We start from the raw sequence: 56747 nt of genomic DNA, 5'->3' as shown, positions 1-56747 counted from the left end.
GTCGGTTGATCGGGCTCCTCCAGCGTGCTTCCGAGCACCAGGCAGGTGCGATGCGGGATGAGGTAGGTCATCTCCGGGCCCTCTTCGAACTCGGCGAAGAACCGGTGGACTCCCGGGTTCTCCACGATGACCACCCGTCCCCCGACCGGGCGCACGGACCGGTCGGAGGCCAGGTCGCGAGCGCCCGCGCCGGAACAGTTGACCGTGACCGCGGCCTGGTCGACGACGGCCGCGAGGTCGGTCACCGTCGACTGTTCGATCCGCACGCCGTGCCGGGCCAGTTCGTCGGTCAGGAACGTCAGAAAGGGCGGCATGTCGATCACGGCGGTCTCGTACCGCCAACCACTGCGGTATCCGGACGGGAGGTCCCTGGTGTCACACGGCTCGGCACCGACATCGAGCAGCCATCCCGGCACCGGTCGATCCACGCGGGACACTTCCAGGCCCTCCACCATGGCGATGCCGGACTTCGGATCGTCGGCGAGGCGGCGAAACTCCTTCAGCGTCTCGAACGCCCAGCCCCGGGCGTCCTCGTGGCGGCCGGTGCCGAATGGCCCCCAGATCGCGCCCGCTGCGCACGACGTGGTGGCGTGCGGCAGGTCCCGGGCGAGCACCCGAACCGACATCCCGTCCCGCACGAGGCTCAACGCCGTCGTGAGGCCCATGATCCCGGCCCCGATGACGAGGACATCGACGCTGATATTGGTCACTCCATGACACTAAATGGTCACCCAGATAAAAAGCATCGTCCAAAATTTCGGAAGCTGGACCTACACGTCCCACCGAGGGCCCCGCCGAACGCATATTCTTCCGGCGCGACGAATCGCTCGGAACTGTCCTCGCTTGCCGGGCCGGGCACGGAACGTCACGATAGAGGGGACGGGACGGCCGTCCGCTCCCGGAAGCATCGTACGGCGGAGGAAAAATGCTCGCCTTCGGCGAAGTCCAGACCGGACTTCTGCAGAACTCCACCGCGGTGACCGGGGTACGGGCGGCCGAAGTGGTCGACCTGGTCCTCGGCGAACCGGTACGCCGGTTCGAGCGTCCCATCGCGTACGCCGTCTCGCCGGACCGCCCGGAAGGCGTCGACTGCCGGCTCCCCACCGCATCCGGGGCCCACGTCCACGCGGTCGGCACCCTCATCACCCACGCGGCGCTGGTCGGCGGACATGTCCTGCAGGGTTCCTCGCACTCCGCCCTGATCAAAGGCGACTCCGACCGACGTCAGCCCTGGTCCCACTACCTCGGCCACCCGGGCTGCCTCGAGACGATCGGGCGGGTCCGGATGAACGACGTCAAGGACGGGCTGCTGACCGGCACCCGCGACTGCGCCGTCCTCGACCTCCCGGCGATCACCGGGCGGATCCTCGACGACGTGCAGCGGTCGCCGTTGCTCGACCATCGGCCCGCGCTGCGGGCGCCCCGGCTGCGACTCCGGTGGGTAGCCGAGACCGGTGCCCGGACGCTGGCCGCGGAGTTCGCCGTGCGGTCGGAGGAGCTGCGAACCTTCCGGATCTCCGTGCCCGGCGAAGACCTGTCGGATGTCGTCGCGCTGTGCGAGGACCTCGCGCTGCACGACTGGCTCCTGACCACCCTGTCCACGCTGGTGGAGAAGGCTCTTACCGGCGACCGGCAGCGACGCGAGCGGGTCAGCGGGTTGCAGCCGGCCGTCGATCACCTGTTGCACCTGTGGATGCCGGCCGTCCGCGTCGCCCCCGATCTGCTTCCGGTCTGGGACGCCCTCGAGATGCGGCCCGGGTTCAGCCGGCAGTGGAAGACGTTGGTGCGACGGGTGCGCGATCAGCTGACGATGAGCGCGCTGGCACTGTTGGAAGCCAGGCGCGACTGAGACCCCCGCCGCTGGGAGCCGGCCGGCCAGACCACCTGAACCGCGCGGCCGAGGCTGCGGGCCAGAGCGACCGTGTCGGCGGTGCCGCCCCGCCCGCCGCGCCGGTCACCGTCCCACACCGCCACCAGGACGTCGCAGCGGCGCAGCATTTCGAGGTTGGCCGCCTCGTAGGCCGCCTCCGGCTCCCCCGGCACCTCGACCCGGGTGATCTCGGATGCGAGGTCGAGCAGCTCACTCAACTCGGGATCACGACCGGCCGTCTTCACCTCGGACACCGGCAGGACGACCTCGAACGTGCCCCGGACGACCAGAACCGCGTTCACGAAGAGGCGGTCGGCGCCGTCGGCCAGACAGGAGACGCCGTGCACCGGCTCGCGTATCGAGCGCAGGTGGCGGCAGAGGGCGCGGTAGATCGGGCCCCGGGAACCGGGGTCGAGCCCGATGTGTCCAGTGACGCCGATCCGCACGGTGAGTCCTCACCACTCGTCAGCCGGCCGGTTGCACCACCCGGTCACGGATATTTTCCGTCAAGCGAACCACTTGGAAACCCGCCTCGGCAAGAATTTCCGGTATATCGCGAACGGCGTCCCGGCACTGGTCCTGGCCATCGCCCGGCAGCTGCTCCCAGTCGACCAGGTAGGGCGACAGCCGCCGGTCGTCGTCGCGTACGCCCCCGCGTCGCCAGCCCTTCGCCCGCGCCGCCTCCGCCCAGCGCAGTTGTTCCTGCCGCGCCAGCAGCTCTATCTCGGATCCGGTGAAGTCGAAGTCCTCGTCGTGCTCGGTGCGCGGCATGATGCCGCAGCCGACCAGGTAGAGCTTCGGGCCGATGTCGGCAGCTTGCAGCCGGTTGGCGGCGCGGTGCGCCTCGTCCAGGTGCGCCCAGTCCACCAGGGCGCGGGTCGAGCCCGGCGGCACCTCACGGTGCCGGCACGCCCGGACCCAGCGTTCGTGGATCAGCTGGGCAAGCCGCTCGGGCAGGTCCTGGGCGATCAGCGTCGGGTCGCATCCGGCCGCCACCTTGGGGAACAGCTGCAGCCGCCCGTCGAGCTGGTCGAGCAGCGGCCGCGGGAAGTCCGCGCTGAACGCGTCGGCCAGACCGGCCAGCTTGTCGACCGGGACGATCACCGAGCCGCGCACGACGAGCCAGAGGCGATGGGTGGTGAGGCCGATCTGAAGGCTCTGTTCCTCGCCGCGATAGCAGAGGAAGGCGCGGTCGTAGCGCCGTCCGCTGGTCGCCATCGCGGCCAGGAGCTCGTCGAGGTCGGCCTCGTGGGCGACGACCTCGGCCCCCTCGCCGAGGACCGGCTGCTGTCGCCGGAGGGTGGCCAGGATCCGTACGGCGCCGGGCGCCACGAAGTCGACCTCGGCCCGGAGGTTCTCGTCGGAACGGCGCAGCCGCCACTGCCGGGCAATCTCCACCAGCAGCGCCCGCGCGAACGGCGAATCGCCGACCACCAGCAGCCGCGGCACCTCGCCCGGCTCGGTGATCATCGGCTGCTGGGTCAGCAGGACGTGGACCGCGAGCTGGTCGAGGTTGAAGAAGTCGAGTCGCAGCTCCGCCGATTCGGTCGCGCCGAGGCGGCGGGCCTGCAAGGCCAGGGCCTGGTCGGGATCGTGAATCTCGCCGTAGATGGCCGTGGTGCCGCGCCCACCGGCGACCAGGCGCGCGGCGGTCGTGGCGATCCGGACGTTGGCCGCGCTGTCCTCGGTGCACGCATAGACGACGGCCGCCTGGCTGACCCCGGCGCCGCGCAGGACATCGGGGTCGCTCGGCTCGCCGTTCACACCGAGCAGGCTGCGGCGGCGGAACTCCAGCGGCCCGATCGGCTGCGTGCGCACCACCACGACGCGGCGGCCGGCCTCGTGGAGTTTGCCGGCCAGCGTGCGGGCGACCGAGGTGTCACCGCACACGACGACGTGGCCGACCGCCCGGCGGGCGCGGAACCGTCGTAGTTCACTGGCCATCAGCAGACGGATGGCCTCGGTCAACGCGTACAGCGTGACCGTGGGCGCGGCGAACCGGGCGATCTGCAGGGCGAGCGGGAACCCGTTGCCGTTCTGCAACGGGTCGGACCCGAGCACATAGAGCTGCAGGGTGTCGTAGAGAACGTTGAGCGGGTTACGGACCTCAGGGTTGGTCCGGGCGAGGTAGGCGTCGAGGCCGACGTAGCCGAGCACGAGCGACGCCAAGCCGGCCAAGATGAAGATCACCCGGGTTGCCGTCACTGCCGGCTGACCCTGCGGCCGGCCGAAGGACGACACCGACCGGGGAATATTCGCCATCGTCACCCCTAACCCGGCGAATGAGACGACGACCTTGAGTGTGACACAGGGCCGCCCAAAGGGCTACGCAGCGTCGTAAGCGGATATCGGACGCCCGGCTGGGGAAAAGTTTCAGAGCGCGCAGCCGTCGGCCACCGGCGGCAACGGGGCCGGAACGCCGAGGGTCGGTAGGCCGAGGGAGACGCCCTGGAGCTTGGGGAGGCGACCGGCCGCGAAGGCGTCGCCGGCCCGGGTGCGGCGGTGCGAGAGCGGGGCGCCGTCGGCGTTCAGGTGGTGCGGCGCGGCGTAGGTGACCACCGTCTCGATGACGTCGCCGGGGCGCGGGGCGGTGTCGCCGATCGCGAAATGCACCAGACGGCCGTCGCGCGCCCGGCCACTCATCCGGCCCGTACGCTCGTCCTTGCGGCCCTCGCCCACCGCGACCAGCACCTCGACCTTCTGCCCCACCAGCTTCTTGTTCTCGGCCCAGGTGATCTCTTCGAGCAGAGCGATCAGGCGCTCGTAACGCTCCTGGACGACCGCCTTGGGCACCTGGTCCGCCATCGTCGCGGCGGGGGTGCCGGGGCGCTTGGAGTATTGGAAGGTGAAGGCGCTCGAGAAGCGGGCCCGGCGGACCACCTCGAGGGTCTGCTCGAAGTCGTCCTCGGTCTCGCCGGGGAAGCCGACGATGATGTCGGTCGTGATCGCGGCGTCCGGCATCGCGGCCCGGACCTTGTCGATGATGCCCAGGTATTTTTCGTGGCGGTAGCTGCGGCGCATCTCCTTGAGCAGCCGGTCGGAGCCGGACTGCAGCGGCATGTGCAGCGAGTGGCAGACGTTCGGCGTCTCGGCCATCGCGGCGATCACGTCGTCGGTGAAGTCCTTGGGGTGCGGGCTGGTGAACCGCACCCGCTCCAGGCCCTCGATGGCGCCGGTCGCGCGCAGCAGTTTGCCGAAGGCGAGCCGGTCGCCGAACTCCACGCCGTACGAGTTGACGTTCTGCCCGAGCAGCGTGACCTCGGAGACCCCCTCGGCCACCAGCGCGCGCACCTCGGCCAGGATCTCTGGAGGCCGGCGGTCCTTCTCCTTGCCGCGCAGCGACGGCACGATGCAGAAGGTGCAGGTGTTGTTGCACCCGACCGAGATCGAGACCCAGCCGGCGTAGGTCGACTCGCGCTTGGTCGGCAGGGTCGACGGGAAGATCTCGAGCGACTCGAGGATCTCGACCTCGGCCTCCTCGTTGTGCCGGGCGCGTTCGAGCAGCGCCGGCAGGGAGCCGATGTTGTGGGTGCCGAAGACGACGTCGACCCAGGGCGCCTTCTTGACGATGTCGCCGCGGTCCTTCTGGGCCAGGCAGCCGCCCACCGCGATCTGCATGCCCGGGTGCTTCATCTTGGTCGGGCGCAGGTGGCCGAGGTTGCCGTAGAGGCGGTTGTCGGCGTTCTCGCGCACCGCACAGGTGTTGAACACCACGACGTCGGCCGCCTCGGGATCGGCGGCCCGCACGTAGCCCGCATCTTCCATCAGGCCGGAGATGCGCTCACTGTCGTGCACGTTCATCTGGCAGCCGTACGTGCGCACGTCGTACGTGCGGGCGGCGCCCTGCGTCTGCATAGTCATGGCAATTGACCAGGGTACTGCTTACGCGGCGGCCGGCCGCCCGGGCGTCGGCGTCGGTTTGAACCGGGAACGACCACACCCGGGGGCCAGGGCGCAGGCGGGATCACTCCCGGTGCACGGGCGTACGTGCCGGCGTTCCGGGCCGTCGTCGGTCTCCACCTCGTCGACGTGCACGGGACGCAGGGTGCCGTCGGGTTCGGCTACGACGTACCGGGAAGGGTTGAGCGTGTCGTCGGGAAGCAGGACCGCGGCACCCAGCCGGACCGCGACGGCGCTCGCGGCCGTCGTCTCCGCGATGCCGGCGGGCGCGAGATAGACGTCGATGAGGGTCGGGAAGTCGCCGTCCACGAAATAGATGTCGGAGAGAGCGTCGCCGTCGTCACCGAGAGCCACCACCGATCGCTCCAGCGCGCCGGCCAGCGCACCTCGGCATCGGTCTGGATCGATGTGTCCGGCAACCGACCAGCTCCAGAGGCCGTCTGTCGGATCTCCGTCTGCCATACCGAACATGGTGGACACTGCCCTCGCCTCGAGCTCGCTAAGTTACCGCCTCGTGACCATTCTGGCCGGAAAACGGTTGTGTACCGCCAATAGAGTGACCACATCCGAGTGAAGGCGGTCCCGTCTGTGTCTCTCATCGTCCTCGAGAACGTCCACAAGTGGTTCGGGCCTCTGCACGTGCTCGATGACGTCAATCTGTCTGTCGAGCGCGGCGAGGTCGTGGTCGTGATCGGACCGTCGGGATCCGGCAAATCCACCCTGTGCCGGGTGATCAATCGGCTGGAAACCATCAAATCGGGCACCGTCACGTTCGACGGCCACGCACTGCCCGAGGAGGGCCGGGAGCTGGCCCGGCTCCGCAGCGAGGTCGGCATGGTGTTCCAGTCGTTCAACCTGTTCGCCCACAAGACGATCATGCAGAACGTGATGCTCGGCCCGGTCAAGGTCCGGCGCGAGAAACCGGCCGCGGTCCGCGATCGCGCGCTGGCGCTGCTCGAGCGGGTCGGCATCGCCGACCAGGCCGACAAATACCCGGCCCAGCTCTCCGGCGGTCAGCAGCAGCGGGTGGCGATCGCTCGCGCGCTGGCGATGCAGCCCAAAGCGCTGCTCTTCGACGAGCCGACCAGCGCACTCGACCCGGAGATGGTCGGCGAGGTGCTCGACGTGATGACGTCGCTGGCCCGCGAGGGCATGACGATGGTCGTGGTCACGCACGAGATGGGCTTCGCGCGGCACGCCGCCGACCGGGTCGTGTTCATGGCCGACGGGCAGTTGGTCGAGCAGGCCACGCCGGACGAGTTCTTCGCCAACCCGAAGAGCGACCGCGCCCGCGACTTCCTGTCGAAGATTCTCACCCATTGACGTCCGGAATATTTTTTTTCGATCTTGCTTCGAGGAGCTTCTAGATGAAACTCAACCGGATGACCGCTGCGCTAGGCGCACTGACGCTGGCCCTGGCCGCAGGGGCCTGCGGCAGCAGCAACGACGATTCTCCCAGCAGCGGCGGGGGCAGTAAGTCGTTCGCCGCCGGCAGCACCATGGAGCGGCTCAACAAGGCCCAGTCGATCAAGGTGGGCACCAAGTTCGACCAGCCCGGTTTCGGCCAGAAGGGCCTCTCCGGCAAGCCGGAGGGCTTCGACGTCGAGGTGGCGAAGCTCATCGTCAAGGAACTCGGCATACCGACCGACAAGATCCAGTACGTCGAGACGCCGTCGAAGGTCCGTGAGGACGCGATCGTCAACGGGCAGGCCGACATGGTCGTCGCGACGTACACGATCAACGACAAGCGCAAGGAACGCGTCGCCTTCGCCGGCCCTTACTACGAGGCCGGGCAGAACATCATGGTCAAGAAGGACGACACGTCGATCACCGGGCCGGATTCGTTCAAGGACGGCACCAAGAAGGTCTGCTCGGTCACCGGCTCGACGCCGGCCGAAGAGATCAAGAAGCACGTCAAGGACGTCGCGACCCAGGTCGTGCTCTTCGACACCTACGACAAGTGCCGCGACGCGCTCAAGGGTGGGCAGGTCAACGCGGTCACGACCGACAACGTGATCCTGCTCGGCTACATCTCCAAGGCTCAGGACTCGTTCAAGCTGGCCGGCGACAACTTCACCAAGGAGCCGTACGGCATCGGCGTCAAGAAGGACGACACCGCGTTCCGCAACTTCATCAACGACGTCCTCGACAAGTCCTTCAAGGACGGCAGCTGGAAGAAGGCGTGGGACGACACCGCCGGCAAGTTCGGTGCCCAGCTGGGCGACGCGCCGACCGTCAACCGCTACTGATCTTTCGTCACTGATGGAGAGAAGCCGCCCGTGAGTGTGCTCTTCGACAAGTTCGACGTCTTCGCGGGCGGTTTCTGGCTCACACTCCAGATCTGCGTTCTCGCCGCGATCGGCGCCCTGATCCTGGGCGCCGTCGTGGCGGTCCTGCGGATCTCGCCGGTGCCGCCGCTGCGTGCGGTCGGCACCGCCTACGTCACCGTGTTCCGCAACATGCCGCTGACCGTGGTCATGTTCTTCGCCGCGTTCGGACTGCCCGCCCTCGGCTCGAACGCCGATTTCCTCCGCATCCCGGTGATCGATTCGCTGTTCCGGCGGCTCGGCACCGACCTGCCATACTTTCGCTTCGCGCTGATCGCGCTGGTGTTCTACACCGCCGCCTTCGTCTGCGAGGCCCTGCGGTCGGGGGTCAACGCCGTATCCCCGGGGCAGGCCGAGGCGGCCCGGTCACTCGGGCTGACCTTCGGTCAGAACCTGCGGTACGTCGTACTGCCCCAGTCGTGGAAGGCCTCGGTCGTGCCGCTCGGCTCGGTCATCATCGCCATGATCAAGAACTCGGCGCTCATCGGCTTCTTCGGCGTCGTCGGTGACCTGTCCCAGACCGCGGACCAGCTGACCTCGGCCGAGGGATACGCGTTCGCCCCGGTCGCCATCGGCATCTCGATCGGATACCTGATCATGACAATCCCCCTGGGCGCGCTGCTCGACCGGATCGAGCGGCGGCAGGCGGTGGCCGGCCGATGAGCGTTCTGTACGACGTACCCGGGCCGCGGCAGCGCCGCATCACGCTGATCGTCAGCCTCGTCGCCGGCGTTGTTGTGCTGGCCGGGCTCTACTTCCTGGTCTACCGGCCGCTCGACAGCAAAGGCCAGTTCTCGGCCGACCTGTGGGGCCCGCTCGTCGACCCGAGCAACGAAAACTTCACCCAGGTCTGGGAACGCCTCGGCGTCGGCATCCGCAACACGCTACGGGCGGCCGCCCTGGCCATCGTCGCCTCGCTGGTCGTCGGCAGCCTCCTCGCCGTGCTGCGCATCCAGCTCAAGAGTCTGGCCAAGCGCCGGTTCACCGGATTCGCCACCCCCGCGTCCTACCTCCTGCGGGGCCTCAGCCTCGGGCTGACCGCCGTCACCCGCATCTGCGTGGAAGTCTTCCGCGGCCTGCCCGTGGTGATCACGATCTTCTTCGTTGCGCGCGGCCTCCCCGAGTTCGGGATCAGCCTGCCGTCGTTGTGGTACCTCGTGCTCGGCCTCACGATCTACAACTCGGTGGTCCTCGCCGAGATCCTGCGCTCGGGCATGGAAGGCCTCCCGAACGGCCAGTCCGAGGCGGCCTCGGCGATCGGCCTCTCCCCGATGCAGACCACCCGCATGATCCTGCTGCCGCAGGCCTACCGCATCATGCTCCCGGCGCTGATCAGCCAGTTGGTCGTCGTGCTCAAGGACACGTCGCTCGGCTTCATCATCAGCTACGAGGAGACGCTCAACATCGGCAAGCAGATCATCGGGGTGCTGAACAACCCGATCCAGGTCTACACGGTGATCGCGGTCCTGTTCATCGCGGTCAACTACTCGCTGTCGAAGCTCGCGCAATACATCCAGCGACGGCTTGCCCGCGGACGCAAGACCCGCAACCTGCCGACCAACATCGCGCCCGAGCCGGCGGTCGCCTCTATCGGGCCAGTTCCGTGACCCGGGACTCGCGAACCACCGTGACCCGGATCTGACCCGGATAGGTCAGCTCCTCCTCGATCTGCTTGGCCACGTCCCGGGCCAGCACCGCAGCACCGATGTCATCGATGTCATCCGGCCGCACCATCACGCGGATCTCGCGGCCGGCCTGCATCGCGAAGACCTTCTCGACACCGGTCTTGCCGGCGGCGATCTCTTCGATTCGCTCCAGGCGCTTGACGTACGCCTCGAGACTCTCCCGACGCGCACCGGGACGCCCGCCCGAACACGCGTCGGCGGCCTGGGTCAGCACCGCCTCGATGGTCTGCGGCTGCACCTCGTTGTGGTGCGCCTCGATCGCGTGCACGACGTCCTCGGACTCGCCGTACTTGCGGGCCAGGTCGGCGCCGATCAGCGCGTGGCTGCCCTCCACCTCGTGGGTCAGCGCCTTGCCGATGTCGTGCAGGAACGCCGCCCGCTTCATCGACGGAACGTCGAGGCCCAGCTCGGCGGCCATGATGCCGGCGATGTGAGCGGTCTCGACCAGGTGCTTCAACACGTTCTGCCCGTAGCTCGTGCGGTAGCGCAGACGGCCCAGCAGCTTGGTCAGCTCCGGATGCAGATCGGTGATGCCGACGTCGACCAGCGCCTCCTCGGCCGCCCGGTCGCAGAGCACGTCGACCTCACTCTTGGCGGTCTCGTAAACCTCCTCGATGCGGTGCGGGTGGATCCGCCCGTCGAGGACCAGCTTCTCCAGCGTGAGCCGGCCGACCTCCCGGCGAACCGGGTCGAAGCACGAAAGCAGCACCGCCTCCGGGGTGTCGTCGATGATCAGGTTGACCCCGGTCACCGACTCGAACGCCCGGATGTTGCGGCCCTCCCGGCCGATGATGCGGCCCTTCATCTCGTCGCTCGGCAGATGCAGCACGCTGACCACGCTCTCGGCGGTCTGCTCACTGGCGATCCGCTGAATCGCGTCGACCACGATGCGCCGGGCCCGGGAGTCGGCGGTCGTCTTCGCCTCGGTCTCGATGTCCCGCACCATGATTGCGGCCTCGCGCTTGGCCTGAGCCTCGATGTTCTCGACCAGCTCGGCCCGGGCGACCTCGGCGGTCAGACCGGCGATCCGCTCCAGTTCCCGGGTGTGCTTCTCCTCGGCCGCGGTCACCTCGCCCTCGCGGGTGGTCAGCGCGCCCTCACGGGAAACCAGGTCGGCGTCCATGGTCGCGAGGCGGCGCTCCCGCTCGACGAGACGCTCCACCTCCTCACTGTGCAGGCGCTCCCGGTCGTCGATGCGGGCGGCGCGGCGTTCGACCTCGGCCGACTGCTCCTTGACGGTGGCGTTGAGCAGGGCGACCTCGCGTTCGCCGGAACGACGGGCGGCCGAACGGACCTGCTCGGCGTCGGCCTCGGCCTGGCGGTGGGCGTGCTCGAGGATGGTGTCGGCCTCGGTGTGTGCGGCCTCGAGGACCCGGCGGGCCTCGGCCCGGGCGGCGGTGGCCTCCGCTTTCGCGGCGGCGGCCTCGGCGCGTACGGAAGCGGCCTTCGCATTCGCATCGGCGACCTTGGCCTGCGCGTCGTCCACGGCCTGGCCCCGACGATCCTCGGCATCGGCCCGGTCGGTGCGCAGCTGGCGCAGCGCGCGAGCGCCGAGCACCAGTCCGGCCAGCACGAACGCGGCAAGAACGACGATCGCCACCACGAGCACCCAGTCCAGGGCGGTCATCTCGCCGCGTCTCCCTTCGCCGCCCGCACGCGCGGGCCATCTGCGGGATGCCCGACCAAGGCTGCGACCGCATACGACGATGACCCCCTGCGCTCCGCGCGGGGTTCGGTATGTGGTTATGGGTCCCGCCTTGTCGGCCGGGACTTCACAAGTGATGCCGTAATGTAATGCGATCTATGTTGTGCCTGTTGCATGCGATGGTCGAACAAACCTTGTTGTAACGCGAGGCTAGGTCGCGAGTGCCACTTCGGTCAAGGATCCATGATTCGGCAGCGGATGGGACGTAGGGCACAGACCCGCTGACGTCGCAATTCAGGCGTAGCGTGCCCAAAGATCACGCATCGGATCCCAGCTCTCGCCCAGTCCCTCTTCCCAGTATGCGAGCAGATAGCCCGCCACCGGCGTCTGCGCGTCGTCCCACCAAACCGCGGCCACCGGACGGGTGACGCCAGCCTCGGTGAGCTTGTACGCATACTCCACGTAGTTGCCGTTGGTCCGGCCGGACGGCGTAGGCCCCTGCGTGGCGGCGCCGACCCCCGGGGCGAGAGTGCGCGCATCGACGTTCTGCCGGAGCGTGTCCACCCGCGCCCGGTCCCGGTCGGCGATCGAGCCGTACTCGACGAAAAACACACTCATGCCGTTGAGCGTGCAACGGACGCGCGCCTTCTCCCCCGCCTTCACGGCCGGGCCGCCCGGCTCGCCGCTGCGCGAACAACTCGAAAGGTACGGAAGCCAGCCCTGCGAGATGGTGACCAGGCCGGTGCCTGCGAAATGGGGCTGGTTGAGGGTGACCTGGCTCTGCTCGAAGACGCCGAGCTTGCCGGTCGCGGTCGGGTTGGGCTTCGACTTCGGCTTCGGGGCGGCGTCCGGGGCGGTCGCGCGCCCGGCGAAGAAACCGCCGACGCCGAAAACGAGAAGGCCAGCCACCAGCCCAGCGATTAGGCCGATCAGCAGGCGGCTGCGGTCCGGGGGCGGCGACGGCTCGATGCGGCGGCCGGCGAAGGGCGGCGGGGAGGTGAAGTCGAGGGGGTCCGGGGTGGGGTTGGGGTCGCTGCGGAACGGACCGTAAGAGGGAGAGCCGCTGGATGGGGCGGCGCTGACGGGGAAGGGGGTGCCGCTCGTCGGGGACGGATAGGGAATGGTCGGCTGGGGTGGGTAGGAGACCGTGGTGTCCGGGTCATAAGCCGGTGCATGGCCCCCCGAACCAGGAACCGTGCTGCCTGGGCCGGCTGGCTGGGGGAAGCCGGGCTGGGGATCGCTCGGTTGGGTGCCCTCGGGATTGCTCGCCTGGGCATGGCCGGCATCCGGATGATCGGCACCCGACTGAGTGAAGCTCGGCTCACCATAGGCGGGCCACCCGACGCCTGGCTGACCGCTGACCGGCTGCCCGGTGACCGGGTCCCCGCTGACCGGTTGACCGTAGGACTGCCCATAGGCGGGCGGGCCATCGCCCGGCTGACCATCGGCCGGCTGACCCACGGCCGATTCACCATAGGGCTGCCCGTAGCTTGGCTGGCTGACCGCAGGCCGAGTGGGAGCAGGCCGAGTGGGAGCAGGCTGGCCGAGCGCGGACCGATGCGGTGCGGTGGATGCGGCCGGAGCGGTGTCGTGCCGGACCGGCGACGTTTCGCCGTTTTGCGCGGAAGGCGGGACATTTGCGCTTTGCCGGGGAGCCGGATCGCCCTGGGTTCCCGCCGCGGCATGGTCGGCTGCGGGGTGTCCAGGAGCCCTCTGATCCGTCATCGGCTGAGCCGGGTCGCTGCCGTTCGGGGCAGGCACGGCATGAGTCTGCTGCTCGGCACAGGTCGGCTGGGCGGGGAGGGGCGCGGTCGGCTCGGCACCCTCCTGGAAGGGACCGTAGCCCCGCGTCCGGCTGGGCGAGTCCTCGGTCACGACGCTGCAGATTACCAGCCAGTTGCGAAGGCCGATGTCCCAGAAGATCGCTCGGCCCCAGGCGTGACCAGCACGCCGGAGGCCGAGCATTCGTGAGCCGGATCAGGCTTCCTGCTGTGCCTCACGACGCCGCCGGGTGATGAGCACGAGCCCGACACCGCCGGCCGCGATCGCCGCGCCGAGGCCGGCAACGCCGATCACGTTGTCGCCGGTCCTGGCCAGGACGCCACCCGAGCCACCGCTGCCGCTCGAGTCGTTGCTGCCGCCGGCGTTGTTGTTCGTGGTTCCGCCACCGGTACCACCAGTGCCGGTAGTCGACGAGGTCGTCGGCTTGTCGCCGGGCCCGCCGTTGCCGCCGGGAGTGTCCGTGCCACCCCCGCTGCCATTGCCATTGCCGGTGTTGCCACCGCCATTACCACCCCCGGTGTTACCACCACCGTCACCGTTGCCACCGCCGGTGTTACCACCACCGCCCGTGTTCCCGCCGGTGTTGCCGCCACCGCCCGTGTTCCCGCCGGTGTTGCCGCCACCGTTGTCGTCGCCGTCACCACCAGGGGTATCGCTGCCGCCCCCGGGGGTGTCGCTGCCACCGGTGCCGTCGCCAGTGCCCGTGCCCTCGCCGGTGCCGTCGCCCGTGCCGTCGCCGGTACCGGTGCCGTCGCCAGTGCCAGTGCCCTCGCCAGTGCCGCCGCCGGTGCCGCCCTGATCGCCGCCGTCGTCGCCGGGCCCGGTCGTCGTCCCGCCGCCCGGCGTGCCGTCGTCGTCGGTGCCGGCGTCCGAAGCGTTGCCCGAATCGGTGCCCGCGGCGCTGCTGGAGCTGTTCGTGGCCTCATCGGCCAGAACGACGATGCTCCGGGCAGCGCTCTGCGGCGCCGCGGCGCTGGCCGCCTGGCTCCCGTAAAGCGCGGCGACACCGACCGCCCCGACGAGCACGCCCAGGCGCGCGACTGCGCGCAAGCCCCGGTGACGCGCAAGCTGGTTGATCCGCATGTCCCTCCCCGTTGTCAGTGCGAGGGAAAAAAACTGGACAGTGATCCCCCGCGATCCGTCGAGCAACCTAGCGGAACGATCCACTTCGTCGCCATCCACGCCCGGCTATATGCGGCATTCTCACCCACAGATTGTTACTAACGTCGATATAAGTTCACTTGAGCAGACCGCACGCTCCAGACGCCCGGCCACGTCTCCGCAGCCCGGCCCCGGTTTCCGATAGTGACGAGAACGCCTACTACGACGCGAATAAGTGAACCTCGCCCAGTTCTCGGCCCCGCCGAACGAAGCACCCAAATCACACGCGAACCGACAGCGCGCGTCCATCCGATAACAGGCCCGATCCCCGAAATTGGTCCGGGACACAAACGGCAACGCCCGCGAAAAGGACGGCCGTGGGCGTCGTCCCACGACGAGATTCCGGCGCAATCCGCTAGTCAGCAGGCGGCGCTGATGACAGCAGTAGACGATGGACTTCACCGCGCCGGCCACCGCCGTTGTCGTCTACTGCTCGGTCGACTACTGCTCGGTGGCCTCGTCGGCGAGGGCGTCGGGATCGATCTGATCGGCGAACTCGGCCGCCTCGGCGTCGCGGGCGGCCAGCGCGTCCTTCACGGCGCGGATCGCCACCCCCGCGGGGTAGCCCTTGCGGGCCAGCATGCCGACCAGCCGCCGGAAGACCGCGTCGGGCGTGCCCGTCGCGGTGCGGAGCTTGCGGTCGACCAGGGCACGCGCGGTCGCCGCCTCTTCGTCTTCGTCGAGGGTTTCCAGCGCCTCGCCGGCCACCTCGGCGGCAACCCCGCGCTGCCGCAATTCGTTGGCGAGTGCCCGCCGGGCGAGACCTCGCCCGTGATGCCGGCTGGTCACCCAGGCCCGCGCGAACGCGGCGTCGTCGATGATGCCGACCTCGTCGTAGCGGTCGAGCACTTCGGCGATCACCTCGGCCGAGATCTCCTTGCGGACCAGCACCTTGGCGAGCTCGACCCGCGTGCGCGGCCGTACCGCCAATTGCCGGAGGCAGATCTCCCGGGCCCTCTCCGATTCGGTCTGTTCCGTCGATGAGGACCCGCCCGGCGAGCTCCGGCGGCGCCCCGGGGCGTTGCCGCGCCCCGTCTCGCCACGCCGGAGCTCGCCATCGGCGGCAGGCTCATCGGTGTTTTGGCTGGCCGTCCGGGGCGGAAGGGCATCCCATCCGCGCCCGGACCGCGCTCCGCGTCGGCCGGCCATCTATCAGAAGTCGACCGGCGGCAGCTCGGGGCCACCGGCTGCGTCGCCGGTGGTCTGGCCGACGCCCAGCTTCTCGAGGATCTTCTTCTCGATCTCGGCGGCCACGTCCGGGTTTTCCTTGAGGAACTCCCGCGCCTTTTCCTTGCCCTGGCCGAGTTGGTCACCGTCGTACGTGTACCAAGCGCCGGACTTGCGGATGATGTTCTGCTCGACGCCGACGTCGATCAGCGAACCCTCGCGCGAGATGCCCTTGCCGTACATGATGTCGAACTCGGCCTGCTTGAACGGCGCCGCGACCTTGTTTTTCACGACCTTGACCCGGGTGCGGTTGCCGACCACGTCGGTGCCGTCCTTCAGGCTCTCGATGCGCCGCACGTCGAGACGCACGGACGAGTAGAACTTCAGCGCACGGCCACCGGTCGTCGTCTCGGGCGAGCCGAACATGACGCCGATCTTTTCCCGCAGCTGGTTGATGAAGATCGCCGTGGTGCCCGAGTTGTTGAGGATGCCGGTCATCTTGCGCAGCGCCTGGCTCATCAGGCGGGCCTGGAGGCCGACGTGGCTGTCGCCCATCTCGCCCTCGATCTCGGCGCGTGGCACGAGCGCGGCCACCGAGTCGATGACCAGGATGTCGAGAGCGCCCGAGCGCACCAGCATGTCGGCGATCTCGAGCGCCTGCTCCCCGGTGTCGGGCTGGGAGACCAGAAGGGCGTCGGTGTCGACGCCGAGGGCCCGCGCGTATTCCGGGTCGAGAGCGTGCTCGGCGTCGATGAACGCCGCGATGCCCCCGGCACGCTGAGCGCTGGCCACGGCGTGCAGCGCCACGGTCGTCTTACCGCTGGACTCCGGCCCGTAGATCTCGACGACGCGGCCGCGCGGCAACCCGCCGACGCCGAGGGCCACGTCAAGGGCGATGGATCCGGTCGGGATGATGGCCATCTGCATGACCGGCCGCTCACCCAGCCGCATTACCGAGCCCTTGCCGAACTGCTTGTCGATCTGCGCCAACGCCAGATCGAGTGCTTTGTCCCGGTCAGGTCCTGCCACCATGTCCGCCACCCCTGTATTCGACTTTGCAGACGTCTTCGCCGGCGAGCTCTTGTTCATCACGCGCATCAAGGTAAGCGGTGGGTATGACAAAATCCGCTGCCCTGCCCCCGGCTGTGGATGACCAAGCTCCTGTGGACAATAGCCGAACACGTGTACGACGAACGAGTGACACGCCAGAACAGGCGTACTAAAAACGCCTCAGCGCAGGCCAGATGGCACCCGATCGGGGTACGCGGCTACCACAGCTCGCCAGATAGTAGCGGTTTCGACACCCTGAGCAATCGCTTCATCGATCGTCCGGTTGCCGAGGTCCGCAAACGAATGGTCGGCCGCCATGCTTCGCGCATAGCTCGACCCGAATACCTCAGTGAGGCGTCCCCAAAAATCCGTCAACCGCACCAGACGAGCCTACTCAAGCCGCCTTACGGCGCCATTGACGCGAGGCGGGCGTCACCTCACGGCCGCGGCGGCGACCTTCAGGTCGTCGACCAGACCCCCGTACGCCGTTTCGCGATCGTCCGCCCGCAGAACCGCCGAGGGGTGGATCGTCGCAAGTGCCTGAACCTCGTCGACCGGGAAGTCTTCCGGGTGCTGGGCCGAGGCGGGCCACGGCATCAACCGGCCACGCGCCTGCGTGACCCGGAACGACGGACCGAACAGCACCTTGCCCGCGGTCGCGCCCAGGATCACCACGATCTTGGGCTTGAGCAGCCCGAACTCGGCCACCAACCAGGGCCGGCACGCGGTGATGTGAGCCGGGCCCGGCGTCTGGTGGATGCGCCGCTTGCCCCGCAACTCGAAGCGGAAGTGCTTGACCGCATTGGTGATGTAGACGTCGGTCGGGTCGATGCCCGCATCGCCGACCGCCTCGCGAAGGAGCCGCCCGGCCGGCCCGACGAACGGCAATCCCTGTTGATCCTCCACGTCGCCGGGCTGCTCACCCACGAAGACGACCGGCGCGTGCGGGGCGCCCCGGCCGAAGACGGTCTGGGTGGCGTCGGCGTAGAGCTCGCAGCCCTCACAACCGGCCGCGGCGGACTTGAGCTGGTCGATGCTGGTCGGCTCGGCGGGCACCCACTGCTGCGCGCCGACCGGCGCCTCGGTCCTCGGCATCCCATGGTTTTACCCGATGGGGTTCGGTCCACACTCATCGGGAAGGCACCCCGAGACCGGACGGATGAACGGCGGACGCCACCGCATCGGCCACCGCCGGGATCTCGGACTCGTCCAGCGAGCTGATCGTCACGCGGATGCCGGGCGGGGCGGCCACGCGGAACAGAGAGCCGGGCGCCACCGCGTACCCTCGATCGCGCAGGAGCCCGACGGCCCGAGTCTCGTCGGGGACCGGGACCCAGACGTTGATCCCGGTCTTGCCGGTGGCCGTGAGGCCACGCGCCGCGAGGGCCTCGCAGAGGGCCCGGCGGCGTTGCAGGTAGGCGCGTGAGGCTTCCGCGATGAGGGCCGTGACCTGCTCGTCTTGCCATAGATGGAGCAGAGTGCGCTGGAGCACCGTGGAGACCCAGCCGGTGCCGATGCGCATCCGCCCGACCACCCGGGCGATCGTGGTCTCGTCGCCCGCGACCAGCGCGATGCGCAGATCGGGCCCGAACGGCTTGGACGCCGACCGGACGAACGCCCACGAATCGGTGACCGGGCCCAGGCAGTGCAGCGGGACCTCGGCCAACTCAGCGGCGTGATCATCTTCGATCAGGAGCACTGACGGGTGCTCGGCGAGGATTCCTCGCACCTCGAATGCCCGTTCGGCGGTCAGAGCGCCGCCGGTCGGATTTTGCGCCCGAGCCGTGATGATCACGGCTCGGGCACCGGCTCGCAAAGCTTCGGAGAGCGTGACCGGATCGGGACCGTCGTCGTCGACGGAGAAAGGCACCGGACGCAGTCCGCACGCGGCGAGCAGATCGAGAAGATTGGCCCAGCCCGGATCCTCGACCGCGACCGCGTCACCCGGACGCAGGTGAGCGGTGAGCAGGCGCTCCATCGCGTCGAGCGTGCCCGACGTGGCCGCGATCGTGGCGCGTTCGACCGGAACCCCGTCGGTGGCCAGACGCAGCCGGGCAGCATCGGTCAGCGCGGGCATAGCGACCGCCGACGCATATCCCGGCGGGTGGTCGACGCTCTCGGCAATCGCGCGCAGTGCCGGGCCGAGCGAGGGCAGCCGATGCACGTCGGGCTCACCGTCGGAGAGATCCCGCAGGCCGGGCAGAAGAGGAAGGCGCAGCGCGGCCCGCGGTCCGGCGATCGAGGGACGGGAGCGGATGCGGGTGCCGCGCCGGCCCTCGGTCTCGACCACGCCGCGTTGCCGCAGCTCCTGATAGGCCTTGGCGACCGTGGCCGGGCTGACGTGCAGCTGGTCGGCGAGCACCCGCACGGCCGGGAGAGCGGCGCCCGCAATCCAGTCGCCCCGCAGGACCCCGGACTCGATGCTGGCGGAAATCGAGGCGGCGCTGGCGCCGCTGACCTGATAATGTGCTGACACAGCAGCCAGTCTGTACTAGCACAGAGAAGATCGCAAGCCAGGAGGCCCGATGTCCGACCTCTTTCCCGCGACCGCACGCACCACCGCGACCCGCGCGCGTCAACTGATGAGCTACGACCGGGCCACCGCGCACACCATCCTCGACGAGGCGTACGACTGTTCGGTCGGCATCGTGGTCGACGGCGAGCCTCGCGTCCTGCCGACACTGCACGTCCGCATCGGCGACACGCTTTACCTGCACGGTTCCAGCGGCGGGCGCTTCGGCCTGGCGCCCCGCGGCGACGACGGGGTCAAGGTCTGCGTGAGCGTCACGCTGCTCGACGGTTTCGTGTACGGGCGATCCCAGTTCCACCACAGTGCCAACTACCGATCCGTGGTCGTCATGGGTGTCGCGCGCCCGGTCCCCGACGACCCGACGAAGCTGGCCGTGCTCACCGCCCTCGTCGAGAAGTTCGGCGTGGGCCGGGCCGCCGACAGCCGCCCGCCATCCAAACAGGAGCTCGCCCAGACCTCGGTGCTAGCGCTACCGCTCGAGGAGGTCTCGGTGCGAAGCCGCACCGGCGGAGTCAACGATGAACCGGCCGACCTCGACCTGCCCCACTGGGCCGGCGTGCTGCCGCTGCAGCGCGTGGCCGGTCCTCCGGTCGCCGAGCCCGGCGTGCGGGTCGCGCCGCCGGCCTATCTGCCCGGCTCCCCACCATCGCCGTGGCACGAGGCAGTGTTGCTGAACGGCGAGCACGTCCGGCTGGAACCACTCTCGCCGGCCCATGTGGACGGACTCCACGAGGTTCTCTCCGACGAGGAGATCTGGCAGTTCCTTCCGACTCCGAGGCTGACCACACGCGCGGAGTGGGCCGCGCACGTCGACAGCTTGCTGAGCCGCCGTTGGCAGGGCCTGCAGGTGCCGTGGGCCCAGGTCGACCCGTCGACCGGCCGGGTCGTCGGCCTGACGACCTACCACGACATCGACCCGGTCAACCGCTCGGTCGGCATCGGCCACACGATGCTCGGCCGGCAGTGGTGGCGATCCGGGGTCAACACCGAGGCCAAGCTGATGCTGATGGCCCGCGCCTTCGACGTGCTCGGTGCCGAGAAGGTCTTCTGGTACACCGACATTCGCAACCAACGCTCACAAAACGCAATCGCCCGCCTCGGCGCGAGCCGCGACGGCCTGATCCGCGCCCAGCGCCTACGCACCGACGGCACCTGGCGCGACACGGTCGTCTTCGCCCTCACCGCCGACGAGTGGCCAGCGACCGCCAAGCACCTCCGCGCGCGGTTGGCGGCCGGCTCCGCAAAGGAGCCGGCCATGCAGTAAACAGCCGGGGAGCTACCCCGCCAAGGATGGCGGTCGGTGCCTGGGTCGCAGCGCCACGCCGGAGCCGAGCAGCACAGCGCCGAGGCCGAGCGCCGTCACGCCACGGAGCGCCGAAGCAGCGCTGGAGTTGCGCCGCGTGCCTGGAGGGCCGTTACTCGTCGGAGCCGTCGGAGTCGTCTTCGAAGACCTCCTCGACGACCTCGCCGAGGACCAGGCCGCCCAGGACGCCGCCGGCCACACCGGCCGCCATCGCGCCCATGCCGGGCCCGTGGTGCGAACGGTTCGGGCCGTGCCGACCGGATAGCCCTGGTTGGGTGGGTAGCCGTAGCCATCCGGGGAACCGCCGCCGTGGCCGGGGTAGCCGCCCGCATAGCCGCCGCCATGGCTGGGGTAGGCGCCGCCGTGGCGGGGGAAACCGTGGTCGGGGTAGCCGCCCTGGTCGGCGAAGCCGTGGGAGGTGCGCAAGCCCTGGTAGCGGCCGACTGCCTCCTGCACCCACGCGTCGACCACGGAGTGCCAGTCGGCGGTGTCGGCTTCCTCGTGGGTTACGCGGAAGCGGCCGTACGCGTCGTGGTCTTGGGTGAGGAAGCCGCCCCGCTTGTCGAACTCGAGGACGATTTCGACGCCGGCCGGGTCGGCGACGAAGGTCAGCTCGACCTCGTTGATCGCGGCGGCGAGGTGGGGCGGCGGGTAGAACTCGATTTCCTGGTAGAAGGGCAGCTGCTGGTGGACGCCGTAGATCGTGCCCTGCTCCAGGTCGGCTCGGGCGAAGCGGAAACCCAGCGCGGCGAACGCGTCCAGGATGCGCTCCTGCGCAGGGAGCGGGTGTACGAACACCTCGTCCAGGTCGCCCTTGTCGACCTCCTTGGCTACTGAGACCTCGGTGCGCACACCCATCGTCATGCCGTGCAGTCGCTGACCGTAGACGTCGGTCACCGGGGTCTCCCACGGCATCGGGAAGGCGAACGGGATGTCCCGGCGCTCGCCCGCCGTCAGCCGGAACGGGCCGGAGACCGGCACTCGGAGGAACTCGGCCAGGCCGTCGCCGTGCCCCGTCTCGACCCGGGTGACCAGGCCGAGAGCAATGTGCTCGATGGTGACGTCATGGTCGCCGCCGACGACCTGCACCTCGCCGGCCAGGGTCAGGCCGGGCCGGGTGTTCGGGTTGGCGAGCACCGTGTCAACGGATGGACCGCCCACGCCGAAGGCACGCATGATTTTCTTGAAGACCACCGGGTCATTCCTCCTTGAATCAACGGGGTGGCACGTCGAGGGAGAGCGACCCTAACAAGCCCATCTGATAACTCGCTGTAAGGTAGACGAGCGTCAAGACAGATCGGCGGTCCTACTTGCGGTCGGCATAGAAGGTGCTCAGGACCATGCTTATCTTGGCAAAGTCGCCCGACCAGTCGAGCTCACGAGCCTGCCAACTGATGGCGTACGCCTTACCGTTCGTGGCGAACCACCGGGTCTGCACGTGCAGGACGGTCTTGTCGGGCGCCGTGTACTGGTATTCCCAGTCGGCCGCCTTGTTGAGCAGCGGCCGCGGGTCCAACTGGATCAGGTGGTAGCCCGGGAACGCCCCGGCCGCCACCAACCGGGCCGCCTCTTTCCGGCACGCCTGCAACGGGTCCGAACTGGGCTTGCGCCCGACGTCGAGGGTCATCAGCCGGCCGCCGTCGGGATCGCGGAAGCAGTACGTGGTGCCGACCTTCTGATAGGTCCAACGGTCGGGCACCGGCATGTGGAAGCCGGTGCCGTCGGTGAAGTAGGACCATCCTTCGTAGAGCGCCCACCCGTTGACCCCGCGGGACGCGTTCTTCTGCGGGGTCTCCGGCGCATCCGCCGACGTCGTGCCGGTGCACGCGGCCGGACTGAACCCGCCGACCGCGGGCGCCCGCGACGACGGGACCGGGGCCGTCGACTGCGCGGCCACCGGGGGGAACACCATCGCGGCAGCGTGCTCGTCGTCCCGCTGGATCAGGTAGCCGGTCACGATTCCGGCCGCGCCCAGCACCGCGACCGCGGTCAGCACCGCCGCGACCAGGGAAAACCGCGGCCTCGGCGGGGCTTCCGGCGCGGCGTCGGCTCCGGCCGGGGCGGGCGACACCGGGCCCGATGAGGTGCGTTGCGCGGGCACCGCGCGTACAAGAGCCTGATTGACCGACCGCGCAGCGGGAGTTGCCGGCGCGCCCGACATGGCAGCGACCTCGGCATGTTCTTGATCTCGCCGTCTCGGGCGAGGCGCCGGCACCGTCAGCGCGCGCTCGCGATCGACGACCGCCGGCTCACCGTCGGCCGTCGCGAGGATCATGCGTAGGCGGCGGTCGACCTCGGGCGCGGTCAGCCGGGCCTCCGGATCGTGGCGCAGCAGACCGGTCAGCACCGGCGCCAGCAGCCCCGCCAATTCCGGCGGATCGGGCGGTTCGGTCGCGAGCGCCATCAGCGTGGCCATCGCGCTCTCGCGGGCGTAGGGCGAGCGGCCCTCGACCGCGGCGTAGAGGGTCGCCCCGAACGACCACAAATCGGACTCCACGGTGGACGCACCGTCACGGGCCCGCTCGGGCGAAACGTATTGCGGCGAGCCGACGATCAACCCCGGGCCGGTCACCGAACCGTCGTCAACGAACGTGGCGAGCCCGAAATCGGTCAGCACCACCCGGCCGCCCTCGCCGATCAGCACGTTGTGCGGCTTGATGTCGCGGTGCAGCACACCGGCCTCGTGAGCAGCCGTCAAAGCGTCGAGCACGTGCAGGCCGACGCGGGCCGCGGCCGCCGGACTGAACGCGCCGTCCTCACTGAGAACCTGATGCAGTGACCGGGAAGGAACGTATTCCATGACGATCCACGGCAGCCCGTCGGCGTGCACGACGTCGTAGATCTGCACGACGTTGGGATGGTTGAGCCGGGCCGCGCTGCGGGCCTCACGCAGAGTGCGGTCCTTGAGGCGCGCCTTCTCCTCGTCGGTCATCCACTCGGGCGGCACGAACTCCTTGACCGCGACGTCCCGGTCGAGCATCTCGTCACGCGCGAGCCACACCCGGCCCATACCGCCGGTGCCGACCGGCTCGCGGAGACGATACCGACCAGCGACGAGCATGCGCCTGACCGCCATCCCGCCCCCACCGTCGACTCGATTTCAGCATAGACAGGCCCCTGGACCAGCGAAACCACGATCACCCGGCCACTGCGTAAACCACGAGATTGTCCTTGTACGACCGCAGCCGATGGTCGAACACCCCGCCACACGTGATCAGCCTCAACTGCCGGTCCGGCGTCGGCCCATACACCTCATTGGTCGGAAAATAGGTCTTCGGGTACCAAGCCAGGCGAACCACGGTGAACCGCACGACCGACCCCCCGCGCACCACCTCGATCCGGTCACCGACCGTGAGCTCCCGCAGCCGATAAAAAATCGCCGGCCCCGACTTCGAGTCGACGTGCCCGGCGATCACAGCCGGCCCGACATCCCCGGGCGCCGTGCCACCCGAATACCATCCCGCCCGGCCGTACTGTTTCGGCGGCACGAGCGCGCCATCGGTCCCCAGGTGCAACTTCTCCAACGACGCATCGATGCCGATCGCCTTGACCCGCAGCCGGCCGGGCACTCCGGCCGGCGCCACGAGCGCCGCCCGGAACGGGTCACCCGCCGGCCTCCCGGCGACGGTAACCGGCGCCGCGACCGCGTCCGGTCCCCAACGCCCCAGGTCAGACCCACCATCTTGGTTACTCACGGCGAGATATCCGGTGCCGACAACGAACGCCGCAACCCCGGCGGCAACCGCCGGCAGGGCGGTCTGCCGCAGCCTCTTTTTCCGTACGGGATGAGCACCGTCCTCGTCCCCACGACTCTGCTCGTCCGCCGGCCGTTGTTCCACCACCGGTCCCGCCCCGGGCCCGGGCACCGCCGTCCGCAGCAGCCCTCCCGAGCCGGCCCCCACTTCGCCAACCGCCGCCTCGCCGGCCCCCGCCTCGCCGGCCCCCGGCACCTCTCGCCGATCCGGCCGTCGCAGCTCGACAAGCGCCCCCGCGGCCGGCCATCCCGCCCGGCGGCCCTGATCATCGGCTCCGAGAACGGCCGATCCGGACCGTACCCGGCCCGCGCGATCCGGACCCGCCGCATCGTCCGCCGCGAGCGGCCCGCGCTTGCTCCCGGCCGGCTCCAAACCGGACCGCGCCACCTGCCTCCCACCGACCGCGTCACCCGGCTCTGACCGCTCCACCTGAGCGCCGGCCCGGCCCACGATGCCCGGCCGCACGTCCGCGTCGGCCCGGCCACGGACACCCGGCCTCACCTCGACCTGGGCCGGACCCAACGACCCTGGCCGCACCTCCGTCTCGGCTCGCCCCGAAGCACCCGGCTGCGCCGCGACACTGGCTTGACCTCGAATACCTGCGCGCACACCGACATCGGCCACGCCCGCGACGCCCAACCGCGCACCCACGTCTGGTCGACCCGCAACGCCCGGCTGCGCGCGCACACCGGGCCGGCCCGGAACGCCCGGCTCCGCGCCCACACCTGATCGGCCCGGAACGCCTGGCTCCGCGCCGAGGCCGGCACGGACCGGAACGTCTGGCTGTGCGTCGACACCTGGTCGGCCCGGAACGCCCGGCTCCGCGCCGAGACCGGCTCGGACCGGAGCGCCCGGGTGTGCGTTGACTTCGGCTTTGCCCGGAGCGCCCGGCTGGGCGTCGGCCGGGTGTTGCGGGAGGGAGGCGCGCCCGATGTGACGTTCGGGAGGTGGGAACTCGTCGGCGAAAAAGTCGTGGGGGTGGATGGCGAACGCTCGCCGTCTCTCGGTCGGCGGGCGGCCCGGCATGCCGGGCGGCGCCAACGGGATCGGCGGCCACACCGCGGGCGGGCGGGGCAGCGACAGCGCACCCGGCACGGTCGCCACGGCACGGACCACCGGCGGCAACAGCGGTGGGGGCGCGGCTTTACCGCGTACCTCCGCAATTGCCCGCACCACTCCGTCAGCCGGCGCCGGAACGCCGGGCGTCGGGAGGCTCGGCGCCTCCTCCTCGGGAGGAGGCGCCGGATCGGTCCGGGGTTCGGCCGTCACGCCGGACCTCTTCTCAGGCCGCCCGGACGCGGCGGCGGACGACGACCACGAAGCCGGCCGTCACCACCGCGGCCAGCGACGCCAGCAGCAGCGCCGTGGTCAGGTGGGACGTCGGCTGCGTGCCGCCGGCGCCCGTGGCCACTCCGCCCATCGGGACCGTGCCCTGGCGCTCGGCGTCGATGTGCAATTGGGGTTTCAGGCCGCCGCTCTTGTCGTCGAGCACGATCAGGGAGTAGACGCTGCCCGCGCCCAGGGTGCACGGCAGCACGCTGGCCTTGCCGCCGCCGGTCGGCTCGACCTCGACGCTCCACCTGCCCGGGTTGACCTCGCGGTATCCGGTCGTGGTGGCGAACTGGACGCCGTCGGCGATGGTTTTGCCGTTCTTGCCGGCGACGTTGAGCACCGGGGCCTTCACCGAGGCCTGGATGACCCGGACCTTGGATTTGCCCGGGTCGGGGAGTTTGAGGTCGTCCTTGAGGACGCGCAGTCCGAGGTCGGCGAAGCGGCCGACGCCGGCGACCGTGTAGGCGTCGCCGTTCTCGACCCCGACCGCGACGGTGATCACGGGTTTGGTGCTCGCCGGCGCCCCGGCCTTGCGCATCGCCACCTGGTAGTTGCCGGTGGGCAGGCGGAGGTATTGCGACATCGCGCCGTAGGCGACGCCGCGGAAGGTCTGCGGTTTGACGGCGCCGGAGACGGACTTGAGGTAGACGTCGACGGCGGGCGTGTCGGGCGAGAGGTGGGCGAGGCGGACATAGCCGGCACTGGCCGCCTGGGCCGGTGCGGCGAAGAGAGTGACAGCCGCAAGCGCAGCGAGAGCCGCGAGGGCACCGCTGAGGCGCCGCCGAGATGCGTGATGGGACACGGAGCCTCCTGTTCGGGGTGGGGGCCTCTGCTTCGACTTGTTCTGACGGACGGCTCGTGCAGAAGAAACCAACCGCATCGCGGACTCGGGAGTCAAGCACTGTCCGAAACGTCGTCTTCACGTTGCGTCGGCGACAAAGTGTCGTACCTCCGAGGGAGGATGGTCGGCGTGGAAGAGGTGCTCGAACAGTTCGGCCCGGCGACCAGGGAATGGTTCCGGGCAGCGTTCGCCGCGCCCACCGCGGCCCAGGCCGGGGCGTGGCGCGCGGTCGGCGCCGGTCGCAACGCGCTGGTCGTCGCGCCCACCGGCTCCGGCAAGACCCTGGCGGCGTTCCTGTGGTCGCTCGACCGGCTCGCCCACGAGGCGATCCCGGAGGATCCCAAGCGCCGCTGCCGGGTCCTTTACGTCAGCCCGCTGAAGGCGCTCGCGGTCGACGTCGAGCGCAACCTGCGGGCGCCGCTGACCGGCATCCGACAGGCGTCGGGCCGGCTCGGCGTGCCGCCGCCCGACATCACCGTCGGCATGCGGACGGGAGACACGCCCGCCGACGAGCGGCGGGCCTTCGGGCGTACGCCGCCGGACATCCTCATCACGACGCCCGAGTCGCTCTATCTGCTGCTCACGTCGGCCGCCCGCGATTCGCTGCGCGGCGTCGAGACGGTGATCGTCGACGAGGTGCACGCGGTCGCGGCCACCAAGCGCGGCGCCCACCTGGCTCTCTCCCTGGAGCGGCTCGACGCGCTGCTCGGGCGCCCGGCCCAGCGGATCGGGCTGTCGGCCACGGTCCGGCCGATCGACGAGACGGCCCGCTTCCTCGGCGGCTCGCACGACGTCGAGATCGTCCAGCCCAAGAGCGCCAAGACCATCGAGGTCACGGTCGAGGTGCCGGTCGAGGACATGACCGCTCTCGACGAGACCCCAGAGGTCGATCCGGACGACCCGGGCGCCGGGCGTCGTTCACCGTCGATCTGGCCGGCAGTCGAGGAACGGGTGCTCGACCTCATCCAGGCCCACCGGTCGACAATCGTCTTCACCAATTCGCGGCGAGGTGCCGAGCGGCTGTGCGCCCGCATCAACGAACTGGCCGCCGAGCGGGCGGGCGAGGTCGTCCCGGTGCCCGCCCGTCCACCGGCCGAGATCATGGCTCAGGCCGGGCAGGCCGGTGGCGCGCCGCCGGTCGTCGCCCGGGCCCACCACGGCAGCGTCTCCCGCGAGGAGCGCAAGCAGATCGAAGAGGCGCTGAAGTCGGGCCGTCTCCCGGCCGTGGTCGCCACGTCCAGCCTCGAGCTGGGCATCGACATGGGCGCGGTCGACCTGGTCGTCCAGATCGAGGCGCCGCCGTCGGTCGCGGCCGGCCTGCAGCGCATCGGGCGCGCCGGTCACCAGGTCGGTGCGGTGTCTCGGGGTGTCGTCTTCCCCAAGCACCGCGGTGATCTGGTCTCCTGCGCCGTGGTCGCCGAGCGGATGGGCGAGGGCGCGATCGAGGAGCTGCGCTACCCGCGCAACCCGCTCGACGTGCTGGCCCAGCAGATCGTCGCGATGGTCGCGCTCGACGAGTGGCAGGTCGACGAGATGGCCGCCCTGATCCGCCGGGCGGCGCCGTTCGCCGAGTTGCCCGAGTCGGCACTGCACGCCGTGCTCGACATGCTTTCCGGGCGTTACCCGTCGACCGCGTTCGCCGAGTTGCGGCCGCGCCTGGTCTGGGACCGCGGCACCGATCAGCTGACCGGTCGCCCGGGCGCCCAGCGGCTGGCCGTGACCAGCGGCGGCACGATCCCCGACCGGGGCATGTTCGGTGTCTTCCTGGCCGGCGCTGAGCGGGCGTCCCGGGTCGGCGAGCTCGACGAGGAGATGGTCTACGAGTCCCGGGTGGGCGACGTCTTCCTGCTCGGTTCGACGTCGTGGCGGATCGAGGACATCACGCCCGACCGGGTGCTGGTCTCCCCCGCGCCCGGCGCGCCCGCCCGCATGCCGTTCTGGAAGGGCGACGCCCTGGGCCGCCCGATCGAGCTGGGCCGCGCGATCGGCGCCCGGTTGCGGTCGCTGACCCGGGCCGGCGACGAGAAGGGCACGGCCTCGCTGCTCGAGTCGGGGCTCGACGACTGGGCGGCCGGCAACCTCATCACCTATCTGCGGGAGCAGCGCGAGGCGACTCGCCATCTGCCCGACGACCGTACGATCGTGGTCGAGCGTTTCCGTGACGAGCTGGGTGACTGGCGCCTGACCGTGCACTGTGTGCTGGGTGCCCGGGTCAACGCGCCCTGGGCGCTGGCGATCGCCCGCCGGCTGAGCGAGCGGTACGGCGTCGACGGCCAGGTCATGCCGTCCGACGACGGCATCGTGGTGCGGCTGCCCGACACGGCCGAGGAACCCCCCGGCACCGACCTGGTGGCGTTCGACCCGGAAGAGATCGCCCAGCTGGTCGAGGAGTCGGTCGGCACCTCGGCGCTGTTCGCCTCCCGGTTCCGCGAGTGTGCAGCCCGCTCGCTGCTGCTGCCGCGCCGTGACCCCCGCCGGCGCCAGCCACTCTGGCAGCAGCGTCAGCGTTCGGCCCAGCTGCTCGACGTGGCGCGCGAGTTCGCCGATTTCCCGGTCACGCTCGAGGCGGCTCGCGAGTGCCTGCAGGACGTCTTCGACGTTCCCGGGCTGGTCGGGCTGATGCGCGAGTTGTCCGGCCGCAAGGTGCGCCTGGTCGAGGTCGAGACCCCGCGGCCGTCGCCGTTCGCCCGGTCGCTGCTGTTCGGCTACGTCGGTGCGTTCCTCTACGAGGGCGACGCCCCGCTGGCCGAGCGCCGCGCGGCCGCGCTGGCGCTCGACTCGACGCTGCTCGGCGAGCTGCTCGGCCGGGTCGACCTGCGCGAGCTGCTCGACCCGGCGGTGGTCGCCGAGACCGAGTCCCAGCTGCAGTGGCTGACCACGCTGCGGCGTCCGCGCGACGCGGAGGACGCGGCCGAGCTGCTGCGCCTGCTCGGCGACCTGTCCACGGCCGAGCTCGAGACGCGCGGGGTCGAGGAGGCGTGGGCGTCCACGTTGGAGGCGTCGCGGCGGGCGATCCGCATCCGGGTGGCGGGCGAGGAACGCTGGATCGGCATCGACGACGCCGGGCGCTACCGGGACGCGCTGGGCGTGGCGCTGCCGGTCGGACTGCCCGAGGCCTATCTCGAGCCGGTCGCCGACCCGCTCGGTGACCTGGTCGCCCGCTATGCCCGCACCCACGGGCCGTTCGCGGCGGCGACCTGCGCGGCCCGCTTCGGGCTCGGCGTCTTCGTGGTCGAGCAGGCCCTCAAGCGGCTCAGCGCCACCGGCCGGGTCGGCTCCGGCGAGTTCACCCCGGGCGGCGCCGGCACCGAGTGGTGCGACGCCGAGGTGTTGCGCATGCTGCGGCGGCGCTCGCTGGCCGCGCTGCGCCGCGAGATCGAGCCGGTCCCGCCGCGCATCCTGGCCGCCTTCCTCCCCCGGTGGCATCAGATCGGTGGCAACGCCCGCGGGATCGACGCGCTGGCCGCCTCGATCGAGCAGTTGCAGGGCTTCGCGGTGCCCGCCTCCGCCTGGGAGCGGTTGGTCCTGCCGGCCCGGGTGGCCGACTACGCGCCGCCCCAGCTCGACGAGTTGTGCGGCAGCGGTGAGGTGGTGTGGGCCGGTTCCGGGTCGATCGCGGGCAACGACGGCTGGGTGACCCTGGCCTGGGCCGACAGCGCGCCGCTGCTGCTCCCGGTGCCCGACGAGGAGCTGGCGCTGACCCCGCTGCACCAGTCGGTGCTGGCGGCGCTCGACGACGGTCAGGCGCTGTTCTTCCGCAGCCTCTCCGACCGGGTGGGTTCGACCGACGACACCGGGCTGGCGTCCGCGGTGTGGGACCTCGTGTGGGCCGGCCACCTGACGAATGACACGTTCGCCCCGCTGCGCGCCCTGCTCGGTGGCAGCGGCGCGCACCGGTCGCGGCCGGCCCCGGCCCGCGGGAGATACGGCCGCCCCGGCCGGGCGGCGATGCCGGCCCGGGGTGGACCGCCGAACATGGCCGGCCGCTGGTCGCGGCTGCCCGAGCGCGACCTCGACCCGACCCGGCGGGCGGCCGCCCTGGCCGACCTCCTGCTCGAACGCCACGGCGTGGTCACCCGCGGCGCGGTCATGGCCGAGGGCGTGACCGGCGGCTTCTCCGCGGTCTACCCGGTTCTCGGCGCTCTCGAGGAGCGCGGGGCGGCCCGGCGGGGTTACTTCGTCGAGGGTCTCGGCGCGGCCCAGTTCGCCGTGCCCGGCGCGGTCGACCGCCTGCGTGCCCTGGCCGAGCCGGCCGAGCTCGCCAAACGCACCGGCAGCGTGGCGGTCGTGCTGGCCGCCACCGACCCGGCCAACCCCTACGGCGCCGCCCTCCCCTGGCCCGAGCGCATCATCGACAGCGGCGACGGCGAACCGGTCGCCAAGGCGGGCCACCGAGCCGGTCGCAAGGCGGGTGCCCTGGTCGTGGTGGTCTCCGGCGACCTGGTCCTCTACGTCGAACGGGGTGGTCGCACCCTGCTCTCGTTCACCGACGATCCGGAGAGCCTGATCGCGGCCGGACAGGCGCTGGCCGGCGCGGTCCGCTCGGGGGCGCTGGGCGCGATGTCGGTCGAGCGCGCCGACGGCGAGTCGGTGCATGCCTCGCCGTTGCGCGAGGCGCTGACCACGGCGGGCTTCCGCGCCACCCCGAGGGGCCTGCGGCTGCGGGGCTGAGACAACGCCGGAGCTCCCGAAAGAGCTCCGGTTCGGCCCTGCGAGGCCAGCCCGAGGCCCGAGGCCGGCCGGGCGCCGGAAGTAGGTCGCGCGAGGCCCCAGGCCCGACCCTGAGGCGCTGAGGCGCTGAGGCGCTGAGGCGCTGAGGCGCTGAGGTCAGCGATCAGCGGTCAGCGGTCAGCGGTCAGGCCGACGGTGAGCTCGCGGTAGGCGGCGAGGACTGAGTGGGTGTGCTCGGCCAGGTCGGAGGCCGGCTCGAGGGTGGCGCCCGGCCCGACCAGGACGGTCGGCGGCATCGAGCGGAGTGTCTGGTCGGCGGCCTGGACGGCCTTGCGCATCTGCTGCTCGCGGATGAAGTCGAGGCCCGCCTCCTCGGCTCGGCGCAGCCCGGCCTCCCGGCGCTGGAACTCGGCGTCGACCCGGGCCCGGGCGGCCCGGGCGGCGCTGAGCTGGGAGCGGGTTTCGACGCTGGCCGTGCTCGGGTCGAACCCGGCCGGTTCCAGGACCGCGTCCAGTTCCTCGCGCCGCGACAGCACCGCCGCGATCTGCCAGAGCGCCTCGGCCAACAGCGCAGCGGCCTCGTCGGGCTCGACCAGCCGGTCCAGGAGCGGCCAGGTCTCGCTGACCCGGTCGGCCAGGCCCAGCACGTGGTCGAAGGCCGACCGCGCCTTCTCGCTGTGCAGCACGATGTTGTCCGGCCGGTTGCGCCGCCGGTCGGCCAGCCGTCGACGCAGCCGCGGGGTCAGATAGGTCGAGGCGATCAGGGCCGCGCCGCCGACCGCCACGCCGAGCTCGACCGGCGCGAAGGTCGTGGCCAGCGCACCGAGCGCCACCGGCGAGGCGAAGACCAGCGTCGTCTCGCCGGGCGCCCGCCCGGTGCGCGGCGGGATCTCGACCAGCGTGTCCCACGAGCGCGGGACCGGCCGGCTCCGCAGCAGGCCGGGCCGCCGCCGGGACACGACGATGGCACCGTCGTCCCGCATGACGTAGATCCGCGCCACCGCCGCACCCCCTATGCCTCCGGATCGGCACCGGGGCGGCCGACCTTAAAGCTGGCGGGCCACCTCGCCGGCCACGAACTCGACGTGGTCGAGGTCGCTCACGTCCATCGTCTGCAGGAAGAGGCGGGTTGCACCGGCTTCCGCGTACCTCTGGATGGTCTCCACCGCCTCGCCGGGCGTGCCGACGATGCCGCCGTTGGCCCGCATCTCGTCGGCCTCCCGGCCGATCGCCGCCGCCCGGCGGCGGACTTCGGCGTCGTCGCGGCCGACGCAGAGGACGGCGGCGGCCGAGAAGGCCGGCAAGGACGTACGGCCGAGGGCCTCGCACGCCGCGCGGACCCGATCGAAGGTCGGCGCGGCGTCGGCGATCTTGGCGAACGGCACGTTGAACTCGTCGGCGAAGCGGGCCGCCAGGGCGGGCGTACGCCGTTTCCCGTGACCGCCCACGATGACCGGCGGACGGGGCGACTGGACCGGCTTCGGCAGCGCCGGCGAGTCGCTGAGCTGGTAGTGCTTGCCGTGGAAGTCGTAGGTGTGACCGGCCGGGGTGTCCCACAGACCGGTGATGATCTCGAGCTGTTCCTCGAGCCGGTCGAAACGCTCGCCCTGGGGCGGGAACGGGATGCCGTACGCGGCGTGCTCGGCTTCGAACCAGCCGCCGCCGAGGCCGAACTCGATCCGGCCGTTGCTCATCGCGTCGGCCTGGGCGACCGCGATGGCCAGCGGCCCGGGCAGCCGGAAGGTCGCGGAGCTGACGAGCGTGCCGAGCCGGATGCGGGACGTCTGCAGGGCCAGGCCGGCCAGCGTGAGCCAGGCGTCGGTGGGTCCGGGCCGGCCGTCGCCGCCCATGCTCACGAAGTGGTCGGAGCGGAAGAACCCGTCGTATCCGCTGTTCTCGGCGGTTTGGGCGACCCGCCGCAGGTCGTCGTAGCTTGCCCCTTGCTGGGGCTCGGTGAAGATCACGAGACGCATGGATCAACCGTGCCAGAGTTCTCCGGCGCGCCTGGGCGTACCTGCCGCACACGTTGCGTGCCGGGGCAGTAACGTAGGCGACCATGGCGGGGTATGGATGGATCTCACTTACTACCGATTACGGCACCTTCGACGGTTTTGTGGCGGCGTGCCACGGGTCGATCGCGCGGATCGCGCCGGACGTACGGGTGATCGATGTCACCCACCACGTTCCGCCGGCCGACGTGTCCCGGGGCGCCGCCGTTCTGGCCCAGACCGCCCCGCACCTGCCGCCCTCGGTGCACGTCGCGGTGGTCGACCCGGGCGTCGGCACGGCTCGCCGGGGCATCGCGATCGGCACGCCGGGCGGCGTGCTGGTCGGCCCGGACAACGGCGTGCTGATGTGGGCGGCCGCGGCGCTGGGAGGCATCGACGCGGTGCACGAGCTCACCAACAAGGACTGGTTCCTGGGCGACGTCTCGCGCACCTTTCACGGGCGTGACCTGTTCACGCCGGCCGCGGCGCGGATCGCCCTCGGCGCCGACCTGGCGGACGCCGGAGCGCCGGTGGACGCGGGCACGCTGGTGCGCCTGCCCGACCCGGTGGTGACGGTCGGCGACGGCTGGATCGAAGCCGAGGTGCTGACCATCGACCGGTTCGGCAACGTGCAGCTGGCCGCGAGCGGCCCCACGCTGGCCGGGCTCGGTCCCGATCTGCTGGTCAACGGCAATGTGCGGGGCCGCCGCGGCAGCACGTTCGCCGATGTCGACCGGGGCGATCTGCTGATCTTCGAGGACTCGGCGGGTCGGGTCGCGCTGGCGATCAACAACGGTCGCGCGGTGGTGGTCCTCTCGGTGACCCCGGGGGACATGGTCCGCCTGGCGGCCAGAAACTGAAGTCCCTCCGCCGGCAACCCGGCTGACGCACGGCAAGATGGATGCATGCCCGAGGGGGACACCGTCTGGAACACGGCTCGTGTGCTCGAACGAGCCCTGGCCGGTGATGTGCTGACCGGTTCCGACTTCCGGGTGCCGCAACTCGCGACCACCCGGCTGGCGGGCTGGACCGTGGCCGGTTCCGGCAGCCGTGGCAAGCATCTGCTGCTGCGGCTGACGAAGACCGGGGAGACGCCGCGCACCCTGCACTCGCACCTGCGGATGGACGGCGCCTGGCGGGCGTACGCGCCGGGCGAGCGGTGGAGCGGCCGCCCCGCGCACCTGATCCGGGTCGTCGTCCGCACCGCGCGCTCGGTCGCGGTCGGCTACCACCTGCACGAGGTGGCGCTGATCCCGACCGCCGACGAGGAGCGGTTGGTCGGGCACCTCGGGCCCGATCTGCTCGGCCCCGACTGGGATCCGGCCGAGGCGGTGCGCCGCATCTCCGCCAGACCCGACGTGACCGTCGCCGAGGCCCTGCTCGACCAGCGCAACTTGGCCGGCATCGGCAACCTCTACAAGGCCGAGACGCTCTTTCTGCGCGGGGTCTGGCCGTGGACGCCGGTGGCCAAGGTCGGCGACCTGACCGGCATGGTCGAGCTGGCGCAGAAGCTCGTCGCCTCCAACCGGGGCCGTTGGACCCAGACCACGACCGGCTCGCTGCGCCGGGGCACGACCAGCTATGTGTACGGCCGGCGCGCCCAGCCTTGCCGCCGCTGCGGCACCGCGATCGAGAAGGCCGACACCGACGAGCGGATCACCTATTGGTGCCCGCGGTGCCAGCCCCGGACGGACTAGAAGGCGGGCCGCTTGAGCTCGGACAGCCCCTCGGCCAGCCCGCGCAGCCGGTCGGTGGCGTCGATCAGGCTGGAGAAGGCCGGATGCTTCATGTCGGCCACCGGATGGCCGTCCTCGGCGACGTAGCTCGCGGCCGCCGCGACCAGCCGCTCGTAGGCCTCGACACCCTCGACGAACTGTTCGGCGAGGCTCGCGTGCGACTGTTCGAGAGTGGGTCGCTGGTCGGGCGGGCTGAGCGGGATCGCCTTTTCGACGCTGGCCACCCGCTGGCCGAGGTCACGCAGCCAGTGCTCGGCCGTCGCCGCCTCGAGCAGCGCCTCTTCGCCCGGCCCGTGCAGCCGGCCGGCCAGACCGACCAATGTCGACGACGCGCGGTCGAGACGATCCCACGCCTGCGTGATCGCCGAGCCGCGCAACGCGTAGCGGTTGCGCTGCCGCCGCACCTCGTGCAGGAACGTGCGTCCGGCCGGGAACCGCTCGATCGCCGCGGTGAGGCGCTGCCCGGCGAGAGCCGGGTCCGGCGCGGGCGGCGGCGGAAGGGCGGCCAGCGCCCGGTGGTCGCTCCAGCGCCACCAGGCCAGCGCGACCGAGGCACCGGCGGTGCCGGCCCAGATCGCGTCGGGCAGGCCGATGCCCGCGTACGGCGTGAGGACGGCGGCGGCCGCGGTCAGACCGCCCCCGAGGACGCTCCAGCGACGTGCCGAGTTGCGGAGCCGCTTGAGGCGCCTGAAGTGTCTGGTGCGCTCGTCCACCGCCATCCCCCTTTGATCAGTTTCAGCCGGCGGCGGTGGTGTCGCCCCGCTTCTGGTTCATGCTGGCGCGGATCTCGTCGAGCCGGGCCACGCTCGCCGGGTCGGACGCCGGGGTGCCCTGCTCGACCGCGGGCGTCGCCGACGGGCCACCGAGCTGCTCGCCCGCCATGCTGGCCCGGATCTGCTCGAGCCGCGAGGAACCGGCCATGTCGAGGCTCGACTTCTGCACCTCGAGCATGCGGCCTTCGACCGAGTTGGACGCGAGCTCGGCCCGGCCCATCGCGCTCGCGTAGCGCTGCTCGATCTTGTCGCGCACCTCGTCGAGCGACGGGGTGTTGCCCGGCGCGGCCAGCGACGACATCGACTCGAGCGACTTGGCGACCGTCTCCTGCATCTTGGCCTGCTCCAGCTGGCTCAGCAGACGGGAACGCTCGGCGATGCGCTGCTGGAGCACCATCGCGTTGTTTTCCACCGCCTTGCGGGCCTGGCCGGCCGCACCGAGTGCCTGGTCGTGCAGGGTCTTGAGGTCTTCCATCGACTGCTCGCCGGAGACCAGCTGGGTGGCGAGGGTTGTCGCGGTCGACTCGTATTTCTGGGCCTCGGCCTCGTCGCCCTGGGCGCGGGCGCGATCGGCCAGCACGAGTGCCTGCCGGGCCATGCCCTGCAGCTTTTCGACCTCGGACATCTGGCGGGACAGCTTCATCTCCAGCTGCCGCTGGTTGCCGATGACGGCCGCCGCCTGCTGCACGAGCGCCTGGTGTTGCCGCTGCGCATCCTCGATGGCTTGCTGGATCTGCACCTTTGGGTCGGCGTATTCGTCGATCTTGGCGCCGAACAGCGCCATCATGTAGCGCCAGCCCTTGACGAACGGATTCGCCATATCGCGGTATCCCCTCAATGTCGCTCAGTCGGAACCGCCACCGACGCAGATCGACGAGCTGAGGCGATGGCCGGGCTTACGAACCACCCGTGGAGCCCATCGTGTCAGCTCGACGCCACTGCCGTCACGTGACCTCGGGGTGATCTCAGGGTCTCCCCTGGGCTCTTTCCCCAGGCTTCGAGGCTACGCGCAGTCGCGGCTCGGTGCGATCCCCGAGGCATCCAGAACCCGTCCAAGACCAACAAAGCAGCCGGGCCGCCCTGAGGACAGCCCGGCCGGATGGTCTCGGGGGTTACTAGGCCGCGTAGACGACGTCGCGCCGCGGCTTGCGAGTGGTCCGCAGAGTCGCCTTGAGCGGCGAGTCCTGGCGGACCGAGACGGACACCTTGCCGTCGGTCGTCACGTTCTTGACGGGGCTCGGCTTTTCCTCGACCGGAACCAGCACGCCGTCCATGTCCTCGGCCAGGGAAAGCGTGTCGCTCACCTCGCCCAGCAACTCGGAAAGGCGTGCGCCCAGAGCCTCGCAGATAGCCGCGAGCAACTCGCTGGACGCCTCTTTCTGGCCGCGCTCGATCTCGGACAGGTACCCCAGGCTGACATTCGCGGCGGTGGACACCTCGCGCAGCGTGCGGTGCTGCCCCTGCCGGCGCGCCCGAAGTGCGTCGCCGATAACCCGGCGTAGCAGGACCATGGCACCTCCTCCTGCGGCGGGGCCACCGGCAACCGCCGGAGGCTTCCCGCAACCGTACCCGTTGCGGGCGACGCCGACATCCCGCCCCGCCGAATTCCGGGAGTACCCCTCGGATGCCGGTACCTCGACAACCACGGTGATCACTGGAACATTCCCTGGTCACGCCCGTGCCGGTGCGACCGCTATGCGCTCAGCGAACAAGCGCAGGACGCGAGTCACACTTTCGGTGCGGACGGTTGCCCGATCGCCGGTGAGCGCGAGCCGGAGGACCTCACCGCCCGAGGGCCCGTCGACCGCCACGTAAACCGTGCCGGGCGGGATGCCGTTCTGCGGGTCGGGGCCGGCGACACCGGTGGTGGCCAGGCCCCAGTCGGCGCCGCACCGCCGCCGGGCCCCGGCGGCGAGCGCCCGGGCCACATCGGGATCGACCGGGCCGCGTTCGGCCAGCAGATCTTCCGGTACGCCGGCCAGCGCGTGCTTGAGGTCGGTCGCGTAGACCACCAGCCCGCCCCGGAAGACCGCACTGGCTCCGGGAACCTCGACCACGGTGGCAGCGACCAGCCCGCCGGTCAGCGACTCGGCCGTGGCAAACGTCTCGCCCCGCGCGGCGACGAGACGGACGACGTCGCTAGCGAGCACCACGAGCCTCCCGTCGCAGACGCAACGCCTGCACCACGTAGTCGCCGCCGGTCACCACGGTCACCAGCAGCGCGGCACCCATCAGCCACGGGCCGACCAGGTCGGCCGGGTGCGGCACCGGCCACAGGTACCACGCGATGGCGGCGATCTGCAGGACGGTCTTGAGCTTGCCGCCGCGGCTGGCCGGGATGATGCCGTAACGGATCACCCAGAACCGGAGCGCGGTCACCCCCCACTCCCGGACCAGGATCACGATCACCACCCACCACCACACCCGGTCGTACGCCGCGAGCAGCACCAGAGCGGTGCCGGTGAGGGCCTTGTCGGCGATCGGGTCGGCGACCTTGCCGAACGAGGTGACCATCGACCAGCGGCGGGCGATCCAGCCGTCGAGGAAGTCGGTACCCGAGGCGACGCAGAAGACGAGACAGGACACGATGCGCGGGCCGGTGCCCTGCAGCGACGTGGCGATCACCAGAGCCAGGAAGACCGGGACCAGCACGATGCGGACCGCGGTGAGGACGTTCGCCGGGTTGTACGGCGACACCACCCGGGTCGTCGTGACCGGAACCGGTTCTTCGGTCACCGCGAGGACACCGGTGCCGCGGAGATCATCTCGACCGGCACCGCCACCAGGTCGACGCCCTCGGTGGCGGTGACCCGCGCGCGTACGAGATCGCCCGGCCGCAGAGCGGCCAGATCGACAGCGGCCTCGCCGGAAACCAAGGTCGTCGAGCCGTCGACCTCGGGGGCCTGGTGCTCGGCCCGGCCCTCGATCTCGTCGTCGTCGACGATGTCGACCAGCACCTCGACCAGCGAACCCAACCGGTCTTCGGCCCGCTGGGCGCACAGCTCCTCGGCCAGCGAGGTGATCCGGTCGTACCGCCGCTTGACGGTGTCTTCGTCGATCTTGCCGCTGAGGCCGGCGGCCTCGGTGCCGTCCTCGTCGCTGTAGTCGAAGACGCCGATCGCGTCGAGGCGGGCGTCGGTCAGGAAGCGGGCCAGTTCGTCGACGTCGGCCTCGGTCTCGCCCGGGAAGCCGACGATGAAGTTGCTGCGGGCACCCGCCTCGGGTGCCAGCTTGCGGGCCGACTCCAGGAGCTCCAGGAACCGCTCGGTCGAGCCGAAACGCCGCATGCGGCGCAGCACCGGCTCGCTCGAGTGCTGGAAGGACAGGTCGTAGTAGGCGGCGACGCCGGGCGTCGCGGCAATCACCTCGACCAGGCCGGGCCGCGTCTCGGCCGGCTGGAGGTAGCTCGCCCGGACACGGACGATGCCGTCGACCGCGGCGAGTTGCGGCAGGAGCTTCTCGAGCGCTCGCGGGTCGCCCAGGTCTTTGCCGTACGACGTGCTGTTCTCGCTCACCAGCACGAGTTCGCGCACACCGGTCCGGGCCAGCCACTCGGCCTCGGCCAGCAGCTCCTGCGGGTCGCGCGAGACGAAGGCCCCGCGGAAGGCCGGGATCGCGCAGAACGCGCACCGGCGGTCGCAGCCGCTGGCCAGCTTGAGGCTGGCGACCGGGCCCGAGTCGAGGCGGCGGCGCAGCACCTGGCGCAGGTGGGCCGGGGTGTGCTCGTCGACCGTGGCGTGACCCGGAACCACGACCTTGGCCGCCTGGCGCTGGACGGGCGTGATCGGCAGCAGCTCGCGGCGGTCACGCGGGGTGTGGGCGACGTGCTCCTCACCGGCGAGGACGCCGTCGAGGCGGGACGCGATGTCGGTGTAGTCGTCGAAGCCGAGCACCGCGGACGCCTCGGGCAGGCTGTCGGCCAGCTCCTTGCCGTACCGCTCGGCCATGCAGCCGGCCGCCACCACCTTGGCTCCGGTGTCGGCCGCGGCCAGCAGCGTGTCGATCGAGTCCTGTTTTGCCTTGTCGACGAAGCCGCAGGTGTTGACCAGCACCACGTCGGCGCCGTCGGCGTCGGTGCTGACCTGCCAGCCGCCGGCATCGAGGCGTGCGGCCAGCTCCTCGGAATCGACCTCGTTGCGGGCGCAGCCGAGGGTGAGAAGGGCGACACGGCGGGGGGCAGGGGTAACCGACACCCGGCCAAGGTTACCGGTCCCGCCACGCACGGCCGTCCCCCGCTCGGACGCCATCGAAAATTCAGATCCCATTAAACGACTGCCGCTAGTGTCCCGCGATTGTGCCCATCCCCCTGAAACCGGTCGTTCGAGTCGAGTGGCTGCTGGTTGTCGCGCTCGCCGGCCTTGCCCTGCTCGCCCGGCTCGTCGGGTTGCATCAGCGAACCGGCGACATGGTCATCTTCGAGACCTGGTCCCATCAGCTGGTCACGGCGGGCGGCTGGCGGGGCCTGAGCAAACAGATCGGCAACTACAACGCGCCGTTTCTGTATCTGCTGCTGTTCGCCACGTACCTGCCCGGGTCGCTGATCGTCAAGATCAAGCTGGTCTGGATGGTCTTCGACGTCGTGCTGGCGTTCTTCACGTACAAGCTCGTCGGGCTGGCCTGGCCGGGCCGGCGCATCCCGGTGATCGCGGCGCTGATCATGGTCTTCGTCCCGACCGTGATCCTCAACGCCTCCTATTACGGGCAGATCGACGACATGTACGCGTCGTTCTGCGTCGGCGCCCTCTATTTCCTGCTCCGCGGCAGACCCTGGTGGGGGCTCGCGATGTGCGGCGTCGCGCTCTCGCTCAAGCCGCAGGGGGTCTTCATCTTCCCGCTGGTCGGCCTGCTGCTGCTGGCCGGGCGGATCCCCTGGCGCTCGCTGCTGGCCGTCCCGGCGGTCTACCTCGCCTTGGACGTGCCGGCCCTGCTCCTCGGCCGCAGCCCGGGTGAGCTGCTGACGATCTACTCGCCCAGCCGGCAGAGCCAGTGGATCACCAGGTTGACCTACCAGGCGCCGTCGATCTACAACTTCATCCCGGGTTCACCGGACCGGATCGACTCGATCAAGAAGCTCGGCGAGATCTTCCTGGTCGCGCTCATCCTCGGCATCTACTACGTGCTGATCGTCCGCCGGGTCGAACTCACCAGGGCCCGGATCGTCACGGTGAGCGCGCTCTTCGCCATCATGGTGCCGTTCCTGCTGGCCGGCATGCATGAGCGCTACTTCTTCCTGGCCGACGTGATGGCGGTCGCGCTGGTCTTCTTCCGGCCCCGCCTCTGGTACGTCGCGCTGCTCGTGGAATCGGCGTCGTTCCTGTCCTACCTGCCCTACCTCTTCCACTGGACCAAGGCGACCCTGCCGATGACGGTCCCGTCGACGCTGATGCTCGCCGCGCTGATCGTCGTCGCGTACCACGTGGTGCGCGACGCGGCGCAGCCCGCGGCCGACCCGCCCGGCTCCGGAAAGGCCCGGGTTCCGGCGGCCCGAGCGGCCGCCGACGACCCGGTGACCGAGGTGCTGGCCAACGCTTAGCGGTCAGGCCGGCGTCGGACGACGCCGGCCTTTCCGGTACGCCCTAATCGCCGTCGACGCGGAGCGCGGCCAGCGTCTCCTCCAGCTCGTCCGGCTTGATCAGCACGTCGCGGGCCTTGGAACCCTCGGACGGCCCGACGATCCCCCGCGTCTCCATCAGGTCCATCAGGCGCCCCGCCTTGGCGAAGCCGACCCGCAGCTTGCGCTGAAGCATCGAGGTCGAGCCGAACTGGCTGCTCACCACCAGGTCGATGGCCTGCACCAGCACGTCGAGGTCGTCGCCGATCTCCTCGTCGATCTGCTTCTTCTTGCTCGGCGGCGCCTCGGTGACACCCTCGCTGAACTCCGGATCGCGCTGGTCCTTGCAGAATTCGACGACCGCCTTGATCTCCTTCTCGTCGACCCAGGCACCCTGGATGCGGGTCGGCTTGGAGGCGCCCATCGGCAGGAACAGGCCGTCGCCCCGGCCGAGCAGCTTCTCGGCGCCCGGCTGGTCGAGGATGACCCGGCTGTCGGCGAGGCTGGAGGTGGCGAAGGCGAGCCGGGACGGCACATTCGCCTTGATCAGGCCGGTGACCACGTCGACCGACGGCCGCTGGGTGGCCAGCACCAGGTGGATGCCGGCGGCCCGGGCCAGCTGGGTGATGCGGACGACCGAGTCCTCCACGTCGCGGGGCGCGACCATCATCAGGTCGGCCAGCTCATCGACGATCACCAGCAGATAGGGGTACGGCTTCATCTCCCGTTCACTGCCCGGCGGCGCGGTGATCTCGCCGCTGCGGACCTTGCGGTTGAAGTCGTCGACGTGACGTACGCCGTTGGCCGCGAGATCGTCGTAGCGCATGTCCATTTCGCGGACGACCCACTCGAGCGCGTCGGCCGCCTTCTTCGGGTTGGTGACGATCGGCGTGACGAGGTGCGGGATCCCCTCGTACGACGTCATCTCCACCCGCTTCGGGTCGACCAGCAGCAGGCGGACCTCGTCCGGGGTGGCCCGGGAGAGCAGCGAGACCAGGATCGAATTGAGACAGGAGCTCTTGCCCGCGCCGGTCGCGCCCGCGATCAGGATGTGCGGCATCTTGGCCAGGTTGGCCACCACGAAGCCGCCCTCGATGTCCTTGCCCAGCGCGACAAGCATCGGGTGGTGGTCGGCGGTGGCGGCCCGCGACCGGAGCACGTCACCGAGCGAGACGTTCTCCGGGTCGGTGTTGGGGATCTCGACGCCGACCGCGCTCTTGCCCGGGATGGGGCTCAGGATGCGCACGTCGGGCGACTTCACGGCGTACGCGATGTTGCGCGACAGCTGGGTGATCCGCTCGACCTTGGTGCCCGGTCCGATCTCGACCTCGTAGCGGGTGACGGTCGGGCCGCGGGTGAAGCCGGTGACGACCGCGTCGACGTTGAACTGCTCGAACACCCCGGTCAGCGCGGCCATGATCTCGTCGTTGGCTCGGCTGCGGGCCTTCGCCGGAGGGCCCTGGGCGAGCAGGTTGGGTGGCGGCAGCCGGTAGTCGCCGGCCAGCGAGGAGATGTCCAGCTGCTCGGCCCGCGTCGGCAGCGGCTCGTTGTGCTCGGGCGGCGGCGGGGCCGCGGCCTTCTTCCGGCCGGCCGGCACCTTGGGCATCGCGATCGTGTCGTGCACGATCAGGTCGTCGTCGTCCGGCTCCGCCGCGGCCAGCCCGAGGTCGGCCAGCGAACCCTGCCGCCGGCGGGACGGCCGCCGGGGCTTGACCGGCTCCTCGTCGAGCTCGACGTCGAGGTCGTCCTCGGCGTCGTCGATCGACGGTTCGGGCAGCGGCGCGCGGTCGGTCGAGCGGCCGAGCAGCACGTCGACCAGCAGCAGGAACCGCTGGGGGACCTTGGAGATCGGGGTCGCCGTGATGACCAGCAGGCCGAAGACGAACAGCAGCACCAGCAGCGGCGCCGCGACCCAGACGGTGACCGCGTGCTCGAGCAGCTCGCCCACCCCGTAGCCGAGCAGGCCGCCGGCCCGGTCCATGCCGATGTCGTCGCGCGGGTGCTGGGCCAGGTGGAGCAGGGCCGCGGTCGAGACGACCAGGGCACTCCAGCCGACCACGGTGCGTCCGCGGTGCTCGGGGTCGGCCGGCTTGCGCATGAGCCGCACCGCGCCGTAGAGCAGCAGCAGCGGCAGGAGCACGGCCAGGCTGCCGAAGAACAGCCGGGTGGAGTCGGCCAGCCACTTGCCGACCGGTCCGGCGCTGCCCGCCCACACTCCGACCCCGACCAGAATGGCGAGGCCCAGCATGAGCAGCCCGGCACCGTCGCGGCGGTGCTCGGGGTCGATCTCCTTGGCCGTCGCGGCCTGTCGCCCGACGCCGCGGGCGGCCCAGCCGACACTGTGGGCCAGACCCATCCAGATCGCGCCGAGGCCCCGGCCGACGCCGTTGGCCAGGACCGCCCCCGCGCTCGGGCGGGCGATGCGGCGCGCTTGGGGGCGCCTTGTCCGGGTCGTCGTCTTTGTCGGCTTGGCCGCGGCCTTGCGGGCCGGTTGCCGGGCACGACTGGTCGCGGCGCCACGCGACGTGGACGTGGCGCGGCTCCGGCTCGCCGGAGAGGTTCGGCCCGCCATATCCATCACCGTAGTGCCCCGAGTCGCGCCGGCCGGGAAGGCGCACCGTGGCCATTAGGATCGTCGGGTGCAATCCCTGAGCCAAGAAATGATCACCGATGCGCTGACCGCCCGCGGTTTCCGCTATTTCGTCGACGAGGACGGTGACGTCGCCGGCAACTTCCAGGGCAACCTGATCTACTTCTTCCGGCTCGGTGCCGGGCGCCAGATCCTCCAGATCCGGGCGATGGTGCAGCACGTCTTCGGCATCGACGACGTCCGCCGGCTCTACGAGTTCTGCAACGCATGGAACCACGACCAGCTGTGGCCGAAGGCGTACGTGCACGTCAACGACGACGGGACGGCCAGCGTGATCGGCGAGGTCGTGGCCGACTGGGAGCACGGCGTCAGCGCGGAACAGCTCGATCAGGTCGTGATCTGCGGGGTGGCGACGGGCTGTCAGCTCGCCGACGCCGTTGCCGCACTACGACAAGACCGGCCCACGAGCTGAGCACCACCAGGACGGCGACGATCTGCGCCGCCCGTTCGTGGCCGTGTGGAAAGAAGACGCCGGCCACGTGATTGTCGAGGAAGCCGCCGGTCAGCGGCGGCCTCCCGGCCCGCTCGCGGGCGCGGTCCTCGACCCAGGTCAGCGGGCACGGCAGGCTCGCCGCGACCACCAGCACCAGCCAGGCCGCGGCGACCATCTGCACCCAGAGCAGCCGGGGCCACCACCACGCGACGAAGCCGCCGAGAACGCCGAGCGCCAGGAACCCGAAATGGGCGGCGACCGCGGCATCCGCGACGGCTTCGAAAACCACCTTTTTACGTTACGGGGTGGTGAACCCCAGGGCATAGTCACCGCTGCCGGAGTTGTCGACCACGACGTACCGGTAGATGCCGGAGCGTGCCTGCACCGCAAGCGTCTTGTCGCCGGCACCGGTCGCCTTGGCGACCGTGTGGAACCGGTTGCCGCTCAGCTTCTGCAGGAAGAGGTCGAAGTCGGCCCCGTCCGGCGCGTCCAGGCAGGCGGTCTGCTTGCCGGCGTTGGCCCGGAACGCGTTGCCGTCCGGCTGCGCCTGGGCATGGCCCTTCTTCAGCGAGCCCTGCCGCTGCACGGCCTGGTCGGCGCAGGCCGCCGACGCGTCGGTCGGCGGCGTGGTCGGCTCCTCGGTCGGCTCCTCGGTCGGCACCGCGCTGGTCGGCTCGGTCGCCGGAGCACTGGCCCCGCCGCCGCTGTCGCCGCCGCCCGTGGTCAGCAGCGTGAGGTTGTTGATCGCCAGGATCTCGTTGACCGGCTGGAAGAACGTCTCGCCGCCGACCGTGCAGTCGCCGGAACCGCCCGAGGTCACGCCCTGGGCCTGGTCACCGGCGAGCCAGGGGCCGCCCGAGTCACCGGCCTCAGCGCAGGCGTTGGTGCGGGTCAGGCCGGTGACCGCGCCTTCCGGATAGACCACGGTCTGGTTCTTGGCCTCGATCGTGCCGCAGTGCGTGCCGGAGGTCGAACCCGAACGGCAGACCGCCGCGCCGACCGGCGCCTCGGTGCTGCCCGCCACCGGGAGCAGGTTGCCCTTGTCGTCCTTGACGAACGGTTGCGGAGTCTGCCCGCCGGTGACCGCCACGAATCCCTCGTCGTTGTCACCCGGGAAGATAGACGCCTTGACCGCGCCCATCGCGCCCTGCTGCTGGTCGGACGTCTTGTCGCCGGGAGCGCCGCAGTGACCCGCGGTCACGAAGCCGCCCTCGACCGAGAATCCGATCGAGCAGCGGGCGGTGCCGCCGTCGAGCGAGATGAAGTACGGGTCGGCACCGTTCAGGTCGAGCAGCGGCTTGGGCGACGCGTTGCTGGTCACCACGCTGACGCCGTCCACACCGGCGTTCTCGGCCCACGCTTTCGCCTTGGCGGCCGCGTCCGGCTTGGCCACCACGACGACCTTGTTGGTCGTCACGTCGACGTACCAGCCGCTGAGGTTCTTGGCGTCGGCCTTCGCCGCGTCGAGCCTGGCCTTCGCCGCGTCCAGGGTCTGCTCGCTGTGCTTGACCATCACCGGCACCGCACCGGCCGACTTGGCCGCCGTCGCCGCGTCGGCGTTGGTGACCGCGACCTTCAACGTGGTGCCGTCCGGCGCGAGCCACGAACCACCGAAGTCACTGCCGGTCTCGGCCGAAAGCTTCGCCGAGACCCCGCTCGCCCACTTGGCCCGCTTCAGGCGGGCAGCCGCCTGATCGGCGTTGAGGCCCAGGTCACGCTGCATCGCCGCAAGGATCTGCGGAGAAACGCCACCACTTCCGCCCGGCGCCTTGGCGGCGGACTGCGGAGTAGTGCCGGCCATCGACGGCAGCGTGAAAGCCACTGCCGCTCCGGCCGCCGCCACGACCGCGGCCGCCACCGCGATCTTCCGGCGTTGCGCCACGGTGGTCCGTTGGCGTCGCGCCATGGCGGTCCGTCTGCGTTGCATCGTCGAGTACTCCCCTCGCCACGGGTGCCGTGGGGGCGGCACCGGTGACCAGAAGTACGGACTTCGGTGGAAAAGGGTTCAGACCTCGACGACCGTTGGCACGATCATCGGGCGCCGTCGATAGGCGTCGTTGACCCAGCGGCCCACCGTCCGGCGTACGACCTGCTGCAACTGGTGTGGGTCGGCGATGCCGTCCTCGGCCGATTTGTGCAGGGCCGCGGTCAGCAGAGGAATGACCGGACTGAACGCCTCGGGGTCCTCCGAGAAGCCCTTGGCCGACACGCTCGGCTCGCCGACCACCTTGCCGGTCACCGAATCGATCACCACAGTGGCCGAGATGAACCCGCCGTCGCCCAGGATCCGCCGCTCGGTCAGCAGCGACTCGCTGACGTCGCCGACCGCGAGACCGTCGACATAGACGTACCGGTTTTCCACCCGGCCCACGTGCCGGGCATGACCCTCGACCAGGTCGACGACGTCGCCGTCCTCGCAAAGCACCACCCGGTCGGGCGCGACACCCGACTCGACGCCCAGCTGGGCGTGCGCCCGCAGATGCCGCCACTCGCCGTGCACCGGCATCAGGTTGCTAGGTCGCACCACGTTGAGCAGGAAGAGCAGCTCACCGGCCGGGGCGTGGCCGGAGACGTGCACCTTGGCCGTCTCCTTGTGCACGACGGTGGCGCCGGCCCGGGACAGCTGGTTGATGACCCGGTAGACCGAGGTCTCGTTGCCCGGGACCAGCGAACTGGCCAGCACGACCGTGTCACCCGGCGTGATCGTGATGTGCCGGTGATCGCCGGTCGACATGCGGCCGAGCGCGCTCATCGGCTCGCCCTGCGACCCGGTCGACATGAAGACGATCTCGTCCGGCGGCAGGTTGGTCGCCTCGTCGAGACCGACCAGCAGGCCTTCCGGCACGTGCAGCAGACCCAGGTCGCGGGCGATACCCATGTTGCGGACCATCGAACGGCCGATCAGCGCGACCTTGCGGTCGTACTCCCAGGCGGCATCGAACACCTGCTGGACCCGGTGCACGTGCGAGGCGAAGCTGGCCACGATGATGCGACCACGGGCCTTGCCGAAGATCGAGCTGAGCACCGGGCCGATCTCCCGCTCGGGCGCCACGAACCCGGGCACCTCGGCGTTTGTCGAATCGGACAGCAGCAGATCGACGCCCTCGGCGCCGAGCCTGGCAAAACCGGCCAGGTCGGTGATGCGGCCGTCCAGCGGCACCTGGTCCATCTTGAAGTCACCGGTGTGCAGCACCAGGCCGGCCGGGGTGCGCACGGCAACCGCCAGAGCGTCCGGGATCGAGTGGTTGACCGCGAAGAACTCGCACTCGAACGGGCCCAGCCGCTCGGTCTGCCCCTCCCGCACGGTCAACGTGTAAGGGTCCAGGCGGCGCTCGGCCAGCTTGGCTTCGACCAGGGCGAGCGTGAACTCGGACCCGACCAGGGGGATGTCGGCCTTGTGGGCCAGCAGATAGGGAACCGCGCCGATGTGATCCTCATGGCCGTGCGTGAGCACGATCGCCTGGACGTCGTCGAGCCGGTCGAGGATCGAGCTGAAGTCGGGCAGGATGAGATCGACCCCGGGCTGTTCCACGTCGGGGAACAGCACCCCACAGTCGATCACCAGAAGCTTGCCGTCGAACTCCAGCACTGTCATATTGCGGCCGATCGCCCCGAGGCCGCCCATCGGGATGACGCGCAAGGCGCCTTCGGGCAGCGGCGGCGGCGGATCCAGCTCCACGTGTGCTTGACTCATTCGCGTCTTTCTGTCTGTCTCAGGCCGGAGCGCCGGCCCTGTCTCAGGCCGGGGGCCCGGCCCATACGTCTTTTAGAGGGTGAGGCCGGCCGCCGAGGCATCCAGCCGCAACTGGCCCAGCTCCTGCTCGCTCGCGTCGACCAGCGGCGACCGGACCGGGCCCGCGGGCAGGCCGCGGGCGCGCAGCCCGGCCTTGACCAGCATGGTCCCCGGGACCCGGAAGATGCCGGTGAACAGCGGCATCGCCCGGCGATGCAAGGCCAGGGCGGCGGCGGTGTCGCCCCGCTCGTACGCCTCGATCATCTCCTTGGCGATCGGCCCGGTGAAATGGGTCGACGTGCCGACCAGCCCGACCCCGCCGATCGACAGCAGAGGCAGGGTGGCGGCGTCGTCGCCCGAGTAGTAAGCCAGGTCGGTGCGGGCAAGCACCCAGGAACTGGCGATGAGGTCGCCCTTGGCGTCCTTCACCCCGACGATGCGCTCGTGCTCGGCGAGCCGGCACATCGTCTCCGTGGCGATCGCCACACCGGCCCGGTGCGGAATGTCGTAAACCAGGATCGGCAGGCCGACCACGTCGGCGACGGCCCGGAAGTGCCGCTCGACACCGGCCTGCGGGGGCTTGTTGTAGTAAGGGGTCACGACCAGCAGGCCGTGGGCACCGGCCTTCTCCGCGGCGTGCGCGAGCTCGATCGTGTGTGCGGTGTTGTTGGTGCCGACACCGGCCACGACCTGGGCCCGGTCGCCGACCGCCTCGACCACGGCCCGCAGCAGCCGGTCCTTTTCCGCGTCGGTGGTGGTCGGCGACTCGCCGGTGGTTCCACTGATCACGAGAGCGTCGTTGCGCTGCTCGTCGACGAGGTAGGAGGCCAGTTTCGCCGCGCCCTCGACATCGAGGGAGCCGTCCGGGGCGAACGGAGTGACCATGGCGGTCAGCAGCCGGCCGAAGGGTCGCGGGTCGTGCGTCATACCCACCAACCTAGCGGACGCCAACCCTAGACGTAGAAGGCGGTGAACGGGGCCCAGGGGAGGTTGCGCAGCACGCTCCAGACTCCCCAGACGACCATGAAGCCGACCATCACCCGCGGGCTGATGGTGAGCTGCGGCAGCTTCCAGTTGAACAGGCGGCGCCCGGCCCAGGCCACGTACATGTAAAGCAGGAACGGCACCGCGAAGGTGAAGATCGCATGGTGCCGGGCGGCGGCCGGGATGTTGCCGTGCAGCAAATACCACGCGGCGCGGGTGCCGCCGCAGCCCGGGCAGTTGAAGCCGGTGGTCAGCTTGAGCAGACAGGTCGGTGCGGCGCCGGCGTCGGCCCGCTCGGGGTGGCTGAGCAGCGTGTATCCGACCGCGCCGCCCATGCAGACGAGCATCGCGACCGGGGCCACCCACACCGGCGAACGGTGCCGGATGCGCTGGACCAACCGGGTCAGGCGATCTTGCCGGGGCTGCTGCGCGGCCCAGTAGGCCAGCCACTCGGGCGGCACCGGCGGACCTTGCATCGGCTGGCTCGCCAGCTCGGCCGGGAACGATCCCGGATCCGGTGTCAGAGCGGCCGGCGCGGTAGGAAGAGAGCCCGGCGAGAAGGCAAGCCCGTCCGCCGAAGTCGCACTGCTCATGGCCGCCACGCTACACCGGCCGGTCGATCGCGATCCGGCACCGATCAGGGGTGGTCGCCGATCTCGGCGTGGGCTTTGAGGGCCGCCGTCAGCGGACCCGCGAAGTCGCCGCGCTCCGGGGTGGCGACCGAATGCAGGCCCAGCCAGCCGGCCAGCCGGTGCAGCTCGGCGGCGAGCGCGACCGCGGTCTCCTCCTGGCCCGCGGACGGCTCGAGCCAGGCCGCCGGGATCTGCAGCACCCCGGTCTTACGGTCGGCCTTGAGGTCGACCCGGGCCGCCAGCTGGTCGCCGAGCAGGAACGGGAGCACGTAGTAGCCGTAGAGCCGCTGTGCGGCCGGCACATAGATCTCGATGCGGTAGTTCATGCCGAACAGCCGCTCGGTGCGCCCCCGCTCCCAGATCAGCGGGTCGAACGGGCTGACCAGCGTGGCCGCCCGCACCCAGCGCGGCAGCCTGGCCTCGTGATGAAGGTAGGTCGGCTGCTTCCAGCCCGGTACCGTGACCGGTTGCAGCACCTGGTCTTCGACCAGCTCCGCGACCGCCTGCTTGAAGCCGTCGACCGGCAGCCGGAAGTAGTCACGGAGCTCGGGCTCGGCGGCCACGCCCAGGGAGCGCGCGGAGAGCTCGACCAGAGCCCGGAACGCATCGGCCGGCGACGGGGTGGGCGCATCGAGCACCGCCGGTGGCAGCACGCGTTCCGGCACGTCGTAGCGCCGGGCGAACGAGGTGGTGCGGTCGGCCGCGGTGATCTGGCCGGTGTAGAACAGCCACTCGAGCGCGTGCTTGGTGGCCGACCAGTTCCAACCCCAGTTGTCCTTGCTGCGGGGTGTGTCGTCCTCGATCTGGGCAGCCGTGATCGGGCCGCGGCGGCGCACCTCCTCGAGCACGCGGGCGATCAGGCCGGGCTGCTCCTCGGCGAGCCTGCGCATCCCGCCCCAGGCGAAGTCGACCGCCCGGTCCATCCGCCAGCGGAACAACGGCTGGAGGTCGGTGGTGATCAGCGAGGCCTCGTGACCCCAGAACTCGAACAGCTCGCGGGGCTTGCGGTAGGCCGCCCGCTCGAGCAACTCGACCGGGTAGGGGCCGAGGCGGCTGTAGAGCGGCATGAAGTGGGCCCGCTGGAGGACGTTGACCGAGTCCATCTGGATCAGGTGCAGCCGGCGCAGCACCCGCCGCAGGTGGCGCAGGTCGGTGGCGCCGCCCGGCTTGGGGTCGGTGAAGCCCTGCGCGGCCAGCGTGATGCGGCGGGCCTGGGCCAGAGAGAGCGAGTCGGGAACTGCCACGGAAAAACCTTAGAGCGGGGGTACGACAATTTGGGAATGCTTCAGATCCGGCCCATCGCCGAAGATGAGATCGACGCGGTTGCCCGCGTCCACGTCCGCTCCTGGCAGTCCGGGTATGCCGGGATCGTTCCGGAGGAATTCCTCGCCTCGCTCGACCCGGCCGAATTCGCGGCACGGCGGCGCTACACGGCCGTCCCACCCGGCGGTGGCGCGATGTGCGCGGTCGACGACGGGCGGGTCGTCGGACACGCCGTGTTCGGGCCGTACCGGCCGGAGAAGGACGTCGTCGACCCGTCGATGGGCGAGCTCTACTCGATCTACATCGACCCCGGCGAGTGGGGAAACGGCACCGGGCACCGTCTGTTCGCGACGGCCCGGGAACGGCTGACCAAGGCAGGCTTCCCCGGCATGCGGCTCTGGGTGCTCGAGGAGAACCACCGGGCGCGGCGCTTCTACGAGCGCCAGGGCATGTCGCCGGACGGCGAACGCGAGGTCTGGATCCCGCGCGGCTACCGGGTCGAACTGCCCGAACTGCGCTACGCGATGGCTCTGTAGGCTTCCGGCATGGCACTCGGCTTCGTCCGCCCCGCCCGTCCGGAAGACGCGGCGGAGATCGCACGCATCCAGCTCTCGACCTGGCGGTCGTCCTACCGGCGCATGTTCCCGCCGCACGTGCTGGCCGGCCTCGACGAGGCCTACCTGACGCGGGGCTGGTCGGAGGCGATCGAGTCGGCGCCGAGCAGCCGCCACCGGGTGCTGATCTCGGTCGAGCAGAGCGACGCCTCGACCGCGGTGGTCGGCTTCGCGGCGGCCGGGCCGGCCGACGAGCAGGCGCTCGCACCCGAGGAGCCGCCGCTCGCCGACGACGTGGCGGCCGTCACCGACCTGCTGATCGAGCCGCGCTGGGGGCGCCGCGGGCACGGCAGCCGGCTGCTCGCCGCGGTCGTCGACCTGTGGCGGGAGGACGGCTTCACCACCGCGGTGGCCTGGGCCTACGAGCAGGACAAGGCGATGCAGAAGTTCCTGGCCTCGGCCGGGTGGGAGCCCGACGGGGTCGGGCGGGCGCTCGACGTCGACAACATGCTCGTGCCCCAGGTGAGGTTCCACGTCGCGATCAGCCCAGACGGAGAAACCGAAGAATGATCAAGCCGACCTTCGTGTACGACGGCGACTGCTCGTTCTGCACCACGTGCGCCGAGTTCATCGAGCGCCGCATCCCGACCCGCGCCCGAGTGGTGCCGTGGCAGTTCGCCGATCTCGACGCGCTCGGCCTCACGGTCGAGCAGTGCGAGTCGGCCGTGCAGTGGGTCGGCGACGACGGCCGGGTCGCGGCCGGCCCCGATGCGATCGCCCTGATGCTGCGCGACGCGGGGCGGTTCTGGCAGTTCGCGGGTGGTGCGCTCCAGCTGGGTCCGGTGCGGCTCGCGGCCTGGCCGGCCTACCACTGGGTGGCCGACCACCGGCACCTGCTGCCCGGCGGCACCGCCGCGTGCTCGCTGCCCCAGGCCCAGCGCGACCTGCTCTACGGCACCGGCGGCGCCGCCCCCGAGGCCGCCTGACAGGGCCCGGACGACCGCCGCCTGACAAGGCCCGGACGACCGCCGCCAACCAAGACCCGGACGACCGCCGCCGGCCAAGACCCGGACGACCGCCGCCAACCAAGACCCGGACGACCGCCGCCGGCCAAGACCGGCCGTAACAAGAACGACAGGAACGGGAACGGCAGGAAGCCGGAACTCGAACGGCCGGAACTGGAACGGCGGAACTGGAACGGCCGGAACCGGACAGGGACGGCTGGAACAGGAACGGCCGGACAGGAACGGCCGGACGAAGCACAAGCGGGCCGGGGGTGCTGCCTCGGCGACCGATGTGGTCAGGCGCTGCCCGGTGCGGCGGCCGCCTCGGTTGGAACGGCATTCGCCGGCTCCGGGTCGGCTGGTGGCTCGTCGGCGGAGAAGCGGCGCCGGGCCCAGACGATTGGTCGCACCCTCTCCAGCGGCAGGAAGCTGGTCAGCGCGATCAGGTGCGGCATGAACGAGATCGTGATGGTCGCGAAGGTCATCAGGTGGAACGTGTAGAAGAACGCCACCACCCAGCCTCGCAGCCGCCTCGGCACCGCAAAGATCAGTGGGCTGAGCAGCTCGAACGAGATGATGCCGATCTGCGACACGATCAGCAGGCCGGGCACCGAGGCGATCACGTCGGCGAGCGGAGTGCCCCGGCGGATGATCGCCTGGGCGAGCACCGAGCTGGTGAACCAGTGCGGCCCGCCGATGCGCAGCTTCGCCCACGCGGCCAGGAAGTACGTGCAGATCACGGCGATCTGAGTGACGCGGAGCGCCCAGCCGCCCGCTTCCGAGAGCGTGCGATCACCGTGGCGGGCGCGGCCCGCGGTCGGCAGGACGGCCAGCGCGACCAGGAACCCGAACCGGTCGTGGTCGACCTTGCCGTAGCTCATCGCGATGATCATCCACTCGAAGTAGAGCAGGAAGACCGCCCACCCGAGCAGGCGCGGCGCCCGCCCGGTGGCCGCGAGCAGAGTGAGGACGAGCAGCACCCAGAAGACGGTGTGCACGATCAGCGCGGTCGGCGTCGGCAGCGGCAGCAGGCGGCCGATCAGCAGCGGGCGGTACAGCGACCCCGGCGTGTCGGCGTGCGCGCGCACCCACGGCGTGAAGATCACCATGTCGGCGGCGACGAACAGGTAGACAAGCGTGCGGAACGCCGCGATCCGGGAGCGAGGGACCGGCTCGAACAGCCACTTCACGACTTCACCCAATCGGCGATGACCTGGTCGGTCCAGGTGCCGGTGGGACGGCTGTGCTTCACGCCGTGCCACCGGATGACGAGACGGACCTCGCGGAGCGCGGGGGCGGCCGGGTTGCGTACGGCGTACGCGTCAGCGACCTCGCGCAACCGCGCGGGGTCCGCGACGTACGCACCCTCCTGGCCCTCGATCTCGGCCCGGCGGATGCCGGAGTTGGTCTCGGTCAGCGGCACCACCTTGCCGGTGACGTCGACGCCCTCGACCCGGGAGTCCTTGGCCGCCTGGTTCGGGCCGGGGGCCGACGCATACATCCGGAAGGGGCCGAACGGGAAGTCGTCGTCGTCGCCCCAGAACGTGCCCCACACCAGCAGGACGGCGGCGGCAAAAGTGAACGCGACCCGGATCCACCGGCCGCGCAGGGTCAGTCCATTCATCGGACGACAACCTACCCGGCCTAGTCGAGGAAGGCGTCCAGGCCGACCGTGAGGCCGGGGTGGCTGACGATGGCGCGGACCGCGAGCAGCACGCCGGGCATGAACGAGACCCGGTCGAGCGAGTCGTGGCGGATCGTCAGCGTCTCGCCCCCGGTGCCGAACAGCACCTCCTGGTGCGCGACCAGGCCGGCCGCCCGCACCGAGTGCACCCGCACGCCTTCGACATCGGTGCCGCGGGCGCCCGGCGCTTCTTCCTTGGTCGCGTCGGGCATCGGGCCCAGTCCGGCGTCGGCGCGGGCCGCCGCGATCAGCCGGGCGGTGTGGCCCGAGGTGCCGCTCGGGGCGTCCAGCTTGCGCGGGTGGTGCTGCTCGATGATCTCGGCCGACTCGAAGTAGCGGGCCGCTTTCGCCGCGAACTGCATCATCAGCACGGCGCCGATGCCGAAGTTGGGGGCGACCAGCACGCCGACGGACGGCTGGGACGACAGCCACCCGCGTACGGAAGCAAGTTTTTGCTCGGTGAAGCCGGTCGTGCCCACCACCGCATGGATTCCCTGGCCGATGGCCCATTCCAGGTTGCCCATCACGACGTCGGGGGTGGTGAAGTCGACGACCACCTGGGCTGCCGCCGCGCCGGACCGATCGTCGGTCTGGTCGATCGCCGCCACCAGTTCGAGGTCGTCGGCGGCGTCGACCGCCTTGCAGACCTCGGAACCCATGCGCCCCTGGGCGCCGAAGACACCTACGCGAATCACCGGGTCAACCTAACGCAGCCCGGCGCCGCTCCCACCAGCGCTCCCCCAGCCCCACGAACAGGAAGGTCAGGCCCACGTAGAGCCAGCCGACCAGCACGTCGGCCACGTAGTGCTCGCCGGTGTAGACCAGGGTGAAGGTCATCGCGAGCGGGTAGGCGAGGAGCACCGGCCACCAGCGGCGGCGGACCATCGGCAGGAAGAAGGCGGCGGCCATCATCGCGTACGCGGTGTGCAGCGACGGCATGGCCGCGACCAGGTTGGACTGGTCGGCCTGCAGCGCGTTGAGCGTGTTGCCGGCACTGTGCAGCCCGAGCGCCGACCAGCCGTCGGTCGAGATGCGGGCCACCGGCTGGGCCAGATAGCCGTAGGTCGAGGCCCACCAGGGCGGGGCCGCCGGGTACAGGAAGTAGGTGATGAGGCCGGCCACGCTGAGCACCACCCAGCGCCGCATGAACCGGTAGGACAGGCCGCGGTTGCGCAGCCAGAGGATCACCGCGACGGTCGGTACGGTCAGGAAGTGGGAGGTGTAGATCAGCGTCACGACCACCTCCCACCACTGCACGTGGCCGGGGTGGTAGAGGTGCTGCTGGAGCCAGATCGTCGGGATGTGGCCGCCGGTGAACCACCCGAACAGCCACTCGTCGAAGCGGATCATCGGGGTGATGTGCGGGGCGAACAGGTTGTCGGCCGAGCCCCGGGTGACGTTGTAGATCTCCAGGAGCGCCACCACCGGCAGCCAGTCGCGCAGGAACCTCAGATGCTCGCGCCAGGGCCGGTGGTTGCGCCACGCGATGGTGGCCAGCCAGAGCCAGCCGAACGCCTCCAGCGGATCGCTGGTCGGGATGCCGACCACAGCCACGAAAGCCGCGAACGCCGCCACCCAGATCGCGAGACCGATGACCCGCCGCTTGCGCAGATCGAGCGGCGGGTCGGTGGAATCGGGAGTGCCGGGCGGGGCGTCCAGGGCTGTCACGGGGTCCAAGGTTAACGGGCGGTGAAAGCCGCCTCGTCGAACGGACCGACCACGGCCAGCGTCATCGGCTGGTCGAGCAGGTCGCGGGCGACCTTGCGGACCTCCTCCTCGGTGACCGCGTCGACCCGGGTGAGCAGTTCGTCGACGCTCATCAGGTCGCCGTAGAGCAGCTCCGACTTGGCGAGCCGGCTCATCCGCGAGCCGGTGTCCTCCAGGCCGAGCACGTAGGAGCCCTTGACCATGCCGCGGCCGCGCGCGACCTCCTCGGCGGTCAGCCCGTCGGCTGCCACCGCGGCCAGTTCGGCCCGGATGAGATCGAGCACCTCCTCGACCTTGCCCGGCGCGCAGCCGGCGTAGACGCCGAAGACACCCGCGTCGGCGTACTGGCTTGCGTACGAGTAGACCGAGTAGGCGAGGCCGCGCTTCTCCCGGATCTCCTGGAACAGACGGCTTGACATGCCGCCGCCGAGCACGTTGTTGAGCACACCCAGGGAGAACCGGCGTTCGTCGGGACGGCCGATGCCGATACCGCCGAGCACCACGTGGGCCTGTTCAGTGTCGCGGTTGCGGACGACCGTGTGCGGCTTCTGGGTCGGCACCCGTTTGCTGCCCCGCCTCGGAGGCGAGGGCGGCGCGGACGGAGCGTCCAGAGCGGTGCCGGCCAGCGCCTTGCGCACCAGGCGTACGACCGCCGCGTGCTCGAGGTTGCCGGCCGCCGCGACCACGATGTTGGGCGGCGTGTAACGCCGCCGGTAGAAACCGTGGATCTGGGTCCGGGTCATCGGGGTGATCGATTCCTCGGTGCCCGAGATCAGCCGGCCCAGCGGGTGATCACCGAAGATCGCCTCGGTGAAGATGTCGTGCACCTCGTCGCCGGGCTCGTCCTCGTGCATGGCGATCTCTTCGAGGATCACGCCGCGCTCGGTCTCGACGTCGGCCGGGTCGAGGATCGAGTCGGCGACCGCGTCGACCATCACGTCGACCGCGAGCGCGAGGTCGTCGTCCAGTACCCGCGCGTAGTAGCAGGTGTATTCCTTCGTGGTGAAGGCGTTGGTCTCGCCGCCGACCGCCTCGA

The 56747-nt window shown here is 70.6% G+C and carries 53 protein-coding genes (2 of these 53 cut by a window edge); 16 read left to right on the top strand and 37 right to left on the bottom strand.

The window, feature by feature from the left end; translation table 11 throughout:
- Positions 1–710 carry the 5' portion of an FAD-dependent oxidoreductase gene (locus ACIA5C_RS15675; RefSeq protein ID WP_396054941.1) on the bottom strand. 298 nt of this gene lie to the left of the window's left edge, so 710 of the gene's 1008 nt are visible here — the first part of the coding sequence; its start codon is at positions 708–710; the stop codon falls past the left edge of the window.
- A 215-nt stretch (positions 711–925) separates the two neighbouring features.
- Here ACIA5C_RS15675 and ACIA5C_RS15670 point away from each other — a divergent pair, with 215 nt between their 5' ends.
- The gene (locus ACIA5C_RS15670; RefSeq protein ID WP_396054939.1) at positions 926–1849 is read left to right on the top strand and encodes an SCO2521 family protein; all 924 of its coding nucleotides are present in this window, start codon (positions 926–928) and stop codon (positions 1847–1849) included.
- Here the strand turns inward: ACIA5C_RS15670 and ACIA5C_RS15665 are convergent.
- From ACIA5C_RS15665 to ACIA5C_RS15650, 4 genes are all read right to left on the bottom strand, one after another.
- Positions 1801–2316, bottom strand: coding sequence for a hypothetical protein (locus ACIA5C_RS15665; protein ID WP_396054937.1), 516 nt, complete (start codon positions 2314–2316; stop codon positions 1801–1803). The two genes, ACIA5C_RS15670 and ACIA5C_RS15665, sit on opposite strands and share 49 nt — an antisense overlap.
- A gap of 19 nt (positions 2317–2335) precedes the next feature.
- Positions 2336–4132, bottom strand: coding sequence for an NAD-binding protein (locus tag ACIA5C_RS15660; RefSeq protein ID WP_396054935.1), 1797 nt, complete (start codon positions 4130–4132; stop codon positions 2336–2338).
- 111 nt (positions 4133–4243) lie between these two features.
- Complete coding sequence (gene miaB / locus ACIA5C_RS15655) at positions 4244–5731, bottom strand: tRNA (N6-isopentenyl adenosine(37)-C2)-methylthiotransferase MiaB (RefSeq protein ID WP_396054933.1); 1488 nt, start codon at positions 5729–5731, stop codon at positions 4244–4246.
- A gap of 21 nt (positions 5732–5752) precedes the next feature.
- The gene (locus ACIA5C_RS15650; protein WP_396054931.1) at positions 5753–6127 is read right to left on the bottom strand and encodes a hypothetical protein; all 375 of its coding nucleotides are present in this window, start codon (positions 6125–6127) and stop codon (positions 5753–5755) included.
- Between the two features lie 213 nt (positions 6128–6340).
- Between ACIA5C_RS15650 and ACIA5C_RS15645 the strand changes: the two genes are divergently transcribed.
- The 4 genes from ACIA5C_RS15645 to ACIA5C_RS15630 are packed head-to-tail and all read left to right on the top strand — an operon-like array spanning position 6341 to position 9704.
- Positions 6341–7093 carry an amino acid ABC transporter ATP-binding protein gene (locus tag ACIA5C_RS15645; protein ID WP_396054929.1) on the top strand — a complete coding sequence of 251 codons (753 nt, stop codon included), beginning with the start codon at positions 6341–6343 and terminating at the stop codon, positions 7091–7093.
- Positions 7094–7137: 44 nt separating this feature from the next.
- Entirely contained in the window at positions 7138–8019 is an 882-nt protein-coding gene (locus ACIA5C_RS15640) for a glutamate ABC transporter substrate-binding protein (protein WP_396054927.1), read from the top strand.
- A gap of 30 nt (positions 8020–8049) precedes the next feature.
- Entirely contained in the window at positions 8050–8760 is a 711-nt protein-coding gene (locus ACIA5C_RS15635) for an amino acid ABC transporter permease (protein ID WP_396054925.1), read from the top strand.
- The gene (locus ACIA5C_RS15630) at positions 8757–9704 is read left to right on the top strand and encodes an amino acid ABC transporter permease (protein WP_396054923.1); all 948 of its coding nucleotides are present in this window, start codon (positions 8757–8759) and stop codon (positions 9702–9704) included. Before ACIA5C_RS15635 ends, ACIA5C_RS15630 begins: the two co-directional genes overlap by 4 nt.
- Here ACIA5C_RS15630 and rny read toward each other — a convergent pair.
- From rny to ACIA5C_RS15590, 8 genes are all read right to left on the bottom strand, one after another.
- Positions 9685–11409, bottom strand: a complete 1725-nt coding sequence (rny, locus tag ACIA5C_RS15625; RefSeq protein WP_396054921.1) for a ribonuclease Y — start codon at positions 11407–11409, stop codon at positions 9685–9687. The two genes, ACIA5C_RS15630 and rny, sit on opposite strands and share 20 nt — an antisense overlap.
- Positions 11410–11721: 312 nt before the next feature.
- Complete coding sequence (locus tag ACIA5C_RS15620) at positions 11722–12888, bottom strand: hypothetical protein (RefSeq protein ID WP_396054919.1); 1167 nt, start codon at positions 12886–12888, stop codon at positions 11722–11724.
- 516 nt (positions 12889–13404) lie between these two features.
- Positions 13405–14292, bottom strand: a complete 888-nt coding sequence (locus ACIA5C_RS15615; RefSeq protein ID WP_396054917.1) for a hypothetical protein — start codon at positions 14290–14292, stop codon at positions 13405–13407.
- A gap of 519 nt (positions 14293–14811) precedes the next feature.
- On the bottom strand, positions 14812–15519 hold the full coding sequence (locus ACIA5C_RS15610; RefSeq protein ID WP_396054915.1) for a regulatory protein RecX: 708 nt from the start codon (positions 15517–15519) through the stop codon (positions 14812–14814).
- Positions 15520–15522: 3 nt separating this feature from the next.
- Positions 15523–16569, bottom strand: a complete 1047-nt coding sequence (gene recA, locus ACIA5C_RS15605) for a recombinase RecA (protein ID WP_396054913.1) — start codon at positions 16567–16569, stop codon at positions 15523–15525.
- 198 nt (positions 16570–16767) lie between these two features.
- Positions 16768–16968 (bottom strand): DUF3046 domain-containing protein, encoded by a 201-nt coding sequence (locus tag ACIA5C_RS15600; RefSeq protein WP_396054911.1) that lies wholly within the window; start codon positions 16966–16968, stop codon positions 16768–16770.
- A gap of 51 nt (positions 16969–17019) precedes the next feature.
- A complete protein-coding gene (locus tag ACIA5C_RS15595) occupies positions 17020–17682 on the bottom strand; it encodes a UdgX family uracil-DNA binding protein (protein WP_396054909.1) in 663 nt (220 codons plus the stop codon).
- A 34-nt stretch (positions 17683–17716) separates the two neighbouring features.
- Complete coding sequence (locus ACIA5C_RS15590; protein WP_396054907.1) at positions 17717–19063, bottom strand: aminotransferase class I/II-fold pyridoxal phosphate-dependent enzyme; 1347 nt, start codon at positions 19061–19063, stop codon at positions 17717–17719.
- Positions 19064–19112: 49 nt separating this feature from the next.
- On the opposite strand from ACIA5C_RS15590, the gene ACIA5C_RS15585 reads away from it, so the two are divergent.
- Positions 19113–20381, top strand: coding sequence for a bifunctional pyridoxamine 5'-phosphate oxidase family protein/GNAT family N-acetyltransferase (locus ACIA5C_RS15585; protein ID WP_396054905.1), 1269 nt, complete (start codon positions 19113–19115; stop codon positions 20379–20381).
- Between the two features lie 12 nt (positions 20382–20393).
- Here ACIA5C_RS15585 and ACIA5C_RS15580 read toward each other — a convergent pair whose 3' ends face one another.
- The 3 genes from ACIA5C_RS15580 to ACIA5C_RS15570 form a co-directional block, all read right to left on the bottom strand.
- Positions 20394–21614: a sporulation protein gene (locus ACIA5C_RS15580; RefSeq protein ID WP_396054903.1), complete on the bottom strand. Its 1221-nt coding sequence runs from the start codon at positions 21612–21614 to the stop codon at positions 20394–20396.
- Between the two features lie 112 nt (positions 21615–21726).
- The gene (locus ACIA5C_RS15575) at positions 21727–23496 is read right to left on the bottom strand and encodes a serine/threonine-protein kinase (RefSeq protein ID WP_396054901.1); all 1770 of its coding nucleotides are present in this window, start codon (positions 23494–23496) and stop codon (positions 21727–21729) included.
- 61 nt (positions 23497–23557) lie between these two features.
- On the bottom strand, positions 23558–23989 hold the full coding sequence (locus ACIA5C_RS15570; protein ID WP_396054899.1) for a class F sortase: 432 nt from the start codon (positions 23987–23989) through the stop codon (positions 23558–23560).
- A gap of 114 nt (positions 23990–24103) precedes the next feature.
- Between ACIA5C_RS15570 and ACIA5C_RS15565 the strand changes: the two genes are divergently transcribed.
- Positions 24104–24595 carry a hypothetical protein gene (locus ACIA5C_RS15565; protein ID WP_396054897.1) on the top strand — a complete coding sequence of 164 codons (492 nt, stop codon included), beginning with the start codon at positions 24104–24106 and terminating at the stop codon, positions 24593–24595.
- 165 nt (positions 24596–24760) lie between these two features.
- The gene (locus tag ACIA5C_RS15560; RefSeq protein WP_396054895.1) at positions 24761–24904 is read left to right on the top strand and encodes a hypothetical protein; all 144 of its coding nucleotides are present in this window, start codon (positions 24761–24763) and stop codon (positions 24902–24904) included.
- Between the two features lie 553 nt (positions 24905–25457).
- Here the strand turns inward: ACIA5C_RS15560 and ACIA5C_RS15555 are convergent.
- Positions 25458–26309, bottom strand: a complete 852-nt coding sequence (locus ACIA5C_RS15555) for a DUF4397 domain-containing protein (RefSeq protein WP_396054893.1) — start codon at positions 26307–26309, stop codon at positions 25458–25460.
- Between the two features lie 159 nt (positions 26310–26468).
- On the opposite strand from ACIA5C_RS15555, the gene ACIA5C_RS15550 reads away from it, so the two are divergent.
- Positions 26469–31019: an ATP-dependent helicase gene (locus tag ACIA5C_RS15550; protein ID WP_396054891.1), complete on the top strand. Its 4551-nt coding sequence runs from the start codon at positions 26469–26471 to the stop codon at positions 31017–31019.
- Positions 31020–31189: 170 nt separating this feature from the next.
- Here ACIA5C_RS15550 and ACIA5C_RS15545 read toward each other — a convergent pair whose 3' ends face one another.
- Positions 31190–32020 carry a hypothetical protein gene (locus tag ACIA5C_RS15545; protein WP_396054889.1) on the bottom strand — a complete coding sequence of 277 codons (831 nt, stop codon included), beginning with the start codon at positions 32018–32020 and terminating at the stop codon, positions 31190–31192.
- A gap of 45 nt (positions 32021–32065) precedes the next feature.
- Positions 32066–32992 (bottom strand): LLM class F420-dependent oxidoreductase, encoded by a 927-nt coding sequence (locus ACIA5C_RS15540; RefSeq protein ID WP_396054887.1) that lies wholly within the window; start codon positions 32990–32992, stop codon positions 32066–32068.
- Positions 32993–33075: 83 nt separating this feature from the next.
- Between ACIA5C_RS15540 and ACIA5C_RS15535 the strand changes: the two genes are divergently transcribed.
- Positions 33076–33867: an S-adenosyl-l-methionine hydroxide adenosyltransferase family protein gene (locus tag ACIA5C_RS15535; RefSeq protein WP_396054885.1), complete on the top strand. Its 792-nt coding sequence runs from the start codon at positions 33076–33078 to the stop codon at positions 33865–33867.
- 45 nt (positions 33868–33912) lie between these two features.
- Positions 33913–34704, top strand: coding sequence for a DNA-formamidopyrimidine glycosylase family protein (locus ACIA5C_RS15530; RefSeq protein ID WP_396054883.1), 792 nt, complete (start codon positions 33913–33915; stop codon positions 34702–34704).
- Here ACIA5C_RS15530 and ACIA5C_RS15525 read toward each other — a convergent pair.
- From ACIA5C_RS15525 to rimO, 6 genes are all read right to left on the bottom strand, one after another.
- The gene (locus tag ACIA5C_RS15525) at positions 34701–35462 is read right to left on the bottom strand and encodes a hypothetical protein (protein ID WP_396054881.1); all 762 of its coding nucleotides are present in this window, start codon (positions 35460–35462) and stop codon (positions 34701–34703) included. The two genes, ACIA5C_RS15530 and ACIA5C_RS15525, sit on opposite strands and share 4 nt — an antisense overlap.
- Positions 35463–35478: 16 nt before the next feature.
- Positions 35479–36336, bottom strand: coding sequence for a PspA/IM30 family protein (locus ACIA5C_RS15520; RefSeq protein WP_396054879.1), 858 nt, complete (start codon positions 36334–36336; stop codon positions 35479–35481).
- A 295-nt stretch (positions 36337–36631) separates the two neighbouring features.
- Positions 36632–37027 carry a helix-turn-helix domain-containing protein gene (locus ACIA5C_RS15515; protein ID WP_396054877.1) on the bottom strand — a complete coding sequence of 132 codons (396 nt, stop codon included), beginning with the start codon at positions 37025–37027 and terminating at the stop codon, positions 36632–36634.
- A gap of 159 nt (positions 37028–37186) precedes the next feature.
- Entirely contained in the window at positions 37187–37666 is a 480-nt protein-coding gene (locus ACIA5C_RS15510; RefSeq protein ID WP_396054875.1) for a CinA family protein, read from the bottom strand.
- Positions 37656–38252 (bottom strand): CDP-diacylglycerol--glycerol-3-phosphate 3-phosphatidyltransferase, encoded by a 597-nt coding sequence (gene pgsA, locus ACIA5C_RS15505; RefSeq protein WP_396054873.1) that lies wholly within the window; start codon positions 38250–38252, stop codon positions 37656–37658. The genes ACIA5C_RS15510 and pgsA overlap by 11 nt, the downstream gene beginning before the upstream one ends.
- On the bottom strand, positions 38249–39763 hold the full coding sequence (gene rimO / locus ACIA5C_RS15500; protein WP_396054871.1) for a 30S ribosomal protein S12 methylthiotransferase RimO: 1515 nt from the start codon (positions 39761–39763) through the stop codon (positions 38249–38251). The genes pgsA and rimO overlap by 4 nt, the downstream gene beginning before the upstream one ends.
- A 47-nt stretch (positions 39764–39810) precedes the next feature.
- On the opposite strand from rimO, the gene ACIA5C_RS15495 reads away from it, so the two are divergent.
- Positions 39811–41049 (top strand): glycosyltransferase 87 family protein, encoded by a 1239-nt coding sequence (locus ACIA5C_RS15495; protein WP_396054869.1) that lies wholly within the window; start codon positions 39811–39813, stop codon positions 41047–41049.
- A gap of 43 nt (positions 41050–41092) precedes the next feature.
- Here ACIA5C_RS15495 and ACIA5C_RS15490 read toward each other — a convergent pair whose 3' ends face one another.
- Positions 41093–43639, bottom strand: a complete 2547-nt coding sequence (locus ACIA5C_RS15490; protein ID WP_396054867.1) for a DNA translocase FtsK 4TM domain-containing protein — start codon at positions 43637–43639, stop codon at positions 41093–41095.
- A gap of 67 nt (positions 43640–43706) precedes the next feature.
- Here ACIA5C_RS15490 and ACIA5C_RS15485 point away from each other — a divergent pair, with 67 nt between their 5' ends.
- On the top strand, positions 43707–44129 hold the full coding sequence (locus ACIA5C_RS15485; RefSeq protein ID WP_396054865.1) for a YbjN domain-containing protein: 423 nt from the start codon (positions 43707–43709) through the stop codon (positions 44127–44129).
- Here the strand turns inward: ACIA5C_RS15485 and ACIA5C_RS15480 are convergent.
- The 6 genes from ACIA5C_RS15480 to ACIA5C_RS15455 form a co-directional block, all read right to left on the bottom strand.
- On the bottom strand, positions 44026–44439 hold the full coding sequence (locus ACIA5C_RS15480) for a DUF2784 domain-containing protein (RefSeq protein WP_396054863.1): 414 nt from the start codon (positions 44437–44439) through the stop codon (positions 44026–44028). The genes ACIA5C_RS15485 and ACIA5C_RS15480 overlap by 104 nt on opposite strands.
- A gap of 9 nt (positions 44440–44448) precedes the next feature.
- Positions 44449–46056, bottom strand: a complete 1608-nt coding sequence (locus ACIA5C_RS15475; RefSeq protein WP_396054861.1) for a S1 family peptidase — start codon at positions 46054–46056, stop codon at positions 44449–44451.
- 99 nt (positions 46057–46155) lie between these two features.
- Positions 46156–47844 (bottom strand): ribonuclease J, encoded by a 1689-nt coding sequence (locus tag ACIA5C_RS15470; RefSeq protein WP_396054859.1) that lies wholly within the window; start codon positions 47842–47844, stop codon positions 46156–46158.
- Positions 47845–47916: 72 nt separating this feature from the next.
- A complete protein-coding gene (dapA, locus tag ACIA5C_RS15465) occupies positions 47917–48810 on the bottom strand; it encodes a 4-hydroxy-tetrahydrodipicolinate synthase (RefSeq protein ID WP_396054857.1) in 894 nt (297 codons plus the stop codon).
- A gap of 26 nt (positions 48811–48836) precedes the next feature.
- Complete coding sequence (locus ACIA5C_RS15460) at positions 48837–49460, bottom strand: DUF2752 domain-containing protein (RefSeq protein WP_396054855.1); 624 nt, start codon at positions 49458–49460, stop codon at positions 48837–48839.
- 44 nt (positions 49461–49504) lie between these two features.
- Complete coding sequence (locus ACIA5C_RS15455) at positions 49505–50743, bottom strand: winged helix-turn-helix domain-containing protein (RefSeq protein WP_396054852.1); 1239 nt, start codon at positions 50741–50743, stop codon at positions 49505–49507.
- 36 nt (positions 50744–50779) lie between these two features.
- Here ACIA5C_RS15455 and ACIA5C_RS15450 point away from each other — a divergent pair, with 36 nt between their 5' ends.
- The 3 genes from ACIA5C_RS15450 to ACIA5C_RS15440 are packed head-to-tail and all read left to right on the top strand — an operon-like array spanning position 50780 to position 52302.
- The gene (locus tag ACIA5C_RS15450; RefSeq protein ID WP_396054850.1) at positions 50780–51298 is read left to right on the top strand and encodes a GNAT family N-acetyltransferase; all 519 of its coding nucleotides are present in this window, start codon (positions 50780–50782) and stop codon (positions 51296–51298) included.
- Positions 51299–51307: 9 nt separating this feature from the next.
- Positions 51308–51886: a GNAT family N-acetyltransferase gene (locus tag ACIA5C_RS15445; protein WP_396054848.1), complete on the top strand. Its 579-nt coding sequence runs from the start codon at positions 51308–51310 to the stop codon at positions 51884–51886.
- Entirely contained in the window at positions 51883–52302 is a 420-nt protein-coding gene (locus ACIA5C_RS15440; RefSeq protein ID WP_396054846.1) for a thiol-disulfide oxidoreductase DCC family protein, read from the top strand. Before ACIA5C_RS15445 ends, ACIA5C_RS15440 begins: the two co-directional genes overlap by 4 nt.
- A 314-nt stretch (positions 52303–52616) precedes the next feature.
- Here the strand turns inward: ACIA5C_RS15440 and ACIA5C_RS15435 are convergent, their stop codons facing one another.
- The 5 genes from ACIA5C_RS15435 to ACIA5C_RS15415 all read right to left on the bottom strand — a co-directional run.
- A complete protein-coding gene (locus tag ACIA5C_RS15435) occupies positions 52617–53510 on the bottom strand; it encodes an MFS transporter permease (protein WP_396054844.1) in 894 nt (297 codons plus the stop codon).
- Positions 53507–53944, bottom strand: coding sequence for a hypothetical protein (locus tag ACIA5C_RS15430; RefSeq protein WP_396054842.1), 438 nt, complete (start codon positions 53942–53944; stop codon positions 53507–53509). The genes ACIA5C_RS15435 and ACIA5C_RS15430 overlap by 4 nt, the downstream gene beginning before the upstream one ends.
- A gap of 20 nt (positions 53945–53964) precedes the next feature.
- Positions 53965–54699 (bottom strand): 4-hydroxy-tetrahydrodipicolinate reductase, encoded by a 735-nt coding sequence (gene dapB / locus ACIA5C_RS15425; protein ID WP_396054840.1) that lies wholly within the window; start codon positions 54697–54699, stop codon positions 53965–53967.
- Between the two features lie 4 nt (positions 54700–54703).
- The gene (locus ACIA5C_RS15420) at positions 54704–55615 is read right to left on the bottom strand and encodes a phosphatase PAP2 family protein (RefSeq protein ID WP_396055615.1); all 912 of its coding nucleotides are present in this window, start codon (positions 55613–55615) and stop codon (positions 54704–54706) included.
- 68 nt (positions 55616–55683) lie between these two features.
- Positions 55684–56747 carry the 3' portion of a M16 family metallopeptidase gene (locus ACIA5C_RS15415; protein ID WP_396054838.1) on the bottom strand. The gene runs 271 nt beyond the window's last position, so only the last 1064 of its 1335 coding nucleotides appear in the window; its start codon lies off the right edge, out of view; it ends in the stop codon at positions 55684–55686.

The organism is Actinoplanes sp. NPDC051343 (assembly GCF_044455125.1).
Lineage (GTDB): Bacteria > Actinomycetota > Actinomycetes > Mycobacteriales > Micromonosporaceae > Actinoplanes.
The sequence above is the reverse complement of the archived record's forward strand: the minus strand, read 5'-3'. Positions and strand labels throughout refer to the sequence as shown.

Coding starts and splice junctions, on each gene's coding strand:
- ACIA5C_RS15670 (WP_396054939.1), top strand. CDS start 926: ATGCTCGCCTTCGGCGAAGTCCAGACCGGACTTCTGCAGAACTCCACC.
- ACIA5C_RS15660 (WP_396054935.1), bottom strand. CDS start 4,132: ATGGCGAATATTCCCCGGTCGGTGTCGTCCTTCGGCCGGCCGCAGGGT.
- miaB (WP_396054933.1), bottom strand. CDS start 5,731: ATGACTATGCAGACGCAGGGCGCCGCCCGCACGTACGACGTGCGCACG.
- ACIA5C_RS15640 (WP_396054927.1), top strand. CDS start 7,138: ATGAAACTCAACCGGATGACCGCTGCGCTAGGCGCACTGACGCTGGCC.
- ACIA5C_RS15630 (WP_396054923.1), top strand. CDS start 8,757: ATGAGCGTTCTGTACGACGTACCCGGGCCGCGGCAGCGCCGCATCACG.
- rny (WP_396054921.1), bottom strand. CDS start 11,409: ATGACCGCCCTGGACTGGGTGCTCGTGGTGGCGATCGTCGTTCTTGCC.
- ACIA5C_RS15615 (WP_396054917.1), bottom strand. CDS start 14,292: ATGCGGATCAACCAGCTTGCGCGTCACCGGGGCTTGCGCGCAGTCGCG.
- ACIA5C_RS15610 (WP_396054915.1), bottom strand. CDS start 15,519: ATGGCCGGCCGACGCGGAGCGCGGTCCGGGCGCGGATGGGATGCCCTT.
- recA (WP_396054913.1), bottom strand. CDS start 16,569: ATGGTGGCAGGACCTGACCGGGACAAAGCACTCGATCTGGCGTTGGCG.
- ACIA5C_RS15595 (WP_396054909.1), bottom strand. CDS start 17,682: ATGCCGAGGACCGAGGCGCCGGTCGGCGCGCAGCAGTGGGTGCCCGCC.
- ACIA5C_RS15585 (WP_396054905.1), top strand. CDS start 19,113: ATGTCCGACCTCTTTCCCGCGACCGCACGCACCACCGCGACCCGCGCG.
- ACIA5C_RS15575 (WP_396054901.1), bottom strand. CDS start 23,496: ATGGCGGTCAGGCGCATGCTCGTCGCTGGTCGGTATCGTCTCCGCGAG.
- ACIA5C_RS15550 (WP_396054891.1), top strand. CDS start 26,469: ATGGTCGGCGTGGAAGAGGTGCTCGAACAGTTCGGCCCGGCGACCAGG.
- ACIA5C_RS15540 (WP_396054887.1), bottom strand. CDS start 32,992: ATGCGTCTCGTGATCTTCACCGAGCCCCAGCAAGGGGCAAGCTACGAC.
- ACIA5C_RS15535 (WP_396054885.1), top strand. CDS start 33,076: ATGGCGGGGTATGGATGGATCTCACTTACTACCGATTACGGCACCTTC.
- ACIA5C_RS15530 (WP_396054883.1), top strand. CDS start 33,913: ATGCCCGAGGGGGACACCGTCTGGAACACGGCTCGTGTGCTCGAACGA.
- ACIA5C_RS15525 (WP_396054881.1), bottom strand. CDS start 35,462: ATGGCGGTGGACGAGCGCACCAGACACTTCAGGCGCCTCAAGCGGCTC.
- ACIA5C_RS15520 (WP_396054879.1), bottom strand. CDS start 36,336: ATGGCGAATCCGTTCGTCAAGGGCTGGCGCTACATGATGGCGCTGTTC.
- ACIA5C_RS15515 (WP_396054877.1), bottom strand. CDS start 37,027: ATGGTCCTGCTACGCCGGGTTATCGGCGACGCACTTCGGGCGCGCCGG.
- rimO (WP_396054871.1), bottom strand. CDS start 39,763: ATGGCGTCCGAGCGGGGGACGGCCGTGCGTGGCGGGACCGGTAACCTT.
- ACIA5C_RS15490 (WP_396054867.1), bottom strand. CDS start 43,639: ATGGCGGGCCGAACCTCTCCGGCGAGCCGGAGCCGCGCCACGTCCACG.
- ACIA5C_RS15475 (WP_396054861.1), bottom strand. CDS start 46,056: ATGGCGCGACGCCAACGGACCACCGTGGCGCAACGCCGGAAGATCGCG.
- ACIA5C_RS15470 (WP_396054859.1), bottom strand. CDS start 47,844: ATGAGTCAAGCACACGTGGAGCTGGATCCGCCGCCGCCGCTGCCCGAA.
- dapA (WP_396054857.1), bottom strand. CDS start 48,810: ATGACGCACGACCCGCGACCCTTCGGCCGGCTGCTGACCGCCATGGTC.
- ACIA5C_RS15460 (WP_396054855.1), bottom strand. CDS start 49,460: ATGAGCAGTGCGACTTCGGCGGACGGGCTTGCCTTCTCGCCGGGCTCT.
- ACIA5C_RS15450 (WP_396054850.1), top strand. CDS start 50,780: ATGCTTCAGATCCGGCCCATCGCCGAAGATGAGATCGACGCGGTTGCC.
- ACIA5C_RS15445 (WP_396054848.1), top strand. CDS start 51,308: ATGGCACTCGGCTTCGTCCGCCCCGCCCGTCCGGAAGACGCGGCGGAG.
- ACIA5C_RS15440 (WP_396054846.1), top strand. CDS start 51,883: ATGATCAAGCCGACCTTCGTGTACGACGGCGACTGCTCGTTCTGCACC.
- ACIA5C_RS15430 (WP_396054842.1), bottom strand. CDS start 53,944: ATGAATGGACTGACCCTGCGCGGCCGGTGGATCCGGGTCGCGTTCACT.